Raw genomic sequence first — 57,671 nt, 5'->3', positions numbered from 1 at the left:
TCAAGAAAATTCCTTTCGAATGCTCACCGGGAACGAAAAGCGCCTATAGTAATATCGGTTATTATTTGTTAGCAAAGATTATTGAAAAGGTCTCAGGTGAGCATTACGCTTCTTTCTTAAAGAAAAACATATTTGATAAAGCTGGCATGAGTAACACCGGAGTCAGTAATAATGATTCCATCGTCACGAAAAAAGCAAAAGTATATTACCCTAATGCAGAAGGTTTTATCCATAATCCCCATATCAACTGGGAGATCAACCTGGGCCACGATGGCATTTATTCAACCGTTGAAGATTTAGCCATTTGGGACAAAGCACTCTATGGAACAACGATTCTATCGGCAGCGATGAAAGAAAAAATGTTTACACCATATAGCGCTGAAAATTGGGGCTATGGATTTATCATCAATCCATTTTACAATCACGGACATTATTTGATTGCACATGATGGCGGATTCTTTGGTACAATGACTTCTTTTAATCGATTTACTGACGACAAACTCTTTGTCACTGTCCTTTCCAACAACGGCTCCCCCGCCCATATCATCGGGTATGGACTGTCTGCGATTGCGCTGGGTAAAGAAGTAGAGCTTCCCTATAAACATTATCCCACCAAAATAGATACGACGCTGTACGATAACTATGCAGGTGAATATGGGAAAATACATATATTAAAAACTACAGGCAAACTCTACTATAACGATGCGGATACTGAACTCATTCCCGAGTCTAAAACAAAATTTTTCAGGGCAGACGACAACGACAGAACAATCGAGTTTGTTAGAGACAAAACAGGAATTTACAATTCCCTTATTTTAACAAAAGGTGGCGTTAAGGAAGTTTCCCCAAGGACCAATAAAAATTAATGAACCCATATGCATGCTTTTAGCATCAAATGTGTAATCGACTCTTTGAAACCTTAAAGAAAAAAATTAAATTACGCCCTTATCAGTCCAGTGTTAAATAGTATACAAACTATCCTAAATTATAACATCGTGCAACAGACAGATCAAAATCCGGAGAAAGCTAAAAAGAGTCCTTTATTAAAGTCCTTTTTCGGATGCCTAGTGTTTATGGCAGCCTATCTCATCAGTTTTTTTATTTTTGATGCAGGCAACAATGTGAAGCTGAATTATATTATTTTTTCGCCGCTTGCATTTATACTGAGCTGGGTATTTTGCTATTTCTATCTGCTGTTAAAAGATACCAGTACTTTGAAATATTATCTACTGGGATGTATGCTGATAGCCGGTACAATTATATATACAAATGGTATTTTTGATATCGATATTAGGATTCAAAACTTCTTTCACTCGTCGACACTCCCGAAAAAATACGGGCAATATCTCGATATCAATAACACCAAAAATAGATTTGGACGACATGAAATCATTCTTTTCAAGGCGAGTAGTAATCCTATTGATCAGTTTTTGACAAAGAACAACGAATTAATCATCCATAGTTTGAGCAAGGCTAAAAACGCTAACGATGCAGAACCAACCATCCATATGTTTTATAAATTGGACAAAAACGGCAAGCAGATCGATCAATATTCTTACACACAGGATGAAGATAAGGATACAGAGATTCTTTTCGAGGGCTATCTGATTAACATAGGAAAACATTACTTTCGTAGCTGGCCATTAGATGGTGATACCACAAAAAGCAGCATTGAAATACGCAATGCCGATCTCAACTGGACTGCGGATCAACAACGCCAACAACTAGATGATATCGATCGTAAAGCACAGTATTTTCTTTCTGAGCGAATCTATGATTTCGAACACAGCAATTCGAAAAGCTACTCAAAAAAAACGTATTTCATGGACGGTAAATGGCATATATTCTGTGAAAATATATCGGATGATGGTAATTTAAATCTGCAAACTGTGTCTAGAGGGCGTACAGTAAATGACCTTTTCGGACACTGGGACAAGAATGAATGGGTCACGAATCATTCCCCCGCCAATATTCAATCGGTTTATTACCAAAAAATCAGGCGTATTCGCAATCGACAGGATTTGAACAGCAGAAAATATGAGCAAGGCGATCGTTGGCAAGGTTGCCTTTTCTCACACCTTGTTGTCGAAAACGACACCTTAAAATTTAAAGATCATTTATATCTTGATGAGGAGTGGCATTGGTCTCAGATTGAAATCAATGGTAAGAATATTGGAGCGCTGACTTTTGAGGATACGGAACAATTTCATAACTATGGTTACTACTCAAATGCGGCTTTAAATTACCAGCTTTTCACCAGTCGACGCAATAGGCTTTATTTGATTAAAAGAATAGATCCTTAGCTTCATCCAGATAAATTAGGAAAATAATAAGCAGACGAAATGCGGACTTGCTTTTTGCTATCCAAAATAATGACTATATTACATGAAATGAATTTTTGTAGAAATACATCCAATTTGATAGCCATTGGATCCTAGTGAAAATAAAATTCTGATATAGAAGGAAATAAAGCATATGAACAAAAGATATTTTTTCTACTTCATCCTCATTATCACCTTGTTCGCCTCGTGTGGTCTTATTCATAACCTTCCTGATTCGGCATCTCCCAATACTGGTGTAGATCCCAATTTATGGTATTCATTTGTGGATCAGAATGGAAATTTCTACCCCGATAATTGGAAGAAAAGTTATGGCATCCCCTCGAATAAAGCTGCTAGAGACCCTTATTCACTGATGAAGATTGCCACCGACAGAGGCGACCGCGAACAGTTACTTGCTTTTGAACGCGGTAACATGCTGCGTCTGTCAAAACGCATTGCACAAAAAAAACGTGTGTTCATTTTAGTTCATGGCTTTAATGCCGATGAAGAATCCGTTGTAAAACAATATAAATATATTGCCGATCATATCGTTACAAATCCCAAAACCGACGAAATTATTCGCTTTTATTGGGATGGTTTACGATCAACCTCTCCGTTTCGATCTGCAAAAAACTGGTTTTCCGCAGCCTCCTTTAGCCAGATGGCCGGTGAATTTGGATTGAGACGTATACTGAATAATATGGCCGATAAAGATGTCTTCATTATCTCTCACAGTCGTGGAGCATCTGTGGTGATGAGTGCTATTTCGAATCCGGAATACAATAGTTCTTTTTCTGCTCAGGCCAAAGACATTCATAAGGTCGATATCGAGCGGGCAAAACCTTTATTGGAAAACAAAAACAGGATTACCTGTATTATGTTGGCGCCAGCCATAGGGCTTTCCGAATTTCAGTATACCGATACAACAACTAACACCAAAAAATTTGTGGAACTGAGCTCCCAGGTTAAGAAAATACATATCACCATAAATGGTACGGATAAGATGTTGAAGAAGTTTTTTGGATTCTTATCGAATAAACTTAATCCAACAGATCTGGGATATAAAGAGGAAAGTTTTAACGCACTTAAGAAAAATTATACCATCTTTTCGATGACTGATTTCACAGGAATGTCAAGCCATGACTTTAGTCGTTATATCCGAGATCCCAAATTCAAACAGATGCTTCGGGAGGAATCCATCCAAGTACAATAAGATGGTCACTCGTCTAATTAAGTCAATAGGCTATGAATCGAAACTATTCGCTCAAAACGGCCATGGTTACTTACGGAAACAGGCAAGCGCCTCTTCCCATCCCTCAGAACGAGGCTTGGGACTCCGAGAGAATCTTTAATAATTCCATCTCTTTTGATTTCAACAATATCTTCCAAATGAACTAATTCGCCAGCTGCTATGGTATGTATAAAATCAGGGGAAACGATGGTCTTCGTATAATACCTTTTTCCTTCACAGATGACTTCTCCCCTCGCCTTGCAAGAAGATCGTTCATGAACTGAACACCGCAATTTCAAAGGGATGTACTTTCTGATTCCTGTCTGTCTATTCCATATTTTATAAGCAGCCTCTTTCATGCTCCATAAGAGCCAAACAACAATTTCGGGGTCTGGACTGTTCACAATCAACAGTTGTTCCTGCTCATCAAATAGTTTTGAAACAAAGCCCCTACGCCTCCAATTACTCTCTTTTCTGGACTGAACCAGATCGATAATGTCATTACCAATCATTTTTCTTGTAACTTGCTTTCGATTATTTCGACTGCGGCTCCTATATTAAGCATACGCTCCATGTCAGAATTTTCAATAACGATCCCAAATTGATCTTCGATATCCAGTACAATATCGACCAAATTGGCTGAATTAATTTGTAGATCACGCATAAAATCAGTCTCTTCAGTAAGCTTTCCGAAAGCTTCTTCGTTTGTTGTGTAGGGTGCTATAATTGGTTTTAAAGCACCGATCAATTCTTCTCTCTTCATAAATTTAGTTATCAAATTTTTTAAATATTAAACAGGCATTTACATCTCCAAACCCGAAACTTGCCTTGGCTATAATTTGGGGTTTGACATCAATTTGATGTATTGATACTCTTGATGGATCTATCAGTGCTGCGATCTCGGGATGTAAATCAGTACAATTACTGTTTCCGAATAAAAATCCATGAAATAACTGCAAAACTGTGGCCACGCATTCTATGCTACCTGCCGCGCTGAGACAATGCCCAGTCATTCCTTTTAGCGAATTTATCCATGGAAAATCTTTCCCTTTACGCCCAAGTGCCTCGGTCCAGTTTTCTATTTCAAAAGCATCTTTGGCTGTTGCCGTTAGATGACCGTTTATAGCATCGACATCCCATTTGGAGACGCCCGAATTGTTTAGGGCCTCTTGAATGCAACGGCGTACAGCATCAGCGTTTGGAGCTGTCATACTGCCTGTTCCCCGTTGTCCTCCAGAGTTTACTTGGCCGCCCAATAACTCGCCATATATAACGGCATTGCGTGCTAAGGCACTTTCCAAATCTTCCAGTAATAGGGCTCCAGCCCCACTACCCGGGACGAACCCTGCGGCTGTTGCACTCATTGGGCGCGACCCTTCCGCAGGGCGGTCATTATATTGCGAACTACAGACACGTAGTGCATCAAAACCGCCCCAAATATAAGGCCCACTATCTCCAGTACTGCCTGCCAGCATGCGTTTTGCTCTTCCGGACCGAATCCGGTCATATGCCATTAGAATTGCTTCAGTCCCAGTAGCACAGGCCGAGGAATTGGTGGTCACCTGATTTCCGAGGCCTAGTTTCCCACCTAAATATGCACTGACACCACTGTTCATTGTTTGCGCCACAACTGTACTACCTAGTCTGCGGGTTTGTAGCTCATCAATTTTATAAATACTCTCGCGAAACTTATCAATACCTGATGTACCTGAACCAAAGACTGTTCCGCTATCCCAATCGGGGGCCGAATTTACGGCAATAGGAAGACCTGCATTTGTCCAGGCCTCCATTCCAGCAATGACTCCGTACAAGATGCCTGTACTATTAAAACCTCTAAGCTCAAGTTCAGTGAAATATTGCCTTTTAAGATCATCTGATATTTGCGGCATTCCAGCAATCTGGCAGGAAAACTGTAGTTTTTCCAGCTGTTCATCATGTCTAATACCCGAAACGCCATCTTTGATGGCCTGAGTAAAGGCAGACACCCCCACTCCATTGGGCGCAACGACTCCTAGTCCAGTAATCACAACTCTCTTCATAAATCCTCCGTCATCATGCCTGCCAATATCCCTTTACAAACTTCCTGTCCGGCTTCATTCTTCATCGTAACGGCACACTTTAGTTTGCCAAACCTAAAATATATTTTTTTTGAAAATACGGTGACTTTCTCCTTTGGATATACTGGTTTTAAAAACTGTATTTCAGTAGAAGTCAACGCAATAGACGAGCCTTGCATTAAGTCTTTATTGAGCAGAAAGATTCCCAAACAGGCCAGACCTATTTGAGCCATCGTTTCGATCAGAATAACTCCCGGGGTAATCGCTCTTTCATAAAAATGGCCGCGATAAAAGTCCAGATCTTCATCAAAAGTATAGGTACCTGCAACACCTTCGTCATCGACATGAATCAACTCATCGACAAATAAAAATGGGGCTCTGTAGGGCAATTTCGCTAGTATAGCATTCAATTCCATTGTTCAAAATGAGTAAGTTACCACTGTAATAAAACCCGCTGTGCTGAAAATCCCGGACCGAAACTCAGCATCAGCCCCAATTCACCGGCTTGAGGCTTACGTTTCATAATACGTTCAAGGACGTAGAGTACCGTGGCGCTCGACATATTACCATAGTCCGCTAGTATAGCCTTAGTATCTTCAATATCTTTATCAAATTCAGCAAAAATCTCCTCGATTGTGGCTACGATCTTTTTCCCGCCCGGATGAAAAATCATGTAATTAATATCTTTAATTTCCAGCTGGTTCTTTTTCAGGAATGGATGTATAACTGCATCAAAATGGGACGCAATCACATTGGGCACATCCACATCCAGTATCATCTGCATACCAGTGTTGGTCAATTTAAACCCCATAATGTCCTCCGCATCATAAAAATGATACATCTCCTGATCAAGAATTACAGGTCCGCAATCTTCCTCACAGGATGAAAGCAGACAGCAAGCTGCACCATCGCCGAAAATGGCGGCACTGACCATATTCGACATCGATAAATCTTCCAGCTGAAAAGTCGCTGTTGGCGCTTCGACGGCAATAACCGCAGCACGTTTACCTGGGTTTGCCTGAAGAAAATTTTTAGCATAAATAATACCTGAAACACCGGCAACGCAACCCATTTCGGTAACTGGTAACCGCACAATATCCTGTCGGAGTTTCATCCTATTAATAAGATACGCGTCTAGAGAGGGGATCATAATTCCAGTGCAACTGACTGTAATGATATAATCCAGAGACTGGGGATCCCAGCCCGTTTGTTCAAGGGCCTGACGAAGTGCTTGCTCCCCTAGGGCTATCGCCTCCCGGCAATACACATTGTTTTTTTCTTCAAAAGATGTCGCCGTGAAGACTTCGATCGGATCCATAATCGCATAGCGCCTGTCCACGGCGGCACCTTCGAAAAGTTTCTTGATTTTCTTAATAAAACGAGGTTCCTGTCCATGAAGCCAAATATCCAATAGCGGAAGAATATCAACGGTAGTACAAGAGTATTTAGGGAGTTGCTTGGCAACATTTATTATTTTAACATTCATATATTGAAAATTATCCACTGGTAACGAAAGGCCCATTTCCATTGGATGGTGTAATGTTCTAACCGTAATCCCTTTGCGAATTGTACAAGCTCAATCTTTTTAAACCCGCGAAGTATGGAAACAAGTCCATCCACTTTTGTCATTCTATTTAACCTAAAAACAACAGCAATAGTTTGAAAAAGCCGGTAAGCCATTTTACTCCTTTGTAAATCGTTTATGACGACCCCCAATTTTGATACGTTGACCAGGCTATCTAGCAGACGAAAAATCGCTTCATCGTCGAAATGATGTAAAGTAAGCGTACACAGAACAATGTCATACTTGACATCTTCAAAATTCGCTTCAAAGATATCTGCACACAAATAGGATATATTGGTATAATCTTTCGACAGATCCCTTGCACAATTTATTGTATACGGATTAGCATCAATCCCGAGCAATGAAAGCTTAATATGATGTCTATTGCCATAATCGCTTAACATGCGAAGCATGTCCCCATTACCACAACCGATATCCACAATGGTTATTGTTTCATTCTTGTAGCCGGTTGAAAGCAATGTTTTCACACCATTCAACGTAATGCTATTTCCGCCTAGAAAACGATTAATCTTTGCAATTCGATCCAGCGTGACGCGAAGTTCGTCGCCCTCCAGCCGAAAATCGTCCATGATCTCATTCTGCGATGTTCTATATCTTGTGTCTATCCCCATTTTATTGAGCTTGCATTTCCATGAGTTTGTTTTATCATCCAACTTAAGATTTTTGGAAAAAATATCGTAGCCTTCATTAGAACCGCGGTACCTATTTTATAACGCAGTACACCCGACAGAAGTCGTCCGAATAAGAGCCGTCTTTTAAAGGTTCGATTCCATTGATTCATATAGGACTGTTCCAATTGCTGGCGCGAATCGATATGACCATGGTAATAGTCCACAATAAGCTCGGAAGCCATTTTTGCACTATGTATCGCCATCGCCATCCCATTTCCACAGAATGGATGAATAAGACCGGCCGTATCACCAATCATAAGCATATGGTTTTCTACCGCTGATTTCTGATCAAATGAAAATTGACTTATTGCAAGCGGCTTGTCAAAAAGTAGTCTACTCTTTTCAAAAAAACACTGAAGATGCCTATTTTTAGACAACACATACTTTTGATAATCACCTATATTTTTATACCTCTTGAACGTTTTTACATCGGCCAGATAACATAAATTTATCTGGTCATCTTCGACCTTAGAAATACCACAATAACCGCCTTCAAAATGATGCAAGGCAATAAGGTCATTCGGAAAATCGCCCGAATAGTGTGCTTTAACAGCCATCCACGGAGAGGTTTTTGTTATAAAATCGCGGGATAAGAGCTGATCCACATTGCTGCGTTTTCCATATGCGCCCAGTACAATTTTTGATCTTAATACCTGATCTTGAAATGAAACAGCAAATGTATCATTGCTAAAGGATACGCCTGTGACGGTCGCAATAACAATTGTACAACCCGCCCCTTTTGCTCGCTGATATAACAGATCATCCAACGCGTAACGACTGATGCCAATTCCACCCAAGGGTAACCTGACCCTATTCATCTGCCCACCTTCTGTCGAGAACTCAAGCTCCTGAATATGTGTTGGACAGAGCGATTCGACATCCACTTGTAGCCAATGCAGATAGGGCAAGACTTCGTTCGAAACATATTCGCCACAAACCTTATGACGAGGAAAATCATGTTTTTCGATTAACGTCACGTTGAATCCTTGTTTAGACAGATGCAATGCACTTGTAAGTCCAGCCAAGCCGCCACCTATAATAATCACATCAGGGTGTATTACCATATATCCAAGTTTGTTCTATATGAGTTTCATCTACAAAAAATCAACGTTACAAATCATGCTTCGGTCTCCTACATTGGTTGCCCCCGCTATTCAACAGACGATTCTTAATAAATCTGTTCGCGACCTAGGATTTTCCTGCACAGGACAATATCATCCATCCGCTTTTATAAAAAGTCTCTCTGATAACAGCCCTTAGCGATAAATGGTTTTTATTTGACCGTAAATAAAGAAGGCAACTATCTGGATTTATATTCACGGTCGACAAACATTTTATCCAGAAAAAGATACCTGTTCCGAAATTCTTCAGCAGAAGCTTTCACCTCGGTATTCAAATTCAAGATATTCATTCGCTGATCTTTTGCTGTTGTTTTCGGCCAGGCTGGAAGTCCTTTTCCATTTGGATCACCCGTCTTGATAAAATTAACAAAGTACTGCTGACCAAGTTTCGAAACCTTGTAATCATCTTCTGTCCAGGCAAAAACATCATTACTCTGCAGATTTCCCAATAAATATTCGATATCACTGGCATGGAAAGCTCCCGGTAGGGGCTGTGGGCTTTTTTCCTTGTCTTCTTGTGTAGATTTCTTGCTAATTCCTCCGGCAAGCCCGGTTTGTGCATCACGATATTCCGGTTGCATGGGTGGCCGCGGTTTACCGAATATATAAACGAAGACTGGGTTACCGCTATTCTTTCGTTGCAGGTCAAGCCATTTCCAAGTACTATACACAATAAAATTATCGCTAGCTAATGCAGTTGCCGATTCAATGACTTCTGCCTCGGTCTTCCCTGGATACTCCTTGAGCACTTCTTCAGCTTTAACACCAAACTGTGCTCTTACCAACTTCTCATAATTCTCCGGAGATGGGTAAGATTTACCCATGTAAGCCATATAGGGAGCTTCCGTGGAAGTCCAACCGGCAAGCAAGGGAACCTTAGATTGCTCCCCGGCTTCAAAAATAGCCAATGGAGATCGCGGCAAAAAATAGCCATCAACAATCAAACGGGTAGTGAAGGCTCCTGGCTCGCTGGCTTTATCTAGAAGTTCGGCCGCAGGAATTTCACGCAGTTGATCAAGACCTGTTGCATTTACCCGCGATGCAAATGCAACACCCTGTTGTTCCTGCTCAGTAATAGAGGCTGTACCATACCGTAAGTTAAAGACACTTCCGCTCTGACCGATAGCACGCGTAAACAACCCCTTGGATAGCGGACTAGTCATTTGAGCGGAAACAGACATACTTCCTGCCGACTCGCCACCGATGGTGACCGCATCGGGATCACCGCCGAATGCAGCTATATTTTTTTTGACCCAAACCAAAGCTGCATGCTGATCCAGCAGTCCATAATTTCCTGAAGCATGTTTCGGTGATTCCTCCGTTAATGCTGGATGCGCGAAGAAACCAAAGATACCAAGACGATAGTTGACAGTAACGACAATAAGACCTTCTTTAGCAAAACTTTCACCATCATAACGATTTTCAGATCCATCACCAGCATTGAACCCCCCGCCGTAAAAATAAACTAAAACAGGAAGTTTGCCTGAATGAAGACTCTTTGGACGCCATACATTCAGGTATAGACAGTCTTCACTGATCCCCGGCGACCGAAATCGCATATCCCCATAGATCGGTTTCTGCATCGGAGAATAACCAAAATGATCTGCTTTACGGATACCAGACCAGTGTTCAGCAGCTTGCGGTTCTTTCCATCTTAGATCGCCTACTGGGGGTTTTGCAAAGGGGATCCCTCGGAAGGACTCGACCCCGCTTGACAAGATAATCCCTTCTAGCACCCCCTCTTCAACCTTTACCTGTGGCATTTGGGCGAAAACAAACGATGCAACCAAAAGCCCAACAACTGTAAAAAAAATCTTTTTCATCATAACATTCATTTATAACTCCATGGTTTTATTCTTAAAGTTAAAATACAAAATAAAATCTATACCGTCGTGATAATCTGACATTTCAGCGCAAAGACTTAAAGAAAACTTAACCAATAGACAAATACCTGCAGCAGCCGGATGCTTGCTTGCTTGCTTGCTTGCTTGCTTGCTTGCTTGCTTGCTTGCTTGCTTGCTTGCTTGCTTGCTTGCAGTGATCAACGCATTTAGTTGGTCAGCCAAACAAAAAGTAGCATAAGCCATTGGACAAGAATACATGTCCAAAATGGCTTACTACTTGCTGTGGTCAATATTTCGAGTACACCAATAAACTTTGACCTTATAATAGTATAGAAGCTGGTGTTATTGTCCAAATCCAAGGAATCAAACTTCACTTTGTTCAGACCAAAAATGACAATGCGTCGCACCCAAGGGCTCTCAATTTTGGTATTTTTTACGTCATTAATCAGTTTAAGTTTCGCAAACGAATAATCAGCGACATTTTGTACTACATCGGGCTGATTTGATTGAAAAATTAAAAGTACTTTGTCAAATGCCGGAAGAATGAGATCATCCTGCCTTTCCTCCACGACAAGACTTGCAATCTTCGAAAACACATATTTGTTGCTGAAAATAAAAAGTAATACAGGTAGCAGGATCAATCCAATCAACCAAAGGAATTTAGCCGCGGCTTGTACAGGACTGACTGTCGAAAAGAAAGCTTCATGACTAGCATTAAATTGTAAACTACCAACCACCAAATAAAGTAAAGTCGAAACAATAGCCAGCAAATAATATTTGACTAAAGTTTTCGTCCCCAATACGCTCAATTTTTTTAAGTACGATAACTGTGTTTTCATCTTGTTATAATTAATTACCCTAATTTAGCATTATTCGCCAAACATTGATCCGTAGGTTTAATTCTCGATCGTTTTCATTTTAAATCCGCCAGGAAAGAATTTTTATTCGTCATCTCCATTTCTGCCCACCGATTTTCTCCACAGAAATGTAAAAAATATTTGCGTAGCTAAATAACTACACGTATATTCGTAGTCAAATGACTTCAAAATGAACTTAAGACGAGATGTTTTCCAAGCTATAGCAGATCCAACAAGAAGAGCGATCTTACTTCTTTTGGCCTCACAAGCCATGACTGCAGGTGCAATTGCAGCCAACTTCAACACCGCAAGACCGACAGTTTCAAAACATTTACAAATATTGACGACATGTGAGTTATTAAAGTCTCAACAAAATGGACGTGAGATATACTATCAACTCAACCCAACGAAGATGAAAGAAATTGCAGATTTCATCGAACCTTTTCGTCAAATGTGGGATGACAGATTCAATCAATTGGAAGCTATTATGCAAAACTACAAGAACAAATAATATGGAGGTAAAAAACAACGTCCAGGCTGAGGATAATAAACAGGAGATTGTCATTACAAGAGAGTTCGATTTACCTGTTGAACTGCTCTTCAAAGCATACGAGGATCCCGAAATTTTTGAACAGTGGATGGGAACCAAAGTCCTGAAATTGGAAAATAAAACGCATGGCTCCTATGCGTTTGAAACTTCCCATAATGGCCAGGTCATGTTCAAAGCAAATGGAACGATACACGAATTCCTGCCCAATCAACGTATCACACGGACGTTTGAAATGGAAAACAGTACATTTCCCGTACAATTGGAATATTTAACATTTGAAAAAATAGGTGCAGAACGTAGCAGGCTTCACATCCATATTATATTTCAGTCGGTCGCGTTTAGAAACCAGCTGCTACAGATGCCTTTTGCGCAAGGAATCAATATGGCGCACAACAGATTACAAGAAATTCTTTCCAAACTTTCCTAAAGCACTACATTATGAATCCAAAAATTGAACATTTTTTTGAAAATGCGACAAGATGGAATGAAGAATTCAATCTGTTGAGAGAAATTGTCCGTGGCAATAAAACACTGCAAGAGGATTATAAATGGATGCACCCTTGTTATACATTTGAAGGTAAAAATGTCCTATTGATACACGGCTTTAAAGAATACTGTGCGCTGCTATTCCACAAAGGTGCATTATTAAAAGATCCCAAAAATATATTGATCCAGCAAACCGAAAATGTTCAATCGGCCAGACAGCTTAGATTCACCACTGTTGAACAGATTGAATCATTACGAGAGGTGATATCGGAATATATTCAGGAAGCCATCGAAATTGAAAAATCAGGTAAGAAAGTGCACATGCGAAAAGCTGCAGATTACCCTGTACCGGAAGAATTTAAGCGCGCCTTACTGGAAGACCCTTTGCTCCAAAAAGCCTTTCAATCACTTACGCCTGGTCGGCAAAAAGGATATCTATTCTACTTTAACCAGGCAAAACAAGTGAAAACTCGCGAGGCAAGAATCGAAAAATACTACCAGCATATTCTCGATGGAAAAGGTGTCGATGACTAACATATTTATTACAGTTTATTCGCGATATAGTAGTCTATAAAGAGTAGATTTGTCTACAATCAAATAGACAGAACTAGACCAAGACGAACGATTATAGCAATTATCGTAGTCCGGTATACTCAATTCGTCGACTAATATATCGCTGAATTCACATGAATAAAAAATTAGTATTGCTCCTCTGCGGCCTCTTGCCCATTTTTTCACAAGCACAGAAAAAGAACAACGCAACACAACGCCCCAACATCGTCTTTATCCTGACGGACGATTTCACGGCCCAGGCATGGGGCGTATACGGTGGTATTTTAAAAGATTTTGTCAAAAATCCGAATATTGAAAAATTAGCCAGTCAAGGGGCGGTGCTCAATAATACCTTCTGTACAAATTCCATTTGCACCCCTAGCCGCGCAACCATACTGACAGGACAGTACAGTAATAAAAACCAAGTTTACACACTTGAAGATGCTTTGGATCCCGATAAGGAAAACATCGCTAAGGATCTGCACCATGCAGGCTACCAAACTGCTGTTTTTGGAAAATGGCACCTAAAAAAGAGACCAAGTGGATTCGACGATTTTAAAGTTCTACCTGGACACGGTGTTTATCATAACCCGACTTACCTCTCTAAAGACAATTGGAATGATAAGGAAGAGGCTGGCACACCTTACGAAGGCTATGTAGATGATATCACCACAACGATGAGTCTGGACTGGTTAAAATCACGCAACCCAGACAAGCCCTTCTTCTTAATGTGTCATTACAAAGCGACCCATGAACCCTTTGATTTTGCGGAGCGATTCAAAGATTACTACAAAGATGTGGAGTTTCCTTATCCTCCTACATTTTTGGACTCAGGAGCAACCACGACTGGACGCTCTTTTGAAGGTCAACCCTTGGAAGAGCTTGGCCGCCGCTATGAGCAAGCTTTGGTAGGCCCCTTTTGGACATCTTATCCTGAGCTTCCGTTTTCAACAAAAGGAATGGCCCCTTTGGAAGCCCGCAAAAAGATCTACCAAAAGTTCATCAAAGATTATCTCCGTTGCGTCGCTGGGATCGATGATAATCTGGGAAAAATTATGCATTACCTTAAAACCGCAAATTTGGACGAAAATACCGTTGTGATCCTGGCTTCCGATCAAGGTTACTTCTTGGGAGAACACAATTTCATGGATAAACGTCTCATGTACGAAGAATCACTGCGCATGCCTTTTGTGATCAGCTACCCCAAAGAAATCAAAGCAGGTAGTCGATTAGACGACATGATTCTAAATATCGATTTCGCTGCGCTATTTGCAGACTATGCCGGCATCAAAAAACCCGCTTACATCCAAGGCGAAAGCTTCCGGAATAACCTCAAAGGAAATACATCCAAAGCATGGCGTTCTGCCCTATATTACCGTTACTGGCAACATGCACCAATACGCCCTGCCCACCTGGGAGTCCGTGATGAACGTTACAAACTGATTTATTTTTACGGACAGCCCTTAGAAATGACAGGTAGTGACTCCAAAACAACAGCACCAGCCTGGGAATTCTATGATCTACATCAGGACCCCATGGAAACACACAACGCCATTCTAGACAAAAAATATGTCAAAGAAATTGCCCGGTTGAAGAAAAAGCTGACTAAACTAAAAGCCGAAGCAGGCGATGATGATGCAACAAGACCCGCTTTTCAGCAGGTCCTCAAGCAAGAAAACTTAACTGTTAAATAAATGGATGATATGGACCTGCTGCCAACCATCGTCAACTCAATTATAATAAAAACGGGGATCCAGCTTTGGATCCCCGTTTTTATTAAACGACCTCTGTTAAACAGCGGTATATCCACCATCAACTAAATAGTACCCTCCTGTCATAAAGGAGGATTTATCCGAACTTAGGAAAAGAACCAGTTCAGCGACTTCTTCGGCCTTTCCCAAACGTCCAATAGGGTGTTTACCGATTAATGCATTGATATGCTCTTTATCCAACTTCGCCAATAACGGGGTATCAATGTAGCCGGGTCCGACCGCATTGCAACGAATATTTTTTTGACCATATTCTGCACCAATGTTCTTTGTCAATCCCACAACAGCATGTTTGGCTGCAGTATAGGCACTTGACATTGGCGCAGCAACAGTACCATGAATGGAAGCCATATTCACAATAACTCCGCCTCCATTTTTTTCCATCGCCTCCAGCTGATATTTACAGCCATAAAATACGCCATTGAAATTAATATCGATGACTTTTTTCCAGCCATCTAGACTATACTCTCCAGTTAGGGCAGTCTCTCCCCCAATACCCGCGTTATTACAGGCAATATCGAGCCGACCAAATGTTTTGACTGCAAAAGCTACCAACGCCTCATTGTCAGTCGGAGATGAGCTATCTGCTTTAAAGAACGCGGCCTCTCCTCCCAGAGATTCAATTTGTTTTACTGTTTCTTGGCCCGCTTGCTCATTGATATCTGAGACAACGACCTTTGCTCCTTCTTTACCATAAGCCAGTGCAACAGCCTGGCCGATCCCCGAACCAGCTCCTGTTACCAAAGCTACTTTATCTGCTAAAATTTTCATATGTTATAAATTTTATGATAAATACAATTTACTAAAAGCAACGCGGAATAAAGCAGAAGCGGACATTTACTTCATTTAAAACGAAACTAAAATGACATTTCTAGACGGGTTAGTTCTGTAGCTGCGGATATTTTTTATATAATCTATCCAAAAACAAACGCCCCATCAATTGGAGCTTGGCTTGCGTTTCAAACATACCTGAACCTGGAGAAATAATACCATGCGGCATACGCTGAACAGTGCCATAATACATGATATCGAGCCCATTTCCATTGAGGTCAAGATGCATTTTCTTAGGTTTCAAGCCCATAACGGAGCCCATACGCGTTACCTTTTCAGCATTTGTAATCTGCGCAGTCCGTGCATTGAGCAAGGTTTCATGATCGAAAACCAAATGGTCTCTCACCTCCCCCTCATCAAAAAATACGTAATGCAATTCGTTGTTGCTAAGCACCAGATAAGAAGCGTTATCCCGTTCATTGTAACGAGCCTTTACTCCTACAGCCGCCCAAGCAACAGTCTTCGCTGCTGTCGCCGCAGCCGAAGCAACTTTATCCCCAACCGTTGCAATATACGCGCATTGCGTAAAGGCGTCGATTGGAGCGCCGTTCAATTGTTTTCTTAATTCGCTAAATTCATCATTTAACAATTCATCTTTTACACCTGGGGCTAGGCCAATCCCGGATTCACCTTCATATTTTTTGGCCGTTTCCTTTTGCTTTTTCATCATCATAAGAGAAAAAAACACGCAAGCCACAACGATAACAGCAAAAATGCCGATGTACAACATCATAAAATAAAATTTAAAATGGGTTTATAATTCAATAAAAATCCAAAAAAGGAACAACCTAGTTAGTTTTCCTTTTTTTTAATACAATCGGCTACAAAAATTTTGCCAGACTAAAGAATTTTATCCGGGTAGTGAATATTATTTAATGCGGTTTGGTGCATATCCACCCAAATAGCGCTGTTTGACTGCTGTATAAGCCAATTTGGAGAACTTCGCATGTCGGCATCGGCATCATTATTATAAACGGCTGGAAAATCAGACTCTTTGGTTCGAAGCAAAACGACGATCGTACCTGCCATAAGCAAAGGAATATCACCCAACACGAGATTATAAAAACCATCTTCAAGCAATCCTGGGCTAAAACGCTGTAAGCTGTCGTAACTACGCTCCAATTTGCCAATCAATTTTTCCAGTTCGTGTGGGTAGTGAACCTCAGCATATGACTCAAACAGCCTCGACCCTTTGTCGTAGGCGCCAGATTTCATCAGGTTGAGCGCTTCATTTCTATACACCTGCAACCAACGATCTGACCCGAGATCATGATATTCCGCTGCCGCATCTTTACCATCCCGTTTCAGGGCCCAAAGTTTAAGCTGCTCAAGCCGCTCGGTGGTTTCCATTTCATTTTTTCCCATAAGACTACCGCTCCCGTTCCCTAAGCTCTAATTGTAATAGAATATCGCGCTTTTTACCTTCAATCAAAGATAAATTGCCAGCAACAAAAACGCCTTTCTGTCCTGAATTTTTGCTGATACCATATACAGTCGATTCATCATCAGGATCTGACGCCCCTTCGTAGCGAAATAAGTAGTCAATTTTATACTCATCAGCATGAGCCAACAAATCGTCAAATTCGATATTATAGTCTATTGTGTAACCTAAGTTGTTTAACTTTTCCAAGGCAACACTTGCAGAGGAGTATCCATGCATTCTTTCCATAGTTGATTGTTCTAAATCCGATCTAAATTCTAATTTTTATAATTTATTATAAAACGATTGACAAAAGGGTTTTGTTTTCCGCAAATTGAAATAGTTTATTCAAACTCATATGTCTACTTTTGTGCTACCAAACACGATGAAATATGGCAAATCTAGCAGCACCAGCTTATCAGCATACACCTCAATTGGCATTTCAACGATTACTCGATGTCTTATATACCTTACGGATTGAATGTCCTTGGGATAAGAAACAGACCATGGAAACCCTTCGCCATTTGACGATGGAGGAAATGTATGAATTGACCGATGCCATTTTGGAAAAAGATTATCCCGAAATAAAAAAAGAACTTGGTGACGTCTTGATGCACCTTGTATTCTATGCGCGCATTGCCGAAGAAGAGGGACAGTTCAATATCGTAGACGTACTTAATGCAATCTGTGATAAATTGATTACGCGGCATCCCCACATCTACGGTAACACTAATGCCGATACAGAAGATCAAGTCAAATCCAATTGGGAAACAATCAAGCTCAAAGAAGGCAACACATCTGTTCTTTCTGGCGTCCCGAAAGGTTTGCCCGCATTGGTGAAGGCGTATCGTATTCAAGATAAAGTGCGCGGTGTCGGCTTTGACTGGGAAGATAAGAAACAAGTATGGGAAAAAGTAGAGGAAGAACTGGCCGAATTTAAAGCTGAATTTAATCTAGAGACAGCACTTCCAATGGATCAGGAAAAAGCGGAAGGCGAATTTGGCGACCTCTTATTCTCCTTGATAAATTATGCACGGCATATGGGTATAAACCCCGAAAATGCGCTTGAACGTACCAACAAAAAATTCATTGCACGCTTCACCTATCTGGAACAAAAAGCAGCCGAAAATAAGCAGCAACTGCAGGAAATGAGTTTAGCAGAAATGGACGTTTATTGGAATGAAGCTAAAAAATTGAAAAAATAAAGCAATTCCTATAAAAGGCGGGCAGCGACCGAATTTAATTCGACTTTGTCAAATTTATGCGTAAATTCGCAGCAATATGGAAACAGTTGTTAGCGGTATCAGAAGTACCGGAAAATTACATTTAGGAAATTATTACGGCGCATTGAGCAATTTTGTGAAAATGCAAAACGAATATAATTGCTTTTTTTTCATTGCGGATTTACATTCACTAACGACCCACCCCACTCCTCATGGGCTTCAGGGAACGGTTCGCCAAGTTATTGTTGAATATTTAGCAGCAGGAATAGACCCTGAAAAATCGACTATTTACGTTCAATCTGATGTTCCAGAAGTCGCGGAACTCTATCTATACATGAATATGAACGCCTATCTCGGCGAGCTTGAACGCGCTACAGCTTTTAAAGATAAAGTTAGAAGCAATCCCGACAATGTTAACGCAGGTTTGTTGACCTACCCCGTCTTGATGGCCTGTGATATATTGATTCACCATGGCACAAAAGTTCCGGTAGGAAAAGATCAGGAACAACATTTGGAGATGACGCGGACTTTTGGTAACCGCTTCAATCGCTTATATAATGTAGATTATTTTAAAGAGGCATTTGCGTTCTCCTATTCTGACAAATTGGTGAAAGTTCCTGGACTTGCAGGCCAAGGAAAAATGGGTAAATCTAACGGTGAAGCTGATTGTATTTATCTATCGGATAGTGAAACCGTAATTCGTAAAAAGGTGATGCGCGCAGTATCGGATTCAGGCCCGACGGAGATGAACCAGCCTAAACCTGAAGCTATCCAAAATCTTTTTGACTTAATGAAGGTCGTATCTACTGCAGACACATTACAGCATTTTGATGAACTCTATAACAAATGTGAAATTCGTTATGGTGATTTCAAAAAGCAATTGGCCGAAGATATGGTCCTTGCCACCAACGATGTACGCTCCCGTATTGAAGAAATATCAAACGATGATGCATACATTGCTAAAGTTGCAAAAATGGGCGCTGAAAAAGCAAGCGAGTCCGCACGCAAGACCCTGAAAGAAGTTCGTGAGATTATTGGTATTAGAAGATTTTATTAAGCTAGAAATAATATGCACATAGCTATCGTTGGAAATATAGGTGCCGGCAAAACAACATTAACCGAAATGTTGGCCAGTCACTTTAAATTTGAACCTCAGTTTGAAGCTGTAGACAACAACCCTTATCTGGAAGATTTTTATTCGGACATGAAACGCTGGGCTTTCAATCTTCAGATTTTTTTCCTCAACAGTCGCTTTAGACATATTGTAAAATTGCAGGAAACCGGCATTGATATGATTCAGGACCGTACCATTTATGAAGATGCTTATATCTTTGCCGAAAACTTGTATGATATGGGCTTAATGAGCGCACGTGATTTTGAAAACTATAGTAATATTTTTCAAAGCATCATCCACTATATCAAACCGCCGGATTTATTGATATACCTCAAAGCCTCTGTCCCTACCCTGGTGAATAATATCCAAAAAAGGGGCCGTGATTATGAGTCTGCAATTCGTTTGGATTATTTGTCAAAGCTAAACGATAAATACGATAAATGGATCAATAATTACAAAGACGGTAAGGTCATGATTCTCGACAAAGACAATCTGGATTTTACCACAAACCCAGAGGACCTCGGAAATATCATTCAAAAGATCGAAGCCGAATTATTTGGATTGTTCGAATAACTGCGATATCAAAAAGCCTGTAAGTCAATTGATTTTACAGGCTTTTTAATAAACGCGCATTTCCTCAGCCAATGATAAAAAATAAAAAATGAAATTTTTAGGTATTATTCCTGCCCGATATGCATCGAGTAGATTCCCTGGAAAACCGCTAATCGACATCGAAGGAAAAACGATGATCCAGCGTGTCTACGAACAGGTCAAAAAATCAACAAAATTAAACGAGGTTGTTGTTGCTACTGACGACCAACGCATCGCACAGACTGTACGCTCTTTTGGTGGCGAAGTCGTCATGACCGCAGCGCATCACCAATCGGGAACAGATCGTTGCGCCGAAGTCATAACAAATATAGGAGGCTATGATGTTGCCATCAATATACAGGGTGACGAACCCTTTATCGACCCCGCACAAATTGATCTTTTAGCAAGTTGTTTTGAAGATACCACTACGCAGATTGCGACCTTGGTCAAGGAAATTACAGCAGAAGAGGAACTATTTAATGTAAACATACCCAAAGTTGTCCGAAACACCAAAGGAGAAGCCATCTACTTCAGTCGGCAGACCATTCCTTTTTTAAGAGCTGTGGAAAAAGACCAATGGCTACACAAGCAAACATTCTATAAACATATCGGAATATATGCCTACCAGGTAGATACATTAAAAGCCCTGACACAACTTCCTATTTCTATGCTAGAAGAAGCAGAAGCATTGGAACAGCTGCGCTGGTTAGAAAATGGTTACGCCATTCAAACGGCAATTACAACGCATGAAACTGTCGCTGTGGATACAAAAGAAGACCTCGCTAAAATATTAAGACTATTTTTCAATAAATAGTAAAGCTTACCGGTGTTCGGTATAGTATAACGACCGGACACCTTCCAATAGAAGCTGCTTATCCGAATCACTGAATTTGATCATCTGCTCTTTTGCTCTGATCAATTCATCCAATTGCAATTTGGTACTCACACCAACAAGTGCTGTTGCTACTGCTACATTAGAAAGCACATAAGAAAGAGCAACAATCATATTGTCTTTTCCGATACGTTTGGAAAGATTTGCCAAGTTTCTCACGATATGGGCCACCTCTCCCGAACTATACTGCAAGAAAGGTTCAATAGGTTTGTTAATGAGAACACCTTTGGCTAATACGCCGCGTACGACGATACTTACCCCCCGTTCTTCCAATAAGCTACTGATTTCTTCTTCAGGTCTTCTATCCAATAAGCTGTATTGCATCATAACTGAGGCCATATCAGATTTGGATAAAAATGCCTTAATAACATTTGGGCGAATTGATGAAAGACCATAAGCACGGATTTTCCCTTGTTTCTTCAACAACTCAAACGCTTCAACAATCTCCTCTATCGGATCTTCTATCGTACCACCATGTAACTGATAGAGGTCGATGTAGTCCGTTTTTAAACGTGACAAGGAACCTTCCACAGCCTTGATAATATAGTCCTTTGAAGCCTTCCAATCCCAACCTGATCCATCTGCACGCCAAAGGTTACCAACTTTCGACGCCAACACAATATGTTTGCGAAAGCTTTGCACACTTTCCCCAACGATCATCTCATTTAGACCCTTATCGTAGAGATCAGCCGTATCGAAGAAAGTGATCCCTTTCTCGTAAGCTTTTTGGATAATATCTTTCGATTGTTTGGACTGATTGCTTTTTAGCGACATACAGCCCAAACCTATTTTCGAAACGATTAAGCTTGTATTACCTAATTTACGTTGTTCCATCTGCACCAATATCAAGCAATTCTACCTCAAACACCAATGTGCTGTTTGCCGGAATTTCACCTGTTGCCCGTTCGCCATACGCTAATCTGCTTGGTATAAAAAATTTATACTTTGCCCCCTTGGACATTAACGGGATTCCAATCTGCCAACCTTTGATCACCTGACCCAAGGATAGTTTCAACGGCTCCTTACGGTCATATGAGCTATCAAATTGCTTTCCATTCAATAAGGTACCTTTATAATGCACTGTTACCTCATCGTCACTTTTTGGTTTTGGCCCTTCGGTTTGACTTAGAACAAGATATTGAATCCCCTCAGCTGTAGATTTCATCCCAGCAACCTTTGCATTTTCGGCAAAAAATTTATCTTCTTCAGCACGGCTAGCAGCCTCTTTTTTAGCACGAACGTCCATGATCGCCTGTTGGATAACAGCTCTTCCTTGCCCCTCTTCCAATAGAGACTTCTCTCCTTTCAGAACATCCGAAATTGCTTTTGCAATGACATCTGACTTCAAATAATCGATCTCAATAGACTTTAGGGAATTTCCGATATCGGCACCAAATGCATAAGACACAGAATCGGCCTTCGTTTTCAGTTGATTTGTTGCACTTGGTTTAGTTGCGACGACCTTCTTCTTTGCCGTCGTGTTCGTTTTTTTTTGTTGAGCAAATCCTGTGACCGTCGTCAAGGATAATAGGGCTAATGCGATATACTTCATGTGTGTTTAACGGTGCTTCTGCACGATTTCATTTATAATTTCTTGCGTGATATTAGGGTAATCAACGTCAACCCTAGATTTACTGTTGAGCCAGGCTTCTATCGCCAGCATGTTCTTCTGTTTTAAACTCGAAATTACAGGCACTCCCATCTCTTCCAATGACGCTGCATTCAAATGCTGCTCATACTGGTTTTTCATTGGGATAACTAACAGTTTCTTTTTCAAATATAACGCTTCTGCCGGTGTTTCAAAACCCGCCCCACATAAAACTCCAGAAGAAGATGCCATACTATCAATAAAAGATTGGTTATTGATCGGCCTTATCGTTACATTTTTCATGTCAAATGCCTTTGAATTATGTTTACTAAAGACATCCCATTTCACGTCCGGAAACTTCATCAAATGCTTTAAAAGATGCGCATCGTCATATGCGGGGAGGTAAACAGTGTAATGTCCCTGATCGGTGACATTTAATTCACGAACAGCATTACGGATAACCGGTGGATAAATGTTCTTGCCGTACCGCTTGAAATGGAAACCATAGGAATGGGTAGACGGGGCATAATTTTTCATGATAAATTTGCCCAACATGTCACTATCTTCTGGCTTGGGGCTCGAGGGGTCTAAAGCAGCGATCTGATGGCTCAGCCCAATGCATTCTAGATCTTTTGAATGACAAGCCCAAGCAGAGATCGGTTCAAAATCATTGATCACCAAATCATAGTTTTCGATGGGCAAGCTCTTAATTTCATTCGTAAATTTGCGGATCGTCGAACTCATAAAAGTTTTCCACAGGTCTACCCCGCCGGATTTACCGAAGATAAAACTCAGCCCATGATAACGGTATTTCACTTCAAAAGGTAATGATAGATCCGCTTGAATTCCACTAACCAAAACATCAACTTCCCCTAACTCCCTCAGACAGGGGACAATATCCATTGCACGGCTCAGATGTCCGTTTCCTGTCCCTTGTACGGCATACAATATCTTCATAACGACTGCATTTTGTGTCGGCAAATTAATCAATTTTAACGAGTATCAATATTATTTTATTGTTTAGTTATGTTAAGAAAATATAAATTAACATCAATAAAAAATACAGTTAATCCATTTTTAATTTTCCTTTACGTATATTTAATATCAACAATTAATTAATAGCCAGTTTGATACCCCATGAAGTCTCTATTTTATAGAATGCTTTGCATAGTCTCCATGCTAATTTTAACATCGTGGGGATTTTTTGCTCATAAAAAAATTAATCATTATGCCGTCTTTGCGCTCCCCGCTCAGTTGGCTAAGTTTTATAAATCCAATATTGACCTTATTACCGAAAAAGCTGTTGATCCAGATAAACGCTGCTTCACAGACAGCGCTGAAGGCCCAAGACATTTTATAGATTTAGAGGACTACCGCAAGGAAAGTACAGTTGACTCCATACCGATACATTGGTCACAAGCCAAAGAGAAATTTCAAGAAAAGCAATTGTTAAAAAATGGCATTGTGCCCTGGCAAATCAATCTTACCTACCAAAAGCTTGTTAAGGCCTTTCAAGCAAAAGATTATAAGCGGATCATCAAACACTCAGCAGAAATCGGCCATTATATTGCTGATGCCCATGTTCCATTACACACGACTAAAAATTATAATGGACAGCTGACTAATCAACTCGGTATACACGCATTCTGGGAGAGCCGCTTACCGGAAATGTTTTCAGAAAAATACAACCTTCGCGTTGGAAAAGCCAACTATATCAAAGATCCCTTAGCGGAGGCCTGGAGTATCGTCCGTGAAAGCAATCGCCTTGTGGATTCTGTATTGAGCATTGAAGCCCAGCTCAATCGTCAATTTAAGGCATCTCAAAAAAAATCTTTTATTGAGCGAAACAATCAATTGGTATGGACCTATTCCGACAGTTATGCTAGAGCTTATCATGAAGCCATGAACGGTATGGTTGAAAGGAGAATGCAAAAAACCATTTTACGCGTTGCTTCCTATTGGTATTCAGCCTGGCTCGAATCCGGCCAACCCGACTTGACTAACATCGAAAAAATAAAAAGCACCGACAAGCAAGATCACATCGATATAACGGGAAAAAAACGTATCGGTCGAGAGGAATGGATGTAAGAAGGCTATAAAATATCACCCGGACTACCAGTATTATTCACGCCGGACTATTTATTTTTTAGTCAGCTAAGCTACTTTTGCAGCGTAAAATCTAGGAAAGCATGTTGAATAAGAATATTACGTTAACAAACCTTGCATTAGTACTGAGTATTGGAACTGCGACCGCTCAGATTAAAGACACAACCGCTTTGGGCGAAGTCATCATTAATCAAAATCGCTTACAGATCCCTTTTTCAAAACAAAGCAAAAATATCCAAATATTGACGCAGGAAGATATACAGAGATTACCAAATCGATCAATAAACGAATTGCTGAGCAATATCCCAGGTGTTGATATTCGCCAACGTGGACCATTCGGTTCGCAGGCAGATATAAGTATCGACGGTGGGTCTTTTGAACAGACGGCGATCCTACTCAATGGTGTTAAAATCACCGATCCACAGAGTGCCCATCACAACATGAACCTTCCGGTTCCTCTGGAGGCCATCGAGCGTATCGAAATCATTCGGGGGCCAGCTTCACGGATTTTCGGTATTAATGCACTAACCGGTGCCATTAACATCGTAACAAAGAAAATTGAATCAAATCAAATTAGTGCCCAGCTGTATAGTGGTTCTTCATTCAAAGATAATGAGCAGACAAGTGCAGGCAAGTATTATGGCAAAGGTGTTCAGCTTGGCTCACAGTTCTTAACCAAGCAAACAAGCCATGGTTTATATTTTGGCCACGAAGATTCGAATGGACAACGCTATAATACAGCCTCCAACAATAATAAACTCTATTATGACGGGACATATCAACTGAATACATCCAATATGATAAAAGCCAATGTTGGCTATATCAACAATCAATTTGGAGCCAATGGTTACTATGCTGCACCGAGTGACAAGGAAGCTTATGAACAGGTTAAGACAGCTTTCGCTTCCCTGCAGTCCAAGCATCAATTAACACAGGCATTTTCCATCAGTCCACGCCTCAGTAATCGCTACAACGAAGATGAATATTGGTATTTAGGCCGAGAAACAACGAAAGGTAGATCCAAACATTACAGCAACGTCTTTGGAGCAGAAATTAATGCCACATTGGAGCAAAGTTATGGTACATTTGGCTTAGGACTGGAAAGTCGATTTGAACGTATCAATAGCACCAGTATTGGCGACCATAACCGGGAGAATTACGGCGGCTACCTTGAATTCAAAACAGAAGCAATCAAAAAACTGATGATCAACTCAGGCGCCTACATCAATTACAACTCAAAATTTGGCTGGCAGGTATTCCCGGGTCTAGATTTGGGATATGATATTACCGAACATTGGAAGATTGTAGTCAACGCAGGTTCTAGCCAGCGGATCCCTTCCTTTACGGATCTTTACACCAATCAGACAGCCAACGTTGGAAACCCCACACTGAGCTCTGAAAATGCCTATCAGATCGAAGGTGGTATAAAATACTTATCCAATCGGATTATTGCTCAATCGGGCTATTTCCATCGAAGGATAAGCGATTTCATAGACTGGCAAAAAGAGGATGCCACTACAGGAAGCGGAACGGTCATTCCCTGGAAACCAATAAATATTGGGAAAAACAAAATTGATGGATTCAATGCTTCATTCCGATATAATATCAATGATCCCAGCGCAACGACACGATACTTTACAACGCTAAGTTATAATTATCTCAACCCAAGCATAACATTAGCAGACGGGATACTATCCAAATATGCTATTGAAAGCTTAAGGCATCAAGTTATTGCCAACTTTACCGTAAGCCACAAGAACTGGATGTTAACTTCTGCAAACCGCTTTAATGAGCGTATCAGTTACAAATCTTATTTCATCGCTGACGTAAGAGGATCGTACCAACTCCAAGACTTAAACATCTTTGTGGATGTTCAGAATATATTTGACAAGAGCTATATAGAAGCTGCCGCCGTTCCAATGCCCGGTCGTTGGTTTAGTATCGGCGCAAAATATAAACTGAACTATTAAACCCGATCAAATGGCAAAATTAGTTCTCTTCCCTTTTCGCCATCAATTATAAAAAAGTCCCAAATGGAATACCATTTGGGACTTTTCATTGTGCTATTGCCACATAGAAGCATGTACCCTGCCCTAGTTAAGAAAACGCCAACTATAAAATAAGTTACTTTTTCTTGGGAAGAACAGATAAAATTCCTCCAATTAAATGTTTTTGGAACTCAGGTTCGTCATAGGACTCATCGGTATGTCCAAGCCCGGTATAGAAGACTTTCCCTCCATCGTAGCTCTGGGTCCAGGAGATTGGATGTTGATCCCCCATTTTTCCACCTTGGTAGCTTTTTTCATCCAAATTCATCAACACATGCAATCCGTCCTTCACGTCCTTGAAATTATACCATTCATCTTTGTGCCACCAGATCGGATCAAGGTGCTTGGTGGCCGGATGTTTTCTGTCCAGCACATCAATTTTGGCTTTTTGTACGGCAGGATGAGACGCAAAATACGCCCCTACAAGGCTGTTATACCATAGCCAATCAAACTCAGTATCCGTCGCTGCATGGATACCCACAAACCCTTTTCCTGATTGGATATACCGCACAAAAGCTTCCTGTTGCGCATTATCGAGAATATCGCCAGTTGTGCTCAGAAAAATAACAGCGTCATATTTTTTCAATCCCTGATCTGTAAACAGAGCAGCATCCTCCGAATGATCAGATTTTATTTTTTCTTTATCTAGCAACTGCTTAAGTACCTCTGCACCCTTTTCGATGCTTCCGTGTCTAAACCCTTTTGTCTTGCTAAAGATCAATACTTGCCTTTGTGCCTGAACAGCAGCTGATATCCCCAACAGGAGAAACAGAAAAATGAAGATTCTATTCATGATATAAATGGTTATTATGATGATTTAAGTTTAGGTTTACTATTTTCCGCAACGAAATTGCGATAAAAATAGCTGTAAAGAAAAGCCGTGCATTCTCCCGATACACGGCTTTTCTGTTTTATTATGGTGTGATTAACTCACGGTAAAAATCAAGGCTTTCAATAATATCTTCCTCAGAAACGTAGATATCATATTGACAACTGCCAATTTGGTCAAGCAATGCGAAACCGATCTGATTGGACAAGTTTTTCTTATCGTTTCGCATCAGATCCAACAGGGCTGTATCAATGGAAGAATCAAATGTGTAGTCGTTGAAATATTTTCTAAAAGTTTGGATCAAATCGTTTAATTCATCCAAAGGCAAACCATTCAATTTATGCGATAGATACCCCTCACAAATCATTCCCGCTGCAATAGCTTCTCCATGTAATAAAGGTGAAGCATCGTTCAACAAAGAGTATCCCTCAATAGCATGACCAATTGTATGACCAAAGTTTAATATTTTACGTAGTCCTTTTTCTTTCGGATCCTCAAGGATAACACGGTTTTTGATCGAAACAGAATGCTTGACCAAAGAATTGTCGATTTGATCGATCTCTAATGTTTTCACTCGCTCATAGTAAGCCCGATCGAAGATCAGTCCATGTTTAATTACTTCAGCAAAACCTGAGATTAACTGACGCTGATCTAGGGTTTTCAAAAACTGGCTTGAAATAAATACTGCTTGAGGTTGTGCAAAAGTGCCAATAATATTTTTCACACTTCCCATATCAATACCGGTTTTACCTCCTACTGATGCATCTACCTGGGAAAGTAAAGTCGTCGGAATTTGAATAAAATCCATCCCTCTTTTGAAAGTCGATGCGGCAAATCCTCCCATATCGGTGACTACCCCACCACCCAGGTTGATCATCAACGAATGCCTATCCGCTCCGAAATCGAGCATATTATGCCATACGCCAATACAGAAATCAATATTTTTATTTTCCTCGCCAGGATCTACTTCTATCACGTCATAATTCGCCAAATTGGGTAAGGCCTGCTGAAATAAGGGTAAACAATTATCCAAGGTGTTGGTATCCACCAAGACGATGATCTTTGAGTAACTGCGCTCAGCTAAAAACGCCTCCAAAGAGGCCAACGTATCATCAAAATATACCTGATAGCCCAAACTTTCTATGACTTCCATTCTACGATTCTTTAAGGTTTAAGTTTTCTATTTACCAATATTGTTTAATATTACACCAATTTTATTTGCATCCCATCAAATTCAACAACATCTCCTGGTCGCAATTTGAGCCTTTTCCGGTAATCGACCTGCCCATTATACTTTACATACCCTTCCGCTACAACCCATTGAGCCATAGCACCATGCTCCACCCAATTTAAAGCTTTAAGTAACTGTATGAGCTGGATATATTCGCCCTCGATTTTAAATTCTTGCATTTCACAAAAATAGTGGTTTCACTGAGGAATACAACAATTATCATCGTTTTAATGCTTAGTAAATTGCTACATTTGCCTTATTGCAAATAAAGATTATGATTGAGAATTCTGAGCCCAAGACATTATCCTTTGATAATACAGAGATTGCTTTTAAAAGTAAAAGCGATAAGGATTTGGAAAGAGCGTATTGGTTATTCAAAATAATAGCGAATAACTTCTTGACAAAAGTAGGTCCGTCAATGACCAACTTTGCACTGAACATCGGATTACCTATCCAGGGTATCATCCGTAAAACAATCTTCAAGCATTTTTGTGGCGGAGAGACCATCGAAGGTTGCGAAAATGCGATCAACGAATTGGGGGAGAATGGTGTAGGGACAATATTGGATTATTCCGTTGAAGGAGAAGAAACTGAAAGTGCATTTGACGCTTGCTGCAACGAGGTATTGCGCACCGTAGTCGCGGCCAGTAAAAACAAATACATTCCATTTTCAGTATTTAAACCAACTGGATTAGGCCGATTTGAACTGTTTGAAAAAGTCAATGCAAAGGAAGCCTTGACAGAAAGTGAACAGGCAGAATACCAACGTATGTTGGACCGTACCGATCGCATCTGTAAAGCTTGTCATGCAGCTGGTGTAAAAGTTTTAGTAGATGCTGAACATTCATGGATCCAAGATGCAATTGACGATATCGCTCGTGAAATGATGGAAAAATACAATATGGAAAAACCAATTGTATATAATACTTATCAATTGTACCGTAGTGATAAGTTGGCATCTTTGAAAGCTGACTTTGAATACGCCAAAGTTAGAGGATTTCACATGGGTGCTAAGATCGTTCGTGGTGCCTATATGGAGATCGAACGTGCTCGCGCTGCGCAAAAAGGTTATTCCGATCCCATCCAGCCAAATAAAGAAGCTTCCGATAGAGATTATAATGAAGCTATTGAATTTATCTTGGACCATCTGGACAACTTTGGACTAATGGCGGGTACACACAATGAGGACAGTAGCATGCTACTTGCAAAGGAAATTGACAGACGCGGTATCGACAGATCAATCGACCGTATTTACTTTGCACAATTATTGGGTATGTCTGATAACCTGAGCTTCAATTTAACTGCACACGGCTACAATGTTGCCAAATACATGCCTTACGGACCCGTGAAAGCAGTGATGCCATACCTTTTCCGTAGAGCACAGGAAAATACTTCAGTCGCAGGAGCGACAGGTCGGGAGCTCGGGCTTTTGATCAAAGAAAAACAAAGAAGAAAAGCTAGTCGATAACGACTAGCTTTTTTTATAATTGGCGCGCATCAAGTCCATCTACTCAAGGAACTATGCTCAAATGGTCTCCAAGAAACACCCTACTTTTGAAAAGCACAAAAGCACTTCACCTATCGCTCCCCTTCGCACTTTTGAAACAAGCTAATTACAAAATCATTCCATATTCTTGAAACAATTATTTATGTTTGCAAACTTTTCCCTTAAAACAAAGTTCATACTGGAAGGGTGCTCCCGCGGAGCTTAAAAGAATAAGATTTGAAATGGAAGAAAAACTTAGATTATTTGATCTTGCACGTCAACAGATGGGCAAATACCCCAATCTTGATATGTTTGCGCACAAAGTGGACGGCAAGTGGAATTATATCAAAACAGCAGATTTTCTTGAACAAGTAGACAACCTCTCCAAAGGGCTGATTGAACTTGGCGTGAAACCCAGCGAGAAAGTTGGTCTCATTGCCGGCAGTAGCATAGAATGGCATATGATTGACTTTGCAATCCAGCAAATTGGTGCAGTCGTGGTGGCCATCTATCCAAATATTACCGATACAGACTATCAATATATTTTTAATGATGCCGAAATCAGGGTTTGTATCGTCAGTAACAAAAGCTTGTACGATCGCCTGATGAATCTAACCGATTCAATCTATACATTGAAGTATCTTTTTTGTATCGCCGAACAGGAAGGAACACGCAGCTGGAAAGAACTTAATGATATAGGCTCCAATTGCTCCCCAGAAAAACTAGCAGTGCTCCGCGATCAGATCAAACCTGAAGATCTCGCTACCCTGATCTACACTTCTGGAACCACGGGCAAACCAAAAGGCGTCATGCTGTCACACAATAATATCTTTTCCAATGTATTGGGCGCAGCAGAAATTACCCCTTGTAAAGCTTATGACCGCGGACTGACCTTCCTCCCTCCTTGTCACGCCTACGAGCGTATGGTTTTATATACCTATATGTATCTTGGCTTTACGATCTATATCGCAGAATCTTTTGACAAGATTGGTGATAATCTGAAGGAAGTAAAACCTCATATCATGACCGTTGTCCCACGTATTCTGGAAAAGGTTTACGAGAAAATCATGAAAACAGGCCACGATCTCACTGGTTTCAAACGCAAAGTATTTGATTGGGCTGTTTCAGTTGCAGAAGAATATGATCCAAATCCTGAGAAAAGAAGTCTATCCTATAATCTCAAACTAAAGCTTGCCAAGAAACTTGTCCTTAACAAATGGTATGAGGCTTTGGGTGGCGAATTGCTTACCGTTGCCTCTGGATCAGCCTCTCTTCACAGCAAGTTAACACGTGCCTTCTTAGCTGCAGGAATTCCATTATATGAGGGTTACGGCATGACCGAAGCCTCCCCACTCATTTCAGTCAATCATTATATCAAAGGTATTCGCATTGGCACTGTTGGACTTCCTGTACGTTTTGTTGAAATAAAACTCGCCGAAGACGGAGAGATATTGGTAAAAGGTCCCAACGTCATGATGGGCTATTATAAGAATAAGGCAGAGACGGATAAAACCATCATTGATGGATGGTTGCACACCGGAGATATCGGGAAGTGGGAAGATGAAAAATTCTTAAAAATCATTGACCGAAAAAAAGAGATGTTCAAAATTTCGGGCGGGAAGTACGTTATACCACAACCTATCGAAACCAAGCTCGTTGAATCTAAGTTTATAGAACAGGCAATGGTAATCGGTGACGGGATGAAATTTGCCTCTGCCTTTATTGTGCCAAACTATGCCCATTTATTGGATTGGGCCAGAACAGATGCTCCTGAACTTGCAACCATGACAAAGGACGATTTTCTGACTGACCCTGCCATTGTAAAAAAAGTCAATCAGGAGGTACGTCGTGCAAACCAACACTTTGGTAACTGGGAGCAGATTAAGAAACCAATTATTTTAACCGATGAATTTACTATTGAAAATGGAGAGTTAACACCAACCTTAAAAATGAAACGGAAGGTCATTCTCGAACATCATCAAGAAGAGTTCAATAACCTCTATCAAATGGAGATGGATTAAGGATCAACTGATCAAAATTTTGACACAGCGCGTTATATTTATACGAGTAAAATATGAAATTATTAAAGGATAGAATCCATCATGACGGTAAAAGTCTTGCAGGAGGCATACTTAAAGTAGACAACTTCATCAATCACCAGATGGACCCCGTATTGATGAAATCTATTGCGGTGGAATTTGTCCGTCGTTTTGCAGACCTCCCGATCAATAAAATCATTACAATTGAAGCAAGCGGAATAGCCCCAGCGATCATGCTTGGCTACCTTTTGGAATTACCGGTTGTATTTGTGAAAAAAGCAAAACCGACCACCATGGTTGATATGTATGTAAGCCAGGTGCATTCATTTACTAAGAACCGAACCTATGACATCTGTGTCAGCAAAGAGTTTCTTACGCCGAGCGACAATGTTCTTTTTATAGACGATTTTTTGGCCAATGGGAACGCCGCTTTTGGTATGCTCGATCTCGTTAAACAATCGGGGGCTTCAGTTTTGGGCATGGGATTTATTATCGAAAAATCCTTCCAGGAAGGTGGTAAAAGATTAAGAGAATTGTCCGATTTAAGAATTGAATCGTTAGCGCGGATAAAGTCGCTTGAAGTGAATAAAGTCAGTTTCGAAGAAGACTAGCAAAAAGAAAAGCCTCATCTCCCTAAAGATTGAGGCTTTTATATTCAAACAACAAGATAAATTCTTTCTAATCCCAACGGTAGTCGTTGTAAAAATCTTCAGGATGTCTGCTAATTGCAACATCTTTTACAATCCGAATATTGGCTGCTCCCAAGTTGACATTCAACATAAACGAAGGCACGTTTGATGAAAAATTCCAACGGCCATTGCGCATATACACGTAACCTCCTCTGTAAGGGTCATAGAATGTTTTGTAATCTCTAAAGTATACATGGTGTCTACTATCGTAACGATGTGCACTTGCCCAGGCCGGTGCTCCATGACGGTACCCTTTTCGGTATGACTTAGCTACTTCTTTATGATACTTACGGTCTTCTTTTTCGCGTTTTTCTAAATATTTTCGATATTCCTTATCCCTTTTCTCTTCATATTTTCTACGCTCTTTGTCCTGTTTCCATTCACGTTCATGTCCACGATGTTGAGCCGAAGATTGTTGAGGAGCGATTAAAACCAGCCCTCCAATTGCCAACGCGAAGTATATCATCTTTCTCATAACAGTATAATTTAAATTTAAAAATCAATTCCACTCTGCCTGTGTTCCATTCTTTTTTACAAGCGTTTCTATGGGTATGACTTCAATGTTTGAACAAAGGTTTAATCGATCAAGATGAATTTAATTTGTGCTGCAATATATAGAATCCATTACTTCAATTTAACGTATCTTTGTACCATGTCAAATACGGGATATATCACTGAAGATACCATTGTTGCATTAGCGACATCTTCCGGAACAAATGGCGCTATTGCTGTCATACGCGTTTCGGGCCAAAATGCCATAAAAATTACGAACGAAATATTTAAAGGAAAGAACCTACTTCAACAAGCATCACATACCATCCATTTTGGAACCATACGCGATGGCGAAGAGATCATTGACGAAGTATTGGTCTCCTTATTTGTAGCTCCGAACTCCTATACGAGAGAAAATTCGGTGGAAATATCAACGCATAACTCCAAATATATTATCGAGCGCGTTGTAAATTTACTCATCAAAAAAGGAGCACGTGCCGCCCGTCCGGGAGAATTTACCCTACGTGCATTTCTCAATGGCGGAATGGATTTATCCCAAGCAGAAGCAGTTGCCGATTTAATTGCATCTAATTCTGCAGCCTCACATCAAGTGGCGATGCAGCAGATGCGTGGCGGCTTTTCCAATCAGCTTAAATCCCTTCGTGAAGATCTCATTCACTTTGCTTCACTGATTGAATTAGAGCTTGATTTTTCGGAAGAAGATGTGGAATTTGCCAACAGAGATCAGCTAAAAAATCTAATCAATAAAATACAGGTTATTGTTCAAAAATTAGTGCAGTCTTTTGAACAGGGTAACGTCCTAAAAAATGGTGTTCCTGTTGTTATTGCCGGGAAACCTAATGTAGGAAAATCAACCCTATTGAACGCTTTTTTAAACGAAGAACGTGCCATTGTTTCAGATATTGCAGGAACAACGCGCGATACCATTGAAGATGAAATTAATATTCATGGCGTCACGTTCCGATTTATTGACACAGCAGGTATACGTGAGACGGCAGATGTTATTGAAGCAAAAGGTGTTGAGCGTACCCGTGAAAAGATGAAACAGGCGAGATTGATCATTTACCTATTTGACCCTACACAGGACAAAGTCGAGGAAGTACAAGCGCAATTACCTGAAATCGAGCGCCTACAAATTCCATTTGTCACCATTATCAATAAATCAGATTTACTTTCTGAGGCGCAAAAAGAGGTTTACAATGTCCTTAATCCGCTTTACATTTCAGCGAAAGAACAAATCGGTGTCGAGGAACTGAAAGACGAATTGATCAATCGTGTACATTTAGGAAATTTAAATACCGACGATGTCATGGTCACCAACATCCGTCACGTAGAGGCGCTACAAAAAACAGCAGATTCACTGGAACGCGTAATCTATGGTATTGACAATCCTGTCACTTCTGATTTCCTAGCGATGGATATACGCCAAGCCTTATATCATCTTGGTGAAATCACCGGAAGTGTTTCTACAGACGATTTATTGGATAATATCTTTTCCAAGTTCTGTATCGGCAAATAAGTACGACAAATAAAACAAACTAAAACAAACCAAACGATTGATTATTAGCTATTTACAAAAATATTGATTTTGTATGAGTTTTTCAAAGTTTGGTTAGTTTTGTTCAGTTTTGTCCCCCAGTTGTCCCTCAAACCAATAATATTTTATTTTTTTTAACTCGGGAGAGTTAGTGTCACTTAAGGTAATTTATTGTACCTAATTGTACTTAAATGTACCATAATGTACCTTAAGCCAAATTATCTCTTCCACAAATAAAATATTATGAAAATCAAGAAGATTTGCGAACATTGTGGACTTGAATTTATTGCCCAAACAACAGTAACCAGATACTGTTGCAAAACCTGTAATTCCAGAGCTTACAAGATTAATGTTAGGGAACTTAGAGAAAAATTGACTGAAGCAACTCAGGAAGTTTCCAAACCTCAATCAAAACCTAAAGAAGATCCTAACTCTTATTTTGCCCTCAAAACCCTTGATTACTTAACAGTCAAGGAAGCTTCTATTTTATTGAAATGTGATAAGAGAACAGTCTATCGAATGGTTAAAAATGGCAGTATTCCTGCAGCTAATTTATCCATCAGAAAGATTCGTCTATTAAAGAAAGATATTGATGCATTATTTGAAGTCAAGCCAAAAGTAATCCAAAATCCAACAGAAGATTTGGAAAAGATTGAATGGACACCTTTAAAGGATTGCTTCACAATGGGTCAAATTCAAAAAGAGTATAATATCTCTCCGACTTCCTTAAAAAATCTTATAGAAAGACATAATATCCCAAAATTTCAGAAGGGCAAATTTGTATATGTACCAAGAGTTAAAATTGAGCATATTTTAAAGAGGATTGAGTTGGGTATTTATTCAGGATAACACCAATTTATTTGGCATTCTGACGCCAAATTTCCCCTAAGAGAGCCATAAAATCTGGCTTACACTATCAATTTTTAATATTACTCAAAAATCCAAAATTATGTCAAAAGTAACATTAAGGAAAAAACCTATATCAAAAGGCAGACAATCTTTATTTCTGGACATATGGCCTCCCATTTATAATCCAGAAACAGGAAAAATGGAACGAAAACACTATCTAAAATTATATATCTATAATCGTCCCAAAAACGAAACTGAAAGGAAGTTCAATAAAGAAACTTTAGCTTTAGGAGAATATGTAAGAGCTCAAAGGCATATAGAATTACAAAGCAAGAGGTTTGATTTTATTTCTGAAGAAAAGATGAAATCAAACTTTATTGAATTCTTTGAAGCTGAAGCTAAAAAAAGAAACAACTGTTATAACTGGGTAATGTCTGTTAGATATTTTAAGACTTTTGTTGGGCCCGAAATTCCATTTAATGAATTGAATGAAACGCTATGTGAGGAATATGCAGATTATTTGTTAACATGCCCCGCATTGGGACGCAGAAAAACCATAAAAAAGAATACTGCCGTAGCTTATTTTGGAAGATTTAAGCTGACATTAAAGGAGGCTTTTAAAAAGCGCTTTTTACCCACAGACCTAGGTTCAATAATTGACAGTATTGCACCGCAGGAAACTCATCGTCCATTTTTATTCATGGAGGAATTAGAAAGAATGGCAAATTCTGAGTGTCGAAATCCAATAGTAAAAAAGGCAGGACTTTTCTCTGCTATGACCGGTTTCAGATATTCAGATGTTGAAAAGCTATTATGGAGTGAAATTCATGGAACCGAAGGCAATTATTATATAGTATATAATCAGGAAAAAACAGAGAATGCAGAATATCATCCAGTATCTGATCAAACTATAAAATTGTTAGGTCCAAGAGGAAATTCTGATTCAAGAGTATTTGAAGGATTAAATTATCATAACACAGTAGCAGAGTTGAAAAAGTGGTTGGCAAATGCTGGTATAGAAAAACATTTCACCTTCCACGGTTTCAGACATACCTTTGCGACCTTACAAATAGCTGCTGGAACATCTATATATACAGTTTCAAAACTATTGGGACATAAAGATATCAAAACAACAGAGATATATGCGAAAATAGTTGACAGTTTAAAAAAAGAAGCCTCTGAAAAAATTAAAATTAATTTATTTGATATAGGTAAGAACATCGTAAATATCGACCAGATTGATCCTCCAACAGATAATTTAAATATCTAGTAATTTTGAGATTTTATGAAATAGTTAGTAAGCTATAAATACCTTCAAAAGACAAATTACGACAGATCAAGTCATTATCAAGAACGTTTTTCAAGGTCTTATTAACTTGAAAAAAAAAAAATGGAATATACATTTGATCAAATACCAAATATTCTTAGAAGAATTGAAGAAAGATTGGAAAGTTTAGAAGAAATTTTATTGGATCGTATCCAAAATGAAATGCCAGAACTTGAATTTATTGATGCGAAAGAGGCTTGCAAAATTTTAAAATTATCATTACCAACATTATATTCTAAAGTTTGTCTACGCGAAATACCGTTTTATAAAAAGGGAAATAGATTGCATTTTTCTAAAATGGAACTATTAGAATGGATTCAAGAGGGTAAAGAAAAATCCTTAAATGAATTAAGTAGTGATGGTAATGCTATCTTAAAAAGAATAACAAAAAAAAGATGGCATTAGAAATCATACAAGCATTTTAAACCTTCCAACTTTATTTTGGAAGGTTTTTATTTACAATAGTTTAGACCATATATAAAGGAGATCTATCTCTTAGCACGTAAGTCGCCTATTAGAACAAATTTTGTCAATTAGTTCCTGTTATATCAAACATCACACAACGAATATTTGCTAATCACACTCAAATATTAAACAGCAAATAATTTCACCTTACATTAATTTAAATTGCTTATGAATCAAATTATGAACGAATAAAATATTTCAATAAAAATTTAAAAATGTAATAAAGGTTATTAGCAAAATAATATATAATTAATTGATAAATTAAATAAATCGCCACAAAGGGAAAAATATTATATTTTTAGGACTGCTGATCACTGGACCTGATAATGAGAACCTTTCAAATATATTTTTACCATGACAAAATCAATTTATGATACAATAGTAAAACGTATTGAAATTCAAGAATGCAAAATTACGCTAACTAAAGAAAAGGTTATAAAAGAAGCCTATCAAATGGCGACCTCTCTCCGAGAATTATTGAATGAAACAAAAAAGCTTGTATCAGACAAAGGTTTCATTGATAAAGATCAGGAGATCAATTTTTTTAAATACGTAAAACCACAACTTCTAGGAAAGCTTATTTATTATAATAAGGTATATAGAATTGAAACATCTTGTCCAACAAAAGCTGGTGAACTTTATAAGATATATTTCGAAAATGAACTTGAAAAATTAAACAAAGAATTTCAGGAGCATTTTGTAGATTCAGATTTTTATCGATATATAAAATCAGATCGTAAAGATCTGGATAAGAAATATTTTGCTTTAGGAAATATTGATATAATAGAAGGACTAAATAGTTTTGTCTTTGAAATCGATCCAAATTTTTCAACATATTATGACTATAAAGTCGCTCATATCATTGCAGATGAACTATTATATACTTATATAAGAAATAGGTTGAGCCCTGACAATGAATATGATTCACCATCGCTAACATATACCAATTACGATGATATGTTCTGGACCGATTCTAAGAACGCTCTAATAGAGTTAATATATGCATTATATGCTGCCAGGTCTTTATCCAATGGTCGATTGGCAATATCAAAAATCAGTACCATAATTGAAACACTTTTCCAGATAGAACTAGGCGATTTCCACCATGCTTTCCACCGAATGAAAGTCAGGTCCGGAAGTAAAACAGCTTTTCTTGACCATCTTAAAGTAAGTTTAGAAGAATACATGAGCAGGAACCTATAACATTATTTGATTAAGACAGCCAATAGGTTGTCTTTTTTTTACCAAGTTATGCCAAGATATGCCAAGTTGACCTAATAAACCAACAAAATAGAAACCTTTCATTCGTGAGAATTGGAGCATCTGAAGAATAAAAATTACAAAAAAAAATTTTCAATTTCTCTTGGCAGCTCTTGATTAAACTTGGGTTACTGAGCTATTTTACTCTAAGAAATTTGTCTGTGAACAAAAATTTTAAACAGATGAATATTGACAGATTAGAATTTATTGCTTGGATGGAAAGAATCATGGATCGATTCGATTTGATTTCCGAGAGCGTAAGAGAAATGAAGAAAACTAACAATGCAATTGATGGAGAAGAATTGCTAGACAATCAGGATTTGCTTCAAATGCTAAAAATTAGTAATCGTTCATTACAGAGATACAGGTCTGATGGTAAATTACTCTATTACACTATTAGTGGTAAGCTTTATTACAAATTATCAGATGTCCACCAATTTATTCGTGATAGTTTTAACACTCCCACTAAGCGTAAGAGGAAATTGAAAGCCGAATAATACCATAAAATTCCAACTTAGTTATTGCTATTGATTTATAAAATACCTTGATCTGAGATTTACAAAAATTTAGAGTTATGAGTACTAATCAATCCAAAAATCAGAAATCTGATCAAGCAAATGATCTAACAGATACATTGCTTGTCCATGATACAGAAACCAATAAAATTCTCGCGGTTAAAGGAATAAAGAAAAAATCCGGCAAAAAACCTGGTGAAAAAGATGAGCTTGAAACGGTTGATCCAACTAAAAGAAAAGAAAATTCTTTTTTGAAACTCAACAAAAATGAAGATATGCTTTCCAATTTTTTAAAGAATTTTTTTAGTCAGATCGGCAATCCCACACGCTTCAATTTTTTTAAAGTTCCTATTGAAACTGCTGTCATGATAGCGAAAAAAATGCAGCAATTTATTGATACAGCAAAACTTGAAGGTAAAGAGCTTCTGGAAGGACTAAAAGATATTTTGAGTAAAAACAATAATAAAAATACTATGGCGAAACAACAAAACAAAACGGAAAATAGTAATGGTAATCACTATTCCATTGAAAAAATCGACTGGAAAAGCCTTGAAAATCTTGGATACAGCCGCGAGGAATTTGAGAAATTCAATCTTTTGGACTCTCTTTTAAAAGGTTATAAAACAAATGACATGCTTACAGTATCGTTAAAAGTTGGAAATCAAGAAATTGAAACCCAAGCTAAGTTATGGCTTGAACAGGGAAAGGATGGTCTAGCGGTATTTAACATGCTTCCCAAAAAAAATGAAATTGAATTAGATAAAAAATTTCAAGGACATGAATTTACCGAAGAGGATAAAACCAACCTATTAGAAAGAGGAAATATGGGAAGAGCTGTAGAACTAATTACAGATAATAATACGAAGGCTTTCCATGTGATAACGCTAGATAAGGATACAAATCAATTAGTTTCTTTTCCGGTTGAAAAGATGCGTATTGATGATATTATCAAAGGAGTGACCCTTACTCCCGATCAAAAAAATCTTTTATTGGAAGGTAAGCCTGTATATCTTGAAGGGATGCTTTCTAAAAGAGATACTTTATTTAATGGTGAAATCCAATTTAATGCTTTCAAAGGTCATATTGAATTTCAATTTGATAAAGGAAATTCCAAAATTCAAAAACAGGATAACTCTCAAAACCAATCTGCAGAAATACCAAAAACTTTTAGAAGGAAAGAATTTACATTCGACCAGTATAATAAACTTAGCAAGGGTGAAACAGTATATATTACCGATTTTAAGGATGGTGCTGGGAAGGAATATCCGGGATATGTATGGCTAAATAAAGAAAAAGGAGAATTGGATTTTAATTTTAAAAACCCCAATAAACTTAAACAAAATGCAACCACAGCTGAAACTCATAAAACCCAGGTCGCTGTTAATTCCGATGGAAAAACAAATGAAGCTACTAAAAATATCAAGGAGCCATTAAAATCAGGTCAAAGTACGCCTGCTAATAAAAGGCAGCAGAACACGCAAAAAGAAACCAACAATGCGCCTAAAAAAAGAGGTCGAAGAGTATCCTAAAATAAATTAATATGAAAGCAGTAATAGCTGAAAAACCAAGCGTTGCGCGAGAAATTGCAGCACTTTTGGGAGCAACAGAAAAAAATGAAGGTTTTTTAAAAGGTAATGGCTATATCGTTACCTGGGCAATAGGTCATTTAATTTCTTTGGGAATGCCTTCGGAATATGGTATTACCGGATTTCAAAAAGACAACTTACCAATATTGCCAGATCCATTCTTACTTACAGTAAGAAAAGTCAAAAAAGAAAAAGGTTATCTTGACGATCCCAGTGCAGTTAGGCAATTAAAAATAATAGAAACTATTTTTGAACAATGTGACAGCATAATTGTTGCAACTGACGCTGGTAGAGAAGGTGAACTAATATTTAGATATATCTATAATTATTTGAATTGTAAAAAACCTTTTGAGCGACTATGGATTAGCTCATTAACAGAAAAAGCTATTGACCAAGGTTTTGCCAATCTAAAGCCAGGAACCGATTTCGATGGATTATTTTTTGCTGCCCAAGCCAGAAGCCGTGCGGATTGGCTTGTGGGAATAAATTCAACTCAGGCATTATCTTTACAAGCTGGAAATGGAATTTATTCTCTAGGAAGAGTGCAAACACCAACTCTGAGCTTAATTTGTAAGAGGTACATTGACAATAAAAATTTTAAAATTGAAACCTATTGGCAATTGGAACTCAAATATTTAAAAGATGGACTCTATTTCTCCAGTATATCGAAGGAAAAATGGGATGATAAAGAAAAAGCTACCGAAGTATTAAAATCGATTGAGCGTTTAGGAAGTTCTATTGTTAATTCAGTCGATAAACGTAATTCAAACGAACAGCCACCTCTACTATTCGATTTAACTTCTTTACAAAAAGAAGCTAATAGGAAATTAGATCTTACTGCCGAAGAGACTTTATCAATTGCACAAAGCTTATATGAGCAGAAATTCATTACATATCCCCGAACAGGCAGTAAATATATATCTAATGACATTTGGCCGGAGATCCCTGATCTAGTCAGAGCTTTGGAGAATCGCGTTGGTTATAAAGAGCGGATAAACAATGTAAAATGGGGCCGATTCAATAAAAGAATTGTGAATGACCTTAAAGTTACAGATCATCATGCATTATTGATAACAGATAAAATTCCTTCAGCCCTATCGAGTAAGGAAAATGCTATCTATGATATGATTGCTATTAGGCTTCTTGAATCAATATGCTACCAATGTACAAAAGAAATTACTGAAGTTAAGCTGGAATCACTGCACTTTGAATTTATTCTGAAAGGAGCCCGTGTGATTGATCCGGGATGGAGATCTATACAAAACCTCTTTAAAAATGAGGACAATGATGAAGAGGTATTATTGGATATACCAACATTAAAAGAGGGTGATTCACTCAGCGTTAATGAGGCAAATATATTAGAAAAAAAGACCCGTCCGCCAGTTCTTTACACTGAGGCAGGTCTCCTATCGGCAATGGAAAATGCAGGGAAGCAAATTGAAAATGAAGAAGAGCGTAAATCACTTAATAATATTGGGATTGGAACGCCAGCCACTCGCGCAGCTATCATTGAAGTTTTGTTTGATCGAAATTATATTGTCCGGGAGAAAAAAAATCTAGTTCCAACCAAAAAGGGAATTCAGGTTTATGAACTCGTAAAAGAAAAGAAAATAGCCGATGTCGCTATGACTGCGCAATGGGAGCTTGCTCTTCAGAAGATAGAAAATAATGAGTTAAATGCTAATCTATTTCAAAATGAAATGGAAGCCTATGCTAAAGAAATTACCACAGAACTTCTATCTACTGAGTTTGTACCAAATACATTGCAATTAAAATGTCCAAAATGCAAAACTCATAATTTAATCTTTAATGAACATGTAGTAAAATGTCCAGATAAGAACTGTGAATGGATTCAGTTTAAGAAGGTCTGTGAGGTTGCCCTAAGTGATAAGGAAATGGAAAACTTAATTACCAAAAAAAGGACATCACTTTTGAAAGGCATGAAAAGTAGATCAGGAAATAAGTTTGATGCATACATTATACTTGACGAAAATGGTAAAACTTCATTTGAATTTGATAAAAAAAAGAAAAAAAATAAGTGATTTATAAGAATGGCGCTTCCAAAGACCGTCATTTTTGTTATTATTCTAGAATTATTACAATATGAATTTTTGCTTTGAATAAAGGAAAGTTATGGTGTTTTTCTAGAATCGTAACATCATTATGTTGCATCATGTTGTTTTCTCCCTCTACATTTGTTTGAATTATTTCTCACGACAGTTTGAAATTTATATCGAAAAAAAAATGGTAATAGCCTTTAAATTTCAACTGTGAGAAATGAAAAAGCTAAAAAACCATTGTCATGCAAAAAAAGAGAATTTTTACGGAGATAGTAGTTGTATTATTGGTCATTTTGTTCCTCTATACTGGTGTAAGCAAATTTGTTGATTTTAAGGGGTTTACTTATGATTTAAATAATCAGCCCTTTCCGAATAGCTTAACACCATTGTTAAGGTGGTTAATACCAATAACTGAAATTTCAATTGTAATTGCTCTATTATTTGAAAAAGCCAGATTGATAGGTTTATATGCATCATTGTTTTTGATGAGCTTATTTACAATTTATACAGCGCTAGTTCTATTTCATGTTTTTGAGTATGTGCCGTGTTCATGTGGAGGCGTCATAAAAAATCTAACATGGCCACAACATTTAATTTTTAACCTTTTTTTCGTTGTGATCACTTCACTCGCTATTCGAGTAAACAAGAAAAACTTGTCAGATCATTTACTTTATAACCAGTTACAATAATTTAGATCAGTATAAATGAATTAAAATTATTGGGTCCAAAATAAGGGGAAGCTGAAAACCTTCAACTAGAGTAAGCAACAAATCAAAAACTTTTTATTATGAAAAATTTTAAATTATTATTAGGTGCGGCAGTAGTATTTGCCGTTGGAAGCGCTTTTACTGCTAGCAACAAAGCTTATGCAGGAGAATATGTTTTAATCGCTCCTAATACTTATGAGCTTAAAACAAATCGACCTGCCGGAGAATGCCGAGAAATGCCAAGTCAAATTTGTGATTATACCAAAATTAATCCATCTGGCAGTAATACAGATCCAAATAACTTCACCCCTAATACGAGAAATGCCCAATGGGTTGAAGGTGAGGACTAAAGAATATTTAAGGTGCTATCATTAATGGCACCTTAAATTTTGTAGTGAATTTATTAATTTAATCTCTTTCTTTATTAGAGTTCTTAGATTTTGACTCCCATTATAAAGATATTTTAAACTTCTAACAGATTGTAAATTTACGTATTAATCGATTTATTTCACTATAATCTCCATTATATCTTGAAGTGGAAAATTAAAAGTCATACTCCAACTAAAGAGCTATTTTGATATTTTATGATTATGTTAATTACCATCCAGCAAACAAGATAAATTCGTCCAATCATTTACTTTATAACCCGCTAGAATAATTTAGATCAGTATAAGTGAATTAAAATTATTGGGTCCAAAATAAGGGGAAGCTGAAAACCTTCAACCAGAGTAAGCAACAAATCAAAAACTTTTTATTATGAAAAATTTTAAATTATTATTAGGTGCGGCAGTAGTATTTGCCGTTGGAAGCGCATTTACTGCAAGTAATAAAGCTGCTGGAGAATATGTGCTAATTGGTTCTACTTACCAATTAAAATCAAGTAGACCTTCGGGGGATTGTGTAACTCAGTCTAGTCAAACCTGTGATTACACTAAAATCAATCCGTCCGGTAGTAATACCGATCCTAATAATTTCCAACCTTATCACACAAATGCTAGATGGGTTGAAGAATAGGAATAAGAACAGTTTAAGCCTAAGATGATATCTATTGGTAAAACCTTAGGCTTAAAATTTTAAAGAAGTGAGTTTATTAATTGAATTAAATTCATCCTATTTTTTTCATCATATGGTCTAGGCGGATTTAAACTTGCAATCTTTCCCAACTTATCTATAATTAATACTGTTGGATATCCACGTATATTATAATGACTAATAAGTTTTTCTTCTGAACCATTTCCGTTAGTATATAAGTTTAAACTTCCTCGATGCGAATATTCTAAACTTCGCACAGATTTAATCCACTCATATTTACTCTTGTCGATACTAATATTAATAAATTTTATTTTAGGATTATCTTTATAGATATTATATATTTCAGTCATTTGATCGTTAAGAATACGGCAATTTGTGCAGCCTGTAAAATAAAAATCTATCAACAAAACTTTTCCTAAAAAATCACTTTGTTTTACGACGTTTCCTAGAGTATCCTGCAAAGAAAAATTATATGCTAAGCTTCCTGCCAAAGAACTATCGCGATATTTTGTTAATAAGTCAATACAGTAAGGTGTTTTAACTGAATTTGTAACTTCAATAATAATATCAGAATATTTGTCAGATTGTAATTTTTTAACAAGTAAATATGAGGTTAACAACCTATCCTGAAATAGTCCGCTAAAATCCTTTCTAAGAAATGCAACTGCCTGAGGTGGAGGGAAGTCTTTTTTCCGTAAACCAGTTAATATAAAATCGTAGTAATAGTCGGAATACAGAAGAATATCTCTGTCAAATTTTTGGTCGAATTTTAATAAATTTTCAGAGTAAATCTTCTTTAGTTTATTTATACAAGAATCAGCAAATTCTTTATTTTGAGCATTAGCTTCGGAAGTATAAAAGATATAAGCTTGTTGGTAGTCATTTTTATACTTGAACGTTATATTAGCCTTTAGTAATGAATAAATTGATTTAGATAATTTATCTCGGTATTTTTCCAATGCACCTAAAGCCGTCAACTTAGAATTTTCTAATGAGACAAAAGCATTATCAAACCTTCTTTCATAGCTTGTAATATCAGTTTTTCTTAAAGCAAAGTATTCATAACCATATATTTTCTCTAACTTTCGAACCGAATCTAAAGTTTGAACGGACAATTTTTTTAAATCTTTTTGGATATCAAAAAAGAGTTCATATTTCTCTTTACCCTTTCCGGTAACAGTAATAATGTTCCTTTCAATATTAAAAGTTAAATCATCACCAGGTTCAATTATATAATTATTAAATATTGTCTGCCCATTTTCTACAGATAAATCAGCATACAAAAATGATTCATTGTTCTTAAATTCAATTTTTATTCTTTCTCCAGAGTTGGAAGTTAAATTTTTATTATTAACACCTGAATTAGCACCCCATCCGTTATCCCAATAAGCTAATTTGATATTATTTTTTTTAGTTAAGTCATTTATGATAATTCTTAAATATGCCACTTTATTGCCGCCTTTCGAATTTGTTTGAATAGTTCGAGCATTAGCATAATTTACCAAAAGAATGCCTAATATTATAAATTTGACTATCATTTTCATTATCGAATATTTTGAGTTAATGGATGAAAATTGATTTCTACAGGAGGGATTGGGAATACATACCTTGGACTATTGGCTTCTAGAGTGTAGATATTTACGCCTATATTACGTGTTAGTTTTTTTGCAAATTTATCATCCATATTTAAACGGCGTAAATCTTCCCATCTTAAATTGGCAGTAAAGGGTAGTTCTTTTCTGCGCTCATTAATTATTAATAACAAAGCTTCAGTAGGATTTGAAGCTGTTTTATTTGAATATGTACTTCGTCCATTTTCTTTTTTCCACCTCTCTTTTAAAAGCTTGTTTAAGTCGTTCATTGCTTCAACAAAATTCCCCGATCTAGCCAATGATTCTGATCTAATCAAAAATATCTCGTTTGTAGCTATTCCACAAAATAGTGCGCCTGCTCCTGTATATCTACCACCGAAGTTAATTGCGCCATTGGTATTTTTTTTGAAAAAAATTGCCTTACGAAGATCTTCATTTTCATATGTATCAAATAAATCTTTCATTACACATAATTCCTGTCTACTGTTAAAAGTATATGAAATAGTTTGTGCATAAAATATAATTTCAGTATTATTACCTCGAACAGTAGGAAATGGAAAATTCACAGTTGTACTTAAGGTATTGAAATCAATAAGTTCTGAATTTTTAGAAAGGACAATATCTGCAAATTCTTTAGCCTTAGTATAATTTTGCATATTAAAATATACTTTTGAAAGCATGCTTTCTGCCGCTAATTTTGTAGGCCGAGTTTTGTAACTGACTTGCAGAGGGAGTAAAGATTCGGCTTCAATAAGATCATTAATAATTCTATCATAAGTTTCTTTTAATGTGGAACGGTTTGGCAAATCATTTACATCGGAATTTAATTTAAGGGGAAGCCCTAGATCTGAATCTGCGGTACTTTCATTGTATTGTTTCGCATATAATTGTGCTAACTGATAATATGCAAAAGCTCTAAAAAATAATGCTGTTCCTTTTACTTCTGGTATTCGAGTATCATTAATATTTTTAATTTTTTCAATGCCATCAAGTACTACATTAGAATATTCGATAACTTGGTAAGGATAAGTCCAGTCTGGAGCAAATAACTCTCCCTCATAAATGTCGCTTGACCACTTATATGCATTTCTTTCTTGTAATGTACCACCAGAGATGGCAGTTTGATCTAAAATATAGGAATTGTCAGCACCAATTAATCCAATTGCAGGGTATTTGGTATTCATCACATCAGTATTATCTAGTAAAGCCTGAAAATCTTCAACGGTAGATGGGATAATATCTGATTTATTTGATTTTTTCTCTAACCATTCATCTTGCTTTTTACAACCAACAAGGATAAATGTACATATTGCATAGATTATAATATTTTTCATAACTGCATTTATTTTAATGTTGTCCTAATACCAAATGATACTGTTGTCGGATTTGGGTAGGAATTATAACCGGAAAGGTTATATTCACTAACATCCGGATCAATTCCTTTCTTATTTGCTCGCCACACTATACCAATATTATTTATATAACTATAAATTTGTAATGAGGAAATTGGAAGATTTCTAAGTAATTCCTTATTAAAATCATAACTAAGGCTAATATCCTGTAATCTTATATGGTCTCCTTTCTCAACAAGAGATTCAGAGCTTTGATAAAAAATATTGCGATTATAGTTGAATTCGTATAAGACTGAGGGAACTGTAGTTCGCGTTTCATCTCCTGGGTTTTGCCATCGGTCTTGAAATTCTTGATTGGCATATCCGCTATTTACAACGTCTGACAGGTTTAATGAGGTTGACCTTCGGCGAAAGTAATATCCAAATTTATATGTAACGTTAGCGGATAAAGAGATTCCTTTAAAAGAGAAAGTGTTACGTAATGCCCCAAAATTTCTTGGTCTTGACGAACCATGATATACAATATCTTCATTATTCGAACTTGTAATTATATTGAGGTAGTCTTTACTTATAACACCATTTAAATATCCCTGAGGATCTCCATTTGTTGGATCAAGTCCCGCTGTTTTAAAACTATATACTCCGAAAAGACTATTTCCTTCCTTGATATATAAACCATATCTTCCAGGACCATCAATATTAAGCCCTGAACTTGTTAGATATTGCGAAGTATATTTTGTGTCATAAGATATTACTTTATCTTTATTATAACTTAATAGTATAGTCGTATTCCATTTAAAATTACCATTAAGATTTACTGAGTTTAAATTAATATCAAAACCTTTTGTCTTAACAGTTGCGGCATTTCCTTTGTAAGAAGAAAACCCGGTTGAATGTGCTAACAAAGCATCCTCGATAAGATCAGTACCCAACTTCTCATAAATTTCAAATGAACCATTCAAGCGATTACCTTTAGATGAAAAATCTAAAGCTAGATTTTTGTTTCTAATTTTCTCCCATCTTAATTCTGCGTTTGGGGCACTCGTGATGTAGGCAATTGGTAGTCCAGTAATTGGGCTGACATCATAGGTTGCCGTCAAATAGGATGAGGCATTATATACATTTCCATTATATCCAAATGATGCCCTTAGTTTTAAATAAGGTATTAACGAAAATTTATAGAACGATTCTTTGCTGATATCATAAGCAACACCAGTTGACCAAAGTGGTGTCATTTTATCATTTGTTTTCACTCCAAAAATGTTTGCACCATCTTTTCTTCCACTCAGTGAAAAAGTATATTTACCTAAATACGTGTAAGCGCCGTTTGCATAATAAGATATATATCTATTTGTATTACCTATAATTTTCCCAAGAGGAGACGGAAGAACCGTTGATCCAAGTGCCGATGGGTTCATTGGATAAGGAATATTATAATTTAAATTAGTCACAGAAGTTCCAAACTCATCATTGTAGCCATACAACGCTTTATCAGTACTCTCACTTACTATTTCTCTTATCTCAGCTCCCGCAATTGCAGATACTAAATGTTTTTGTGAAAATTCTTTATTGAAATTCAACTGTGTTCTGAAGTTATTGGAATACAATTTTCTGTCTGTTAAATAGAGAATTCCTCCTTTTGGAAAGGGGTATGTAAATGAGCCCTCACTAGATCGCTGGCTGTACATATTAACGAAATTTCTCGCTTCATAACTTTCGGGACTTCTGTAACCACGATTATTTCCGAATTCATTTTCATGCTGATATTGAATTTCAGCATTTAAGAAATCAGTGAAATTATACCGGACAATGCCTCTTATAAGGATGTTATCAGTTTTAGTACTGGTATCATAAAGGTCTCTTTCTTGAATGGGTCTATATTTCCAATCTAAAAAGCCTAAACTTTGGCTATTTTCAAGATAACTGTCTCTTTTTCCATATGGTACCGCAAGCGGATTTTTATTATCATCAACAAAACTTATATATGGATACGGAGAAGTGTATTGATATCCAAATTTATTCTCACTCTTTGTATATAATACAGAACCTGTAATTTCCAAATTTTTAATGGGATGATATGTATTTGTTGAATTAATAGTAAACCTATTGTTTCCAGAACCAAACAAGGTATTACGGTTTTTGTCATATCCTATAGAAAGTGAATAAATAGATTTTTCCGAACCTCCTCTAAAACCCAATGAATATTGTTGATTCATACTGGGACGATAAAAATATTCGGATGTTTGGTCGCGAACATCCACATTTCTCAATCTATTTATTTGGTCAGTAATATTCTCATTTGAAGGATCATTTCTTTGTTTCGATAAAAGCTCAACTACTGGTGATATTACAGGATAGTAATTGTTGTCGTTTAAATTGGGATCATAATACCCCTTATTAAAAAGAAACGTTTCGACATCTATAAATTCAGAGGATTTAAGAAAATTTCTTGAATATTTTAAATTTGGCCTTGCCCCTACGGTTAAATTTGAATTAAAATCAATCTTTAAGGGTTGATTAAATTTTCCTTTTTTGGTAGTGATTACAATGACACCATTCCCAGATCTCGAACCCCAGATCGAAGCTGCAGCAGCATCTTTAAGTACTGTGATACTTTCAATATCATTTGGATTTATATTATTAATATCTCCTTCATAGGGAAAATTGTCAAGTACAACCAGAGGATCAGCGCTAACTTTATCATCAATTGTAACTCTTCCTCTTATGCTTATTCCTAATTTTTCATTCGGAGGATTTAACCCTATTGGACCTGAAATTTTATTAAAAATCAATCCACTTGTAACACCGTCCAGTCTGTCTAAAATATTCGTGCTAACACGTCTGTTTAATAATTGGTTATCTATTTGGACAAATGAGCCCGTTGCTCGTTCTTTAGGTATGTTTTGATATCCGGTCGAAACAACATCTACTATTCCAATAATATTATCGTTTTGATGCATAATAATATTACCTGAATTTATTACAGGAACTTCTACTGGTGTATAACCGATAAATGAAACTTGAAGTACCTCGTCCTTTAATGAACCAGGGATCATAACAATTCCATTTGCATCTGTCATAAAGTTTACATTGCTTCCTTTTACTCGAAGAGAAGCTCCGGACAACGGTTCACCCCGTTCATTAGAAACCTTTCCTCTTATGGGAGTCTGATCTTTATCTATTGGGTTTTTAGAACCTGTTTCCTTCCCCCTATCGACAGAAACTATAATTTTTCCTTCAATAGAATAATCGAACGGTTGGTCATTGAAGATTTCATCTAGAACCGCTTTTAGATCTTTTTCCTTTGCAGATATAGTGACAGCCTTAGCAATCTTCATATGCCTGCTATTTATTGAAAAAGAATAGCCCGATTGCTGGTTAATCTGGCGAATAACAGTCCTGAAAGGTGCATCTTTTTGGATCAATGTTATTTTTTGTGCAGTAAGTTTTGTGCAAGCGAGAAAAATAATCAATATAAAAAATATTAGGTTTTTCATGACTTGTCTTTTTTCTAATTGTTTTTCATTGGTTTTCCGTTTCCATAGGGGAATAGAAATCGGTTTACCATTGTCGATAATGGTATTATTCATTACATTTGAGTTAGGGTTAGTAATTTGCTTTATTTAACTTTTAAAAACCCGCAGCCGTCCCGACTGGACCTCGGGACGGTATATTCTTACGAACTACGGGCATAAACACATATGAAACGTTCTTATCTGATGATCACCTCCTTTCCGTGAATCTCAGTTTTTACACCGTATGTTTTATCTATTACTTTTAGAACAGTGGAAAGATTTTCATTTTTGTTAATGCTTAAATCTGCACTCTCTGAATTTTTGAAATTTTGGGGAAATTTGAAGTCTACATCATACCAACGTTCAACTTCCTTTGAAAGTTCCACGAGAGAAATATTTCCCGAATTTATCAACCCTTCCTTCCAGCCGATAAAATCAAGAGCATCGACATTTTTAATGGAAAGGCTATAATGATCAATTATAGCCTGTTCATTGGGCTTCAATTTTCTGGTAAATGTAGAGCCATTAGATTTAATTTCTACGCTTCCCTGAACGAGAGTCGTATACTGTTTGTCCTCATAGGCACGAATATTAAAGGTTGTTCCAAGAACTTTAACTTCTTGGAGAGTTGTGTTGACGAGAAATGGATGTTTTGGGTCATGATGAACTTCAAAATAAGCTTCACCATTTAATCGGACTTCTCTATTATTGTTTGAAAATTTTACTGGATATTCTAAAGACGAATTGGAGTTTAGCCAAACTTTAGAACCATCTGCAAGGGTAATTTTATATTGGCCACCTCTCGGGGTTTTCAGTATTGCTGATCCGATGAATTCTGAATCATTTATAGAACTCCCATCACTATAGGTTAGGCCGCTGGGAGTTACCAAAATGCCTTCCGTTTCTTTCAGATTAATAGCTTTACCATTCCCAAAAGTTATAGTAGCTTTATTTGAGCCCGGTAAGATGTCGTTTTCTATGGTTTTAAATGTTGGTTCTTGCGTACCCGACTTATAGTTTAAATACCAAATTGACGTTCCGAAAACGACTATGAATCCAGCAGCAATGCTCATTTTTCGGAACAGCATTAATTTTCTTTTCTTTCTGATTTTTTGTTCAATCAGTTTGAATTGAACATTTGAATCAGTATTATAAAGTTTCTTTATGGAATCAGCGACAAGATTTTCATTTTTTAAATTATTGAAATATATTTTATTCCCTTCATCCTTTAATAACCAAGTTTCTAAAGTTGAATGATCACTAAAAGTCAAAGGTTCTTCCTGAACGATTTTTTTTAATATATTGCTTATTTCAAAACTGATGTAAACATCTTTCCTTTCCATGATTCCGCGTTTATAATATAGAAACGGGAAATAGTATAGGTTTCTCTAAAGAAAATTGAAAAATTTATAAATAAAATAATAAAAGGGCGATTCCGGCATTTCCAAGCCGTTTTTTTATGATAGAGACGGCTCTGGATTTTTGATTATTGACAGTACTTACGCTTATGCCGAGATCATCTGCGATTTCCTTTGCATTTTTATCTTCATCTAAAAACTGCCTCATTATAATCCTGCACTTTTCAGGAAGTGCATCAATTTCAGCTCCCAATTGGCTAATAAGTTCAGCATCAATAATATTTTGAAGAATACTTTCTTCTGATTCTTCAAAATCCTGAATGTATCTACCAAAGCGATTAGATCTAACTTTTTCTTTAGCAATCTTGTCCAGACACGCATTTTTTGTTACTATGTATAGAAATGCTTTAATATTTTCAAAAGAATTAAAAGTTGATCTCTTTTCATAAAGCTTGACAAAAACATCTTGTACAATTTCCTCAGCTTCAGAATAATTGTATTCAGGTAAAAGCTTAGAAGCAAAATAAACTATTGCTTTGTGAAATGTTTGGAAGATTTGGTGAAAGGCATATTGATCTCCATTCCGCAGTCCCTGCAGTAATATTTCATAGGCCATATTTTCAACATTCTTCATCTTTAGGTGGCTATAATTTATAAAATTAGCTATTATTTCTAAATTTTAAAAATCATAATTTTTATAAAGGACTGAAAGCGTTTTGAAAATATACTTTTAAAAAGCATCATAGGGGAATTTCTACTATTGGATCATCATCGAAATTTAAGTCTTTCCGTCTTTTTTTTATAAAGGTTGTGGCTTTAATACCATTAATTTTTAGAAACTTTTCATTAAAATTCTGACGCGACCCTATACCACATTCCTCGGCTAAAGTTATAATGGTATATGACAGATATTTCCTATCATTATATAGTTTGTTTGTAATATAATTTATTCTTAGGTGAGCCAAGTAATCGGTGAAATTCATTCCCCTAGATTCTCTGATAATACTTGTGAGATATTTGTAATTTGTATCAAACTTTTTTGCAAGGTCTTTAGATGTTAAGCCCTTTTCTATAAAACCATTGTTCTGTTCAAATTTTTTCAGTTTTTTTAATATCTCATTTATTATTTGTTGGGGAATATAAGGGTCAACCGAATTATTTATGGGAGAAGAATCTTCAGGCTTTGGTTCCTCAACTTTATTTAAAATTTTCTGTTCTAGAAGATAATAGGCTTTAAGTAGTTTATCCTTTTGAGATTGATGCCATATTATCATGAACAATATCACGGAAGAGCTCAAAATTATAATTATTAAAGTTGTCCACTTACTTTTGGAAATCTCCTTTTCTAAACTAAGCTTTGTTTCCCGCAATAACGGGGTATCATATTCTTTATGAATTTTAGAAGAAAGATATCTGAAATCCCTATTAAGGACTATATCTGCTTTTAATAATTGCTTTGTATAAAAATATTCTTTATGAAGATCTTTTTTGGTCTTATAGTAATTTATCAAAGATTCGTAGTTATTTCTTACTTCTGGTAAAATGAAGTTATGTCTTTGAAATACGGAATCCACCATCTTAAAATATGTTGCAGCTTGATCTTCTTTTCCAAGGGCAAGATATGATTTACCAATGTAAGAATAACAAACCGTTAACCAAGCAAAATCATTGACAGCTGAAATGGATTTCATGCAGGAATTTAGGGATGAGATTGCCTGTTCATATTTTCTATTCCTGAATTGCTGAATTCCTTTTTCTTTCAAAAAATAACTGTATTCCTGCATATATTCTTTGCTCGTTGATGTCTGCAATAGACCAACAGCAATTAATGAATCCGAACGCTTAAACTGTCCAAGATTTCTATAACATACTGCCATTTGATGGATAGAATTAAAATAACCTCTTAAATTGTTGTAAATGAGGTTTGGATGTTGAGGTTTTTTAGATTCACTTTTAAAAAATTCACTCGTGGTTCTAAACTGTTCCAGGGATTCATTATAATTTCCCATATAACTGTTGACAACACCCATAAGATAGATTAGCCTATTGTTATAAAAATAATCTGTACTATTTTTGGCGTATTGATATGCCTTTATGTATTCATCTAATGCGAGATTATACTTCTTATACTGGAAATAATACACAACTCCCTTTTCCAAATATGCAGCGCTTATTTTTTCATTATTTTTAGTGAGTTTTGAGGCATAAATTGTACTATCCGCAAATTTTAATTTCTGTTCTGGGTGTGATGAGTACAAAATACCATCCAAATACCCCTGAATTAATTGTTCGTAATTCTTTTCTCTTTTCGCTTTGGCTATATACTGCTTTATAAACTGAAGCGCATGTTCATCATTTTCTGAAAGTCCCTCATAATTTTTTCGCAGAAGATAGTATTCACTAAACTCTTCATCATTCTGTCCTTTCAAAGACATCGTGAAAAAAAACGAAAAACATATTATATAAAGTTTAAGGAAGGCTTTCATGGTTAGGTGACTTTCATATAAAATTAAAAAAAATCACCCAAATATGACCTTTTATTGAATAAACATTAAATGGAAGCAATATCTAGGTCAACATCCAGAAACATAAATAATTACGAATGTTATTTTTCTAGAAATACAACATAATTATTTTAGAAGCGCACCATACAAAGGTTTTCAGAGCGAGAAAAGTCCAATAATTTCGAAGTCAGAATTCTATTAAAACCCCGGGGATAAATCTTCTAAATATTATGACTATGAAAAAGATTATCTCAATTATTTCATCAATAATTACAATTTTAGCGGGAATTGTTTTTATGCACTCCTGTAGACAGCAGGACGATGATCAGGCTTTAGAGCAGGACTTTAAGTTTGAAAAATCAATAAGTAAACTATCCAACAGAAATGCGGATAGTCTAAATCAAGTATCGAATTCAGGTGAATTTGATGCGGCAGAAATTGACTATAAAGATCCACCTCCTAAAAATGGTGGACAGTGGAAAATCAAAAACTAATCAAACTGTTTGTATATATGCAGTGCGCAATGCATATATAACGAACAGATCATGAGGTAAGTCAGAGGCATCTTTTCCAATGGTAATAGAAATTAAAAATTGCTTCCTTTGAGACAAATTTATCCTTAAAATACCAATCACTGCCACATTTTGAAGGGTATCATATTACTTCTTTAAGTTTATCCATTAAAAATTATATTATATGGATATTTTACTTAAAAACCTCTCGTATTTTAGATCAAACCTTCAAGAATTACTATACACCAATTATCCTGAAAAGGCTTACGATTCTAAATTTATTTCTCAACGTTCAAATTGGGCTTTTAAAGCTTATGAAGGTGCTATTCAAGGTAAAAATACTGAAGAAGAAGCTGAGAGAATCGCAAATTCTATTCTTTTTGAAGCTCTATATTTTTCCAAGTTCAATACAATTTTTCAAGTTGTCACCTACGAATTCGACACCTTTTTTGTTGATGAAGAGATAAGACCATTTTCTCTAAAAATGCTGAATGTCTGCGATGATATATTTAAAAAATATGATCTAACGGATGACTTTGCGTATAGTACTGACTATGATTATCTTTATAACGATATCAAAGCTATTATTAGTGAATGGATTAAAAAGAACTTGAATTTATAATCTCTAATAAAAAGCATCCTACATCACCTTATTGAAAATCCAAAGAATTGCTACAGACCTGTTTGATAGCAGTTTTTTTATTATATGTTTTCGGTCAAAAACATAACTAATAATGCCAAATTAATCCTTAAAATTCCCTGAAAAGCCAATTTAATCAACGGATACAGATTCCCAATAATTTCACTTGCAAATTTAATTTTTCAGATATGCAAGGAGATGATGATTTAAGAGGATTAGCAAAAATTATTGCTTTTATGAGGGCCGTAAGTATCGTTCTGATACTTATGCATTTTTATTGGTTTTGTTATAGTGCATTTGCAGACAAGGGCTGGAACATAGAGGTGGTCAACCGAATTTTAAGCAACTTCCAAAGGACGGCAGGTTTATTTTCACATACTCTTTATACGAAGGCTTTTGCATTCCTGCTTCTTGCATTAAGCTGCTTGGGAACGAAAGGAGTGAAAAATGAAAAAATTACCTGGACAAAAATTAATACCATTTTATTAGTAGGATTTGTATTTTATTTTCTAAACACATCATTACTATTACTTTCTCCCGACATAGGCTTCTTTTTATACATTCTTACGACAAGTATTGGATATATTTCATTGATGGTAGGTGGTATTTGGCTAAGCCGGCTTTTAAAGAACAATCTGATGGATGATGTCTTTAATAGCGAAAATGAAAGCTTCATGCAGGAAACCAAATTGATGGAGAACGAATATTCGGTAAACTTACCAACTAAATTCTATTATAAAGGAAAATGGAATGATGGATGGATCAACATTGTTAACCCTTTTCGTGCGACAATCGTACTGGGAACCCCCGGATCGGGAAAATCATATGCCGTCGTCAATAATTTTATCAAACAGCATATTGAGAAGGGTTTTGCGATGTATATCTATGACTTTAAATTCCCAGATCTCTCAACTATAGCATATAATCACCTGTTAAGGAATACTCACTGCTACAAGGTAAAACCAAAGTTCTATGTAATCAATTTTGATAATCCCCGCGAAAGTCACAGAAGTAACCCAATCAATCCCAAATTTATGACGGACATCTCTGATGCATATGAGTCTGCGTACACAATTATGCTGAACCTCAATAGGTCCTGGATAACTAAGCAGGGCGAATTTTTTGTCGATTCACCAATAATATTATTAGCTGCAATTATTTGGTATCTGAAAATTTATGATAATGGCAGATATTGTGGATATACTGGAGCATATTG

Annotated in this window: 57 protein-coding genes (1 of these 57 running past the window's edge); 30 read left to right on the top strand and 27 right to left on the bottom strand. The window is 37.1% G+C overall.

Translation table 11 applies throughout. The features are described 5' to 3' along the window. The 3 genes from B2O97_RS20925 to B2O97_RS20915 form a co-directional block, all read left to right on the top strand. On the top strand, positions 1 to 866 hold the 3' portion of the coding sequence (locus B2O97_RS20925; RefSeq protein ID WP_286768078.1) for a serine hydrolase domain-containing protein. It extends 397 nt beyond the left edge of the window; 866 of the gene's 1,263 nt are visible here — the last part of the coding sequence; the start codon falls outside the window, past its left edge; it ends in the stop codon at positions 864 to 866. Positions 867 to 995: 129 nt separating this feature from the next. After that, positions 996 to 2,303 (top strand): hypothetical protein, encoded by a 1,308-nt coding sequence (locus tag B2O97_RS20920; RefSeq protein WP_286768077.1) that lies wholly within the window; start codon positions 996 to 998, stop codon positions 2,301 to 2,303. Between the two features lie 172 nt (positions 2,304 to 2,475). Further along, positions 2,476 to 3,534, top strand: coding sequence for an alpha/beta hydrolase (locus tag B2O97_RS20915; RefSeq protein ID WP_286754474.1), 1,059 nt, complete (start codon positions 2,476 to 2,478; stop codon positions 3,532 to 3,534). Positions 3,535 to 3,551: 17 nt separating this feature from the next. Here the strand turns inward: B2O97_RS20915 and B2O97_RS20910 are convergent, their stop codons facing one another. The 10 genes from B2O97_RS20910 to B2O97_RS20865 all read right to left on the bottom strand — a co-directional run bounded on the left by B2O97_RS20910 (position 3,552) and on the right by B2O97_RS20865 (position 11,669). Beyond that, entirely contained in the window at positions 3,552 to 4,064 is a 513-nt protein-coding gene (locus tag B2O97_RS20910) for a 4'-phosphopantetheinyl transferase family protein (RefSeq protein ID WP_286768076.1), read from the bottom strand. After that, a complete protein-coding gene (locus tag B2O97_RS20905) occupies positions 4,061 to 4,315 on the bottom strand; it encodes an acyl carrier protein (protein ID WP_112374521.1) in 255 nt (84 codons plus the stop codon). Before B2O97_RS20905 ends, B2O97_RS20910 begins: the two co-directional genes overlap by 4 nt. A gap of 4 nt (positions 4,316 to 4,319) precedes the next feature. Continuing rightward, the gene (locus B2O97_RS20900; RefSeq protein WP_286768075.1) at positions 4,320 to 5,591 is read right to left on the bottom strand and encodes a beta-ketoacyl-[acyl-carrier-protein] synthase family protein; all 1,272 of its coding nucleotides are present in this window, start codon (positions 5,589 to 5,591) and stop codon (positions 4,320 to 4,322) included. Continuing rightward, positions 5,588 to 6,025, bottom strand: coding sequence for a 3-hydroxyacyl-ACP dehydratase FabZ family protein (locus B2O97_RS20895; RefSeq protein WP_286754471.1), 438 nt, complete (start codon positions 6,023 to 6,025; stop codon positions 5,588 to 5,590). The genes B2O97_RS20900 and B2O97_RS20895 overlap by 4 nt, the downstream gene beginning before the upstream one ends. 17 nt (positions 6,026 to 6,042) lie before the next feature. Beyond that, on the bottom strand, positions 6,043 to 7,095 hold the full coding sequence (locus B2O97_RS20890) for a type III polyketide synthase (protein ID WP_286754470.1): 1,053 nt from the start codon (positions 7,093 to 7,095) through the stop codon (positions 6,043 to 6,045). Then, a complete protein-coding gene (locus B2O97_RS20885) occupies positions 7,092 to 7,805 on the bottom strand; it encodes a methyltransferase domain-containing protein (protein WP_286754469.1) in 714 nt (237 codons plus the stop codon). The genes B2O97_RS20890 and B2O97_RS20885 overlap by 4 nt, the downstream gene beginning before the upstream one ends. Next, positions 7,796 to 8,929, bottom strand: coding sequence for an NAD(P)/FAD-dependent oxidoreductase (locus B2O97_RS20880; RefSeq protein ID WP_286768074.1), 1,134 nt, complete (start codon positions 8,927 to 8,929; stop codon positions 7,796 to 7,798). The genes B2O97_RS20885 and B2O97_RS20880 overlap by 10 nt, the downstream gene beginning before the upstream one ends. Before the next feature lie 236 nt (positions 8,930 to 9,165). Continuing rightward, entirely contained in the window at positions 9,166 to 10,812 is a 1,647-nt protein-coding gene (locus B2O97_RS20875) for a carboxylesterase/lipase family protein (protein ID WP_286768073.1), read from the bottom strand. Between the two features lie 9 nt (positions 10,813 to 10,821). After that, the gene (locus tag B2O97_RS20870; protein ID WP_286768072.1) at positions 10,822 to 11,052 is read right to left on the bottom strand and encodes a hypothetical protein; all 231 of its coding nucleotides are present in this window, start codon (positions 11,050 to 11,052) and stop codon (positions 10,822 to 10,824) included. After that, entirely contained in the window at positions 11,037 to 11,669 is a 633-nt protein-coding gene (locus B2O97_RS20865) for a hypothetical protein (RefSeq protein WP_286768071.1), read from the bottom strand. The genes B2O97_RS20870 and B2O97_RS20865 overlap by 16 nt, the downstream gene beginning before the upstream one ends. A 208-nt stretch (positions 11,670 to 11,877) precedes the next feature. Between B2O97_RS20865 and B2O97_RS20860 the strand changes: the two genes are divergently transcribed. The 4 genes from B2O97_RS20860 to B2O97_RS20845 all read left to right on the top strand — a co-directional run bounded on the left by B2O97_RS20860 (position 11,878) and on the right by B2O97_RS20845 (position 14,969). Continuing rightward, on the top strand, positions 11,878 to 12,198 hold the full coding sequence (locus B2O97_RS20860; protein WP_286768070.1) for an ArsR/SmtB family transcription factor: 321 nt from the start codon (positions 11,878 to 11,880) through the stop codon (positions 12,196 to 12,198). Between the two features lies 1 nt (position 12,199). After that, positions 12,200 to 12,664, top strand: coding sequence for an SRPBCC domain-containing protein (locus B2O97_RS20855; protein ID WP_286768069.1), 465 nt, complete (start codon positions 12,200 to 12,202; stop codon positions 12,662 to 12,664). Between the two features lie 11 nt (positions 12,665 to 12,675). Further along, entirely contained in the window at positions 12,676 to 13,257 is a 582-nt protein-coding gene (locus B2O97_RS20850) for a YdeI/OmpD-associated family protein (protein ID WP_286768068.1), read from the top strand. Positions 13,258 to 13,409: 152 nt separating this feature from the next. After that, complete coding sequence (locus B2O97_RS20845; protein ID WP_286768067.1) at positions 13,410 to 14,969, top strand: sulfatase family protein; 1,560 nt, start codon at positions 13,410 to 13,412, stop codon at positions 14,967 to 14,969. Positions 14,970 to 15,065: 96 nt separating this feature from the next. On the opposite strand, the gene B2O97_RS20840 is transcribed toward B2O97_RS20845, so the two are convergent. The 4 genes from B2O97_RS20840 to B2O97_RS20825 form a co-directional block, all read right to left on the bottom strand. After that, positions 15,066 to 15,815: an SDR family NAD(P)-dependent oxidoreductase gene (locus B2O97_RS20840; protein WP_070568703.1), complete on the bottom strand. Its 750-nt coding sequence runs from the start codon at positions 15,813 to 15,815 to the stop codon at positions 15,066 to 15,068. Positions 15,816 to 15,924: 109 nt separating this feature from the next. After that, positions 15,925 to 16,608: a hypothetical protein gene (locus B2O97_RS20835; RefSeq protein ID WP_046675907.1), complete on the bottom strand. Its 684-nt coding sequence runs from the start codon at positions 16,606 to 16,608 to the stop codon at positions 15,925 to 15,927. Between the two features lie 107 nt (positions 16,609 to 16,715). Further along, complete coding sequence (locus B2O97_RS20830; protein WP_070568706.1) at positions 16,716 to 17,240, bottom strand: hypothetical protein; 525 nt, start codon at positions 17,238 to 17,240, stop codon at positions 16,716 to 16,718. Between the two features lie 4 nt (positions 17,241 to 17,244). Then, complete coding sequence (locus B2O97_RS20825) at positions 17,245 to 17,544, bottom strand: hypothetical protein (protein ID WP_046675905.1); 300 nt, start codon at positions 17,542 to 17,544, stop codon at positions 17,245 to 17,247. A 143-nt stretch (positions 17,545 to 17,687) separates the two neighbouring features. On the opposite strand from B2O97_RS20825, the gene mazG reads away from it, so the two are divergent. The 4 genes from mazG to kdsB all read left to right on the top strand — a co-directional run bounded on the left by mazG (position 17,688) and on the right by kdsB (position 21,037). After that, complete coding sequence (gene mazG / locus B2O97_RS20820) at positions 17,688 to 18,500, top strand: nucleoside triphosphate pyrophosphohydrolase (protein ID WP_046675904.1); 813 nt, start codon at positions 17,688 to 17,690, stop codon at positions 18,498 to 18,500. A 76-nt stretch (positions 18,501 to 18,576) separates the two neighbouring features. Next, on the top strand, positions 18,577 to 19,575 hold the full coding sequence (trpS, locus tag B2O97_RS20815) for a tryptophan--tRNA ligase (RefSeq protein ID WP_046675903.1): 999 nt from the start codon (positions 18,577 to 18,579) through the stop codon (positions 19,573 to 19,575). Positions 19,576 to 19,587: 12 nt separating this feature from the next. Then, a complete protein-coding gene (locus B2O97_RS20810; protein ID WP_046675902.1) occupies positions 19,588 to 20,205 on the top strand; it encodes a deoxynucleoside kinase in 618 nt (205 codons plus the stop codon). Between the two features lie 88 nt (positions 20,206 to 20,293). Then, entirely contained in the window at positions 20,294 to 21,037 is a 744-nt protein-coding gene (kdsB, locus tag B2O97_RS20805) for a 3-deoxy-manno-octulosonate cytidylyltransferase (protein WP_070568708.1), read from the top strand. Positions 21,038 to 21,043: 6 nt separating this feature from the next. Here the strand turns inward: kdsB and B2O97_RS20800 are convergent, their stop codons facing one another. The 3 genes from B2O97_RS20800 to B2O97_RS20790 are packed head-to-tail and all read right to left on the bottom strand — an operon-like array spanning position 21,044 to position 23,660. Further along, the gene (locus B2O97_RS20800; RefSeq protein ID WP_070568711.1) at positions 21,044 to 21,949 is read right to left on the bottom strand and encodes an aldo/keto reductase; all 906 of its coding nucleotides are present in this window, start codon (positions 21,947 to 21,949) and stop codon (positions 21,044 to 21,046) included. Beyond that, positions 21,936 to 22,667, bottom strand: coding sequence for an FKBP-type peptidyl-prolyl cis-trans isomerase (locus B2O97_RS20795; protein ID WP_070568714.1), 732 nt, complete (start codon positions 22,665 to 22,667; stop codon positions 21,936 to 21,938). The genes B2O97_RS20800 and B2O97_RS20795 overlap by 14 nt, the downstream gene beginning before the upstream one ends. A gap of 6 nt (positions 22,668 to 22,673) precedes the next feature. Then, positions 22,674 to 23,660, bottom strand: a complete 987-nt coding sequence (locus B2O97_RS20790; RefSeq protein WP_046675898.1) for a glycosyltransferase family protein — start codon at positions 23,658 to 23,660, stop codon at positions 22,674 to 22,676. A 219-nt stretch (positions 23,661 to 23,879) separates the two neighbouring features. On the opposite strand from B2O97_RS20790, the gene B2O97_RS20785 reads away from it, so the two are divergent. Both B2O97_RS20785 and B2O97_RS20780 read left to right on the top strand, forming a co-directional pair. Continuing rightward, positions 23,880 to 24,791 carry a zinc dependent phospholipase C family protein gene (locus B2O97_RS20785; RefSeq protein ID WP_286768066.1) on the top strand — a complete coding sequence of 304 codons (912 nt, stop codon included), beginning with the start codon at positions 23,880 to 23,882 and terminating at the stop codon, positions 24,789 to 24,791. A 101-nt stretch (positions 24,792 to 24,892) separates the two neighbouring features. Continuing rightward, the gene (locus B2O97_RS20780) at positions 24,893 to 26,779 is read left to right on the top strand and encodes a TonB-dependent receptor plug domain-containing protein (RefSeq protein ID WP_286768065.1); all 1,887 of its coding nucleotides are present in this window, start codon (positions 24,893 to 24,895) and stop codon (positions 26,777 to 26,779) included. A 154-nt stretch (positions 26,780 to 26,933) separates the two neighbouring features. On the opposite strand, the gene B2O97_RS20775 is transcribed toward B2O97_RS20780, so the two are convergent. The 3 genes from B2O97_RS20775 to B2O97_RS20765 form a co-directional block, all read right to left on the bottom strand. Then, positions 26,934 to 27,650, bottom strand: a complete 717-nt coding sequence (locus tag B2O97_RS20775) for a ThuA domain-containing protein (protein WP_286768064.1) — start codon at positions 27,648 to 27,650, stop codon at positions 26,934 to 26,936. Between the two features lie 121 nt (positions 27,651 to 27,771). Beyond that, entirely contained in the window at positions 27,772 to 28,839 is a 1,068-nt protein-coding gene (gene aroB, locus B2O97_RS20770; RefSeq protein ID WP_286768063.1) for a 3-dehydroquinate synthase, read from the bottom strand. Positions 28,840 to 28,889: 50 nt separating this feature from the next. Next, on the bottom strand, positions 28,890 to 29,096 hold the full coding sequence (locus B2O97_RS20765) for an RNA-binding S4 domain-containing protein (RefSeq protein ID WP_070568728.1): 207 nt from the start codon (positions 29,094 to 29,096) through the stop codon (positions 28,890 to 28,892). 95 nt (positions 29,097 to 29,191) lie between these two features. Here B2O97_RS20765 and B2O97_RS20760 point away from each other — a divergent pair, with 95 nt between their 5' ends. The 3 genes from B2O97_RS20760 to xpt all read left to right on the top strand — a co-directional run bounded on the left by B2O97_RS20760 (position 29,192) and on the right by xpt (position 33,053). Next, positions 29,192 to 30,385, top strand: a complete 1,194-nt coding sequence (locus B2O97_RS20760) for a proline dehydrogenase family protein (RefSeq protein ID WP_286768062.1) — start codon at positions 29,192 to 29,194, stop codon at positions 30,383 to 30,385. A gap of 260 nt (positions 30,386 to 30,645) precedes the next feature. Beyond that, entirely contained in the window at positions 30,646 to 32,424 is a 1,779-nt protein-coding gene (locus tag B2O97_RS20755) for an AMP-dependent synthetase/ligase (protein ID WP_286768061.1), read from the top strand. A 53-nt stretch (positions 32,425 to 32,477) separates the two neighbouring features. Beyond that, complete coding sequence (xpt, locus tag B2O97_RS20750) at positions 32,478 to 33,053, top strand: xanthine phosphoribosyltransferase (RefSeq protein ID WP_070568735.1); 576 nt, start codon at positions 32,478 to 32,480, stop codon at positions 33,051 to 33,053. A 67-nt stretch (positions 33,054 to 33,120) separates the two neighbouring features. On the opposite strand, the gene B2O97_RS20745 is transcribed toward xpt, so the two are convergent. Next, a complete protein-coding gene (locus tag B2O97_RS20745) occupies positions 33,121 to 33,606 on the bottom strand; it encodes a hypothetical protein (protein WP_286768060.1) in 486 nt (161 codons plus the stop codon). Between the two features lie 177 nt (positions 33,607 to 33,783). Between B2O97_RS20745 and mnmE the strand changes: the two genes are divergently transcribed. From mnmE to B2O97_RS20695, 11 genes are all read left to right on the top strand, one after another. Continuing rightward, a complete protein-coding gene (gene mnmE / locus B2O97_RS20740) occupies positions 33,784 to 35,163 on the top strand; it encodes a tRNA uridine-5-carboxymethylaminomethyl(34) synthesis GTPase MnmE (RefSeq protein WP_120334635.1) in 1,380 nt (459 codons plus the stop codon). Positions 35,164 to 35,424: 261 nt separating this feature from the next. Beyond that, on the top strand, positions 35,425 to 36,030 hold the full coding sequence (locus B2O97_RS20735; RefSeq protein WP_048506285.1) for a helix-turn-helix domain-containing protein: 606 nt from the start codon (positions 35,425 to 35,427) through the stop codon (positions 36,028 to 36,030). A gap of 100 nt (positions 36,031 to 36,130) precedes the next feature. Next, complete coding sequence (locus B2O97_RS20730) at positions 36,131 to 37,300, top strand: site-specific integrase (protein WP_073060417.1); 1,170 nt, start codon at positions 36,131 to 36,133, stop codon at positions 37,298 to 37,300. A 120-nt stretch (positions 37,301 to 37,420) separates the two neighbouring features. Beyond that, on the top strand, positions 37,421 to 37,762 hold the full coding sequence (locus B2O97_RS20725) for a helix-turn-helix domain-containing protein (RefSeq protein ID WP_048506286.1): 342 nt from the start codon (positions 37,421 to 37,423) through the stop codon (positions 37,760 to 37,762). Positions 37,763 to 38,176: 414 nt separating this feature from the next. Continuing rightward, positions 38,177 to 39,025 carry an RteC domain-containing protein gene (locus B2O97_RS20720; RefSeq protein WP_048506287.1) on the top strand — a complete coding sequence of 283 codons (849 nt, stop codon included), beginning with the start codon at positions 38,177 to 38,179 and terminating at the stop codon, positions 39,023 to 39,025. 239 nt (positions 39,026 to 39,264) lie between these two features. Then, positions 39,265 to 39,579, top strand: coding sequence for a helix-turn-helix domain-containing protein (locus tag B2O97_RS20715; protein WP_048506288.1), 315 nt, complete (start codon positions 39,265 to 39,267; stop codon positions 39,577 to 39,579). Between the two features lie 77 nt (positions 39,580 to 39,656). Beyond that, the gene (locus B2O97_RS20710) at positions 39,657 to 41,126 is read left to right on the top strand and encodes a DUF3945 domain-containing protein (protein WP_048506289.1); all 1,470 of its coding nucleotides are present in this window, start codon (positions 39,657 to 39,659) and stop codon (positions 41,124 to 41,126) included. Between the two features lie 11 nt (positions 41,127 to 41,137). Then, positions 41,138 to 43,225 carry a type IA DNA topoisomerase gene (locus B2O97_RS20705; protein WP_073060415.1) on the top strand — a complete coding sequence of 696 codons (2,088 nt, stop codon included), beginning with the start codon at positions 41,138 to 41,140 and terminating at the stop codon, positions 43,223 to 43,225. Between the two features lie 260 nt (positions 43,226 to 43,485). Then, on the top strand, positions 43,486 to 43,932 hold the full coding sequence (locus B2O97_RS25280; protein WP_048506291.1) for a MauE/DoxX family redox-associated membrane protein: 447 nt from the start codon (positions 43,486 to 43,488) through the stop codon (positions 43,930 to 43,932). A gap of 98 nt (positions 43,933 to 44,030) precedes the next feature. Continuing rightward, positions 44,031 to 44,300, top strand: coding sequence for a DUF6520 family protein (locus tag B2O97_RS20700; protein WP_048506292.1), 270 nt, complete (start codon positions 44,031 to 44,033; stop codon positions 44,298 to 44,300). 406 nt (positions 44,301 to 44,706) lie between these two features. Continuing rightward, complete coding sequence (locus tag B2O97_RS20695; RefSeq protein WP_048506293.1) at positions 44,707 to 44,964, top strand: DUF6520 family protein; 258 nt, start codon at positions 44,707 to 44,709, stop codon at positions 44,962 to 44,964. A 59-nt stretch (positions 44,965 to 45,023) separates the two neighbouring features. Here the strand turns inward: B2O97_RS20695 and B2O97_RS20690 are convergent, their stop codons facing one another. From B2O97_RS20690 to B2O97_RS20665, 6 genes are all read right to left on the bottom strand, one after another. Beyond that, positions 45,024 to 46,526, bottom strand: coding sequence for a TlpA family protein disulfide reductase (locus B2O97_RS20690; protein ID WP_048506294.1), 1,503 nt, complete (start codon positions 46,524 to 46,526; stop codon positions 45,024 to 45,026). Beyond that, positions 46,526 to 47,908: a RagB/SusD family nutrient uptake outer membrane protein gene (locus B2O97_RS20685; RefSeq protein ID WP_048506295.1), complete on the bottom strand. Its 1,383-nt coding sequence runs from the start codon at positions 47,906 to 47,908 to the stop codon at positions 46,526 to 46,528. Before B2O97_RS20685 ends, B2O97_RS20690 begins: the two co-directional genes overlap by 1 nt. Positions 47,909 to 47,916: 8 nt before the next feature. Further along, positions 47,917 to 51,516, bottom strand: coding sequence for a SusC/RagA family TonB-linked outer membrane protein (locus B2O97_RS20680; RefSeq protein WP_053082687.1), 3,600 nt, complete (start codon positions 51,514 to 51,516; stop codon positions 47,917 to 47,919). A gap of 122 nt (positions 51,517 to 51,638) precedes the next feature. Further along, on the bottom strand, positions 51,639 to 52,784 hold the full coding sequence (locus tag B2O97_RS20675; RefSeq protein ID WP_048506296.1) for a FecR family protein: 1,146 nt from the start codon (positions 52,782 to 52,784) through the stop codon (positions 51,639 to 51,641). 64 nt (positions 52,785 to 52,848) lie between these two features. Continuing rightward, complete coding sequence (locus B2O97_RS20670; RefSeq protein ID WP_048506297.1) at positions 52,849 to 53,433, bottom strand: RNA polymerase sigma factor; 585 nt, start codon at positions 53,431 to 53,433, stop codon at positions 52,849 to 52,851. Between the two features lie 106 nt (positions 53,434 to 53,539). Then, positions 53,540 to 55,234, bottom strand: coding sequence for a helix-turn-helix domain-containing protein (locus tag B2O97_RS20665; RefSeq protein WP_286768059.1), 1,695 nt, complete (start codon positions 55,232 to 55,234; stop codon positions 53,540 to 53,542). Positions 55,235 to 55,539: 305 nt separating this feature from the next. Here B2O97_RS20665 and B2O97_RS20660 point away from each other — a divergent pair, with 305 nt between their 5' ends. From B2O97_RS20660 to B2O97_RS20650, 3 genes are all read left to right on the top strand, one after another. After that, a complete protein-coding gene (locus B2O97_RS20660; RefSeq protein ID WP_103290200.1) occupies positions 55,540 to 55,797 on the top strand; it encodes a hypothetical protein in 258 nt (85 codons plus the stop codon). A gap of 202 nt (positions 55,798 to 55,999) precedes the next feature. After that, complete coding sequence (locus tag B2O97_RS20655; RefSeq protein ID WP_048506300.1) at positions 56,000 to 56,437, top strand: DUF1896 family protein; 438 nt, start codon at positions 56,000 to 56,002, stop codon at positions 56,435 to 56,437. 206 nt (positions 56,438 to 56,643) lie between these two features. Then, the coding region (locus tag B2O97_RS20650) for a YWFCY domain-containing protein (protein WP_286768058.1) at positions 56,644 to 57,671 on the top strand (1,028 nt) is incomplete at its 3' end.

Origin of the sequence: Sphingobacterium sp. UBA865 (assembly GCF_002295765.1) — a bacterium.
Classification (GTDB): Bacteria; Bacteroidota; Bacteroidia; order Sphingobacteriales; family Sphingobacteriaceae; genus Sphingobacterium; species Sphingobacterium multivorum.
Note: the sequence above shows the minus strand (reverse complement) of the source record. Positions and strands in the feature narration are given on the sequence as shown.

Excerpts from the sequence above, each read along its gene's own strand:
- B2O97_RS20915 (WP_286754474.1), top strand. The coding sequence starts at position 2,476 with ATGAACAAAAGATATTTTTTCTACTTCATCCTCATTATCACCTTGTTC.
- B2O97_RS20910 (WP_286768076.1), bottom strand. The coding sequence starts at position 4,064 with ATGATTGGTAATGACATTATCGATCTGGTTCAGTCCAGAAAAGAGAGT.
- B2O97_RS20905 (WP_112374521.1), bottom strand. The coding sequence starts at position 4,315 with ATGAAGAGAGAAGAATTGATCGGTGCTTTAAAACCAATTATAGCACCC.
- B2O97_RS20900 (WP_286768075.1), bottom strand. The coding sequence starts at position 5,591 with ATGAAGAGAGTTGTGATTACTGGACTAGGAGTCGTTGCGCCCAATGGA.
- B2O97_RS20895 (WP_286754471.1), bottom strand. The coding sequence starts at position 6,025 with ATGGAATTGAATGCTATACTAGCGAAATTGCCCTACAGAGCCCCATTT.
- B2O97_RS20890 (WP_286754470.1), bottom strand. The coding sequence starts at position 7,095 with ATGAATGTTAAAATAATAAATGTTGCCAAGCAACTCCCTAAATACTCT.
- B2O97_RS20885 (WP_286754469.1), bottom strand. The coding sequence starts at position 7,805 with ATGGGGATAGACACAAGATATAGAACATCGCAGAATGAGATCATGGAC.
- B2O97_RS20880 (WP_286768074.1), bottom strand. The coding sequence starts at position 8,929 with ATGGTAATACACCCTGATGTGATTATTATAGGTGGCGGCTTGGCTGGA.
- B2O97_RS20875 (WP_286768073.1), bottom strand. The coding sequence starts at position 10,812 with ATGATGAAAAAGATTTTTTTTACAGTTGTTGGGCTTTTGGTTGCATCG.
- B2O97_RS20865 (WP_286768071.1), bottom strand. The coding sequence starts at position 11,669 with ATGAAAACACAGTTATCGTACTTAAAAAAATTGAGCGTATTGGGGACG.
- B2O97_RS20860 (WP_286768070.1), top strand. The coding sequence starts at position 11,878 with ATGAACTTAAGACGAGATGTTTTCCAAGCTATAGCAGATCCAACAAGA.
- B2O97_RS20855 (WP_286768069.1), top strand. The coding sequence starts at position 12,200 with ATGGAGGTAAAAAACAACGTCCAGGCTGAGGATAATAAACAGGAGATT.
- B2O97_RS20850 (WP_286768068.1), top strand. The coding sequence starts at position 12,676 with ATGAATCCAAAAATTGAACATTTTTTTGAAAATGCGACAAGATGGAAT.
- B2O97_RS20845 (WP_286768067.1), top strand. The coding sequence starts at position 13,410 with ATGAATAAAAAATTAGTATTGCTCCTCTGCGGCCTCTTGCCCATTTTT.
- B2O97_RS20840 (WP_070568703.1), bottom strand. The coding sequence starts at position 15,815 with ATGAAAATTTTAGCAGATAAAGTAGCTTTGGTAACAGGAGCTGGTTCG.
- B2O97_RS20835 (WP_046675907.1), bottom strand. The coding sequence starts at position 16,608 with ATGATGTTGTACATCGGCATTTTTGCTGTTATCGTTGTGGCTTGCGTG.
- B2O97_RS20830 (WP_070568706.1), bottom strand. The coding sequence starts at position 17,240 with ATGGGAAAAAATGAAATGGAAACCACCGAGCGGCTTGAGCAGCTTAAA.
- B2O97_RS20825 (WP_046675905.1), bottom strand. The coding sequence starts at position 17,544 with ATGGAAAGAATGCATGGATACTCCTCTGCAAGTGTTGCCTTGGAAAAG.
- mazG (WP_046675904.1), top strand. The coding sequence starts at position 17,688 with ATGGCAAATCTAGCAGCACCAGCTTATCAGCATACACCTCAATTGGCA.
- trpS (WP_046675903.1), top strand. The coding sequence starts at position 18,577 with ATGGAAACAGTTGTTAGCGGTATCAGAAGTACCGGAAAATTACATTTA.
- B2O97_RS20810 (WP_046675902.1), top strand. The coding sequence starts at position 19,588 with ATGCACATAGCTATCGTTGGAAATATAGGTGCCGGCAAAACAACATTA.
- kdsB (WP_070568708.1), top strand. The coding sequence starts at position 20,294 with ATGAAATTTTTAGGTATTATTCCTGCCCGATATGCATCGAGTAGATTC.
- B2O97_RS20800 (WP_070568711.1), bottom strand. The coding sequence starts at position 21,949 with ATGGAACAACGTAAATTAGGTAATACAAGCTTAATCGTTTCGAAAATA.
- B2O97_RS20795 (WP_070568714.1), bottom strand. The coding sequence starts at position 22,667 with ATGAAGTATATCGCATTAGCCCTATTATCCTTGACGACGGTCACAGGA.
- B2O97_RS20790 (WP_046675898.1), bottom strand. The coding sequence starts at position 23,660 with ATGAAGATATTGTATGCCGTACAAGGGACAGGAAACGGACATCTGAGC.
- B2O97_RS20785 (WP_286768066.1), top strand. The coding sequence starts at position 23,880 with ATGCTAATTTTAACATCGTGGGGATTTTTTGCTCATAAAAAAATTAAT.
- B2O97_RS20780 (WP_286768065.1), top strand. The coding sequence starts at position 24,893 with ATGTTGAATAAGAATATTACGTTAACAAACCTTGCATTAGTACTGAGT.
- B2O97_RS20775 (WP_286768064.1), bottom strand. The coding sequence starts at position 27,650 with ATGAATAGAATCTTCATTTTTCTGTTTCTCCTGTTGGGGATATCAGCT.
- aroB (WP_286768063.1), bottom strand. The coding sequence starts at position 28,839 with ATGGAAGTCATAGAAAGTTTGGGCTATCAGGTATATTTTGATGATACG.
- B2O97_RS20765 (WP_070568728.1), bottom strand. The coding sequence starts at position 29,096 with ATGCAAGAATTTAAAATCGAGGGCGAATATATCCAGCTCATACAGTTA.
- B2O97_RS20760 (WP_286768062.1), top strand. The coding sequence starts at position 29,192 with ATGATTGAGAATTCTGAGCCCAAGACATTATCCTTTGATAATACAGAG.
- B2O97_RS20755 (WP_286768061.1), top strand. The coding sequence starts at position 30,646 with ATGGAAGAAAAACTTAGATTATTTGATCTTGCACGTCAACAGATGGGC.
- xpt (WP_070568735.1), top strand. The coding sequence starts at position 32,478 with ATGAAATTATTAAAGGATAGAATCCATCATGACGGTAAAAGTCTTGCA.
- B2O97_RS20745 (WP_286768060.1), bottom strand. The coding sequence starts at position 33,606 with ATGAGAAAGATGATATACTTCGCGTTGGCAATTGGAGGGCTGGTTTTA.
- mnmE (WP_120334635.1), top strand. The coding sequence starts at position 33,784 with ATGTCAAATACGGGATATATCACTGAAGATACCATTGTTGCATTAGCG.
- B2O97_RS20735 (WP_048506285.1), top strand. The coding sequence starts at position 35,425 with ATGAAAATCAAGAAGATTTGCGAACATTGTGGACTTGAATTTATTGCC.
- B2O97_RS20730 (WP_073060417.1), top strand. The coding sequence starts at position 36,131 with ATGTCAAAAGTAACATTAAGGAAAAAACCTATATCAAAAGGCAGACAA.
- B2O97_RS20725 (WP_048506286.1), top strand. The coding sequence starts at position 37,421 with ATGGAATATACATTTGATCAAATACCAAATATTCTTAGAAGAATTGAA.
- B2O97_RS20720 (WP_048506287.1), top strand. The coding sequence starts at position 38,177 with ATGACAAAATCAATTTATGATACAATAGTAAAACGTATTGAAATTCAA.
- B2O97_RS20715 (WP_048506288.1), top strand. The coding sequence starts at position 39,265 with ATGAATATTGACAGATTAGAATTTATTGCTTGGATGGAAAGAATCATG.
- B2O97_RS20710 (WP_048506289.1), top strand. The coding sequence starts at position 39,657 with ATGAGTACTAATCAATCCAAAAATCAGAAATCTGATCAAGCAAATGAT.
- B2O97_RS20705 (WP_073060415.1), top strand. The coding sequence starts at position 41,138 with ATGAAAGCAGTAATAGCTGAAAAACCAAGCGTTGCGCGAGAAATTGCA.
- B2O97_RS25280 (WP_048506291.1), top strand. The coding sequence starts at position 43,486 with ATGCAAAAAAAGAGAATTTTTACGGAGATAGTAGTTGTATTATTGGTC.
- B2O97_RS20700 (WP_048506292.1), top strand. The coding sequence starts at position 44,031 with ATGAAAAATTTTAAATTATTATTAGGTGCGGCAGTAGTATTTGCCGTT.
- B2O97_RS20695 (WP_048506293.1), top strand. The coding sequence starts at position 44,707 with ATGAAAAATTTTAAATTATTATTAGGTGCGGCAGTAGTATTTGCCGTT.
- B2O97_RS20690 (WP_048506294.1), bottom strand. The coding sequence starts at position 46,526 with ATGAAAATGATAGTCAAATTTATAATATTAGGCATTCTTTTGGTAAAT.
- B2O97_RS20685 (WP_048506295.1), bottom strand. The coding sequence starts at position 47,908 with ATGAAAAATATTATAATCTATGCAATATGTACATTTATCCTTGTTGGT.
- B2O97_RS20680 (WP_053082687.1), bottom strand. The coding sequence starts at position 51,516 with ATGAATAATACCATTATCGACAATGGTAAACCGATTTCTATTCCCCTA.
- B2O97_RS20675 (WP_048506296.1), bottom strand. The coding sequence starts at position 52,784 with ATGGAAAGGAAAGATGTTTACATCAGTTTTGAAATAAGCAATATATTA.
- B2O97_RS20670 (WP_048506297.1), bottom strand. The coding sequence starts at position 53,433 with ATGAAGAATGTTGAAAATATGGCCTATGAAATATTACTGCAGGGACTG.
- B2O97_RS20665 (WP_286768059.1), bottom strand. The coding sequence starts at position 55,234 with ATGTCTTTGAAAGGACAGAATGATGAAGAGTTTAGTGAATACTATCTT.
- B2O97_RS20660 (WP_103290200.1), top strand. The coding sequence starts at position 55,540 with ATGAAAAAGATTATCTCAATTATTTCATCAATAATTACAATTTTAGCG.
- B2O97_RS20655 (WP_048506300.1), top strand. The coding sequence starts at position 56,000 with ATGGATATTTTACTTAAAAACCTCTCGTATTTTAGATCAAACCTTCAA.